The organism is Pseudomonas sp. PDM32 (assembly GCF_019219225.1).
GTDB lineage: Bacteria > Pseudomonadota > Gammaproteobacteria > Pseudomonadales > Pseudomonadaceae > Aquipseudomonas > Aquipseudomonas laurylsulfatiphila.
This window is the reverse complement of the sequence record NZ_JAHUWE010000005.1, coordinates 173,015-230,685: the sequence shown is the minus strand read 5'-3', so window position 1 is coordinate 230,685 and position 57,671 is coordinate 173,015. Positions and strand designations below refer to the sequence as shown.

Genomic DNA, 57,671 nt, shown 5'->3' with positions numbered 1-57,671 from the left:
TGTTTTTGGGTGAGGTGACGCAGGAATCGATTGCGGCCTACCTGAGTTCGGGACGTTCGCGGGGGATGAAAACCAATATTGTCTCGCCGGCCGAGGCTGTAGTCGCCTGACAGCTTGCTCGGTAAAAATACAAAACCTGTGGGAGCGAGCTTGCTCGCGATGGCATTTTCACAGCCAACATCGTAGTTGACTGACATAACGCTATCGCGAGCAAGCTCACTCCCACAGTTATGTGCAATTTTTCAGGGATTCGCAGGTCGGAAAAAAATATCAACAGCAGCGGATGCAAAAGCTATCCGAACATACCTTTTGAAATAGCCAAATCCCCCCTCAGCCCATCTTCTCGCAGCCAACGTCGCCGATGTTGACGCCATCACACTTATCCATGATTTTGCGCACAACAGCTTCGAACGTGCAGATATTTTTAACACTTCGCAATTCTTGGGGAACATCCGGCTGTCATCTGAGTCGGTTACAAAGAGTAATGCCCGCGACGCGCGTCAGAAGAGTGCAAAAACGCGACATTTTTTGTTGATCTCAAGCCCCTCACGCCCTAAAGTTCGCGCCGAACGTCCATGCTGGAAACGATCCATCCGGCTCAAGTACTGACGACGAGACAGCAAGGCCAAGGGAAAGCTGCACTTCCCATGGCCTTTTTGCTTTCGGCGACATGCCTTGGGAAGTAGGCGAACCAAAGTGGGGATACGGAGGACGTTCATTTGCACCCATTGATAATTTTAGTTTGCCAGTAGGAGTTCCCAGCATGTCGATCCAGGTCGAAGACTATTTCGCGCGTGAAACCTTTCAGAAAATGAAGGCGTTCGCCGACAAACAGGAAACCCCGTTCGTGGTGATCGACACCGCGATGATCGCCCAGGCCTACGACGACCTGCGCGCCGGTTTCGAATTCGCCAAGGTCTACTACGCGGTCAAGGCCAACCCGGCCGTGGAAATCATCGATCTGCTCAAAGAGAAAGGCTCGAGCTTCGACATCGCCTCGATCTACGAGCTGGACAAAGTGCTGAGCCGTGGCGTCAGCGCCGACAACATCAGCTACGGCAACACCATCAAGAAATCCAAGGACATCCGCTACTTCTACGAGAAGGGCGTGCGCCTGTTCGCCACCGACTCCGAAGCCGACCTGCGCAACATCGCCAAGGCCGCCCCGGGTGCAAAAGTCTACGTGCGCATCCTGACCGAAGGCTCGACCACCGCCGACTGGCCGCTGTCGCGCAAATTCGGCTGCCAGACCGACATGGCCATGGACCTGCTGATCCTCGCCCGCGACCTGGGTCTGGTGCCGTACGGCATCTCGTTCCACGTCGGTTCGCAGCAGCGCGACATCAGCGTCTGGGACGCGGCGATCGCCAAGGTCAAAGTGATCTTCGAACGCCTGAAAGAAGAAGACGGCATTCACCTGAAGCTGATTAACATGGGCGGCGGCTTCCCGGCCAACTACATCACCCGCACCAACAGCCTGGAAACCTACGCGGAAGAAATCATCCGCTTCCTCAAGGAAGACTTCGGTGATGACCTGCCGGAAATCATCCTGGAACCGGGTCGCTCGCTGATCGCCAACGCCGGCATCCTGGTCAGCGAAGTGGTACTGGTCGCACGCAAATCCCGTACCGCGGTCGAGCGTTGGGTGTACACGGACGTGGGCAAGTTCTCCGGCCTGATCGAAACCATGGACGAAGCCATCAAGTTCCCGATCTGGACCGAGAAAAAGGGTGAGATGGAAGAAGTGGTCATCGCCGGCCCTACCTGCGACAGTGCTGACATCATGTACGAAAACTACAAGTACGGCCTGCCACTGAACCTGGCCATCGGTGATCGCCTGTACTGGCTGTCGACCGGTGCGTACACCACCAGCTACAGCGCCGTCGAGTTCAATGGCTTCCCGCCGCTGAAATCGTTCTACGTGTAAATACTGCGTAGAAAACAAAAAGCCCACGACATGTCGTGGGCTTTTTTGTTTACGCAACCCCCTGTGGGAGCGAGCTTGCTCGCGATGGCGACAGGTCAGTCAACATTGATGTTGAATGTCATGACGTCATCGCGAGCAAGCTCGCTCCCACAAAGATTCAAGAGACCGGGGTCAATTCGACGACTCGATGATGAAATTCGTTGGCCAGCGCATGAATCCTTGGATCGGTCGCGCTCGACAACGCCTGACTCGCCACTCGCAGAAAATTCAGGTTGCCACCGGCCAACGCCTTGCGTAGCCAAACCAACGCATCCTCGATATTCCCTTCGTCGGTCAAGACCGCTGCAAAGCTGAACTGCCCGCGAAAATCCCCGCCCTCGGCCGAACGCCGATACCAGTCGCGGGCCGCGCGCAAATCCATGGGACACACCCGCCCTTCTTCCAGGTATCGACCCAACAGGTTCATTGACTTGGCATGACCCAAGTGTGCTGCGCGTTGATAGAAACTGAACGCCAGCGCCTGATCCTTGTTTAACCCACGCCCGGTCGCCAACAGGTTGGCGTAGTTGTACATCGCCCAATCCAGTCCCGCCTGCGCCGCGACTCGATAATGCCGCGCCGCAATCGAGGCGTCGGCAATACAACCCCAGCCATGTTCATGACAACGGCCAAGCATATTGCGTGACATCAGGTGCCCCTGGCGCGCGGCGATGCCAAACCAGCGCAACGCCAGCGGCTGGTCCTGCGCGATTCCCTGGCCGTCGAGCAGAATCTGCCCGAGCAAGGCCTGGGCCTCGACTTCACCTTCACGTGCGGCGATCAGGATGGCCTGGGCCGCGCGGGCCGGACTTTCGTCGAGCATGGAGCGCAGGCGCTCGCCATCGAGCATTTCCTCGCGGCGTAAACGAAAATCCGCCACTTACACCTCGACCCAGCGACGCAACAGATTGTGATAGGTGCCGGTCAGGCGGATCAGCGATGGATGATCAGGGACATCGCGGGTCAGTTGCTGGATGGCCCCGTCCATCTCGAACAACAGGGCGCGCTGACTGTCTTCGCGCACCAGGCTTTGCGTCCAGAAAAACGAGGCGAGTCGCGTTCCGCGTGTCACCGCGTTGACCTTGTGCAGGCTGGTGCCGGGGTACAGCACCATGTCGCCGGCGGGCAGTTTCACTCGCTGGGGGCCGAAGGTGTCCTGGATTTCCAGCTCGCCGCCGTCGTAATCCTCGGGTTCGCTGAAGAACAGCGTGGCAGACAAATCCGTGCGCACTCGCTCGATGCTGCCTTTGGGCTGGCGCACCGCGTTGTCGATATGGAAATCGAAACTGCCACCGGCGGTGTAACAGTTCACCAACGGAGGAAAGACTTTGTGCGGTAGTGCAGCCGACATGAACAGCGGATTCTTCCACAGCCGCTCCAGCATCGCCGCGCCGATCTCCTGAGCCAACGGATGCCCTTCAGGCAGTTGCAGATTGTGCTTGGCCTTGGCCGACTGGAAGCCGGCGGTGATCTTGCCATCGGCCCAATCGGCCTGTTCCAGAGCCTCGCGAATGCGCTGCACCTCGTCTTTCTCGAACAGGCCTGGAATGTGCAGCAACATGACAAGACACCTGAAAACAAAGGGATGGCAATGGTATTGATTCTTATTGCCTATGTAAAACCCAACAGACGAACGAGACAGCAAAAACCGTAAGGGTAAATTGTAAAGAATGTAAATTAAGCGCGAATAGTAATATTTCGCAATTGATACAAATACGTGTTTACCATATATTCCGCCGCCTCAAATCCTTGGGGAGGGGAATTCAAATGTCGCGTCAGCAACCACAAGTACCGGTCAGTTCACCACGTCTGCTCGCATCGGCCATCGGCATGGCGATTACTGCCGGCTCTGCGGGCCACATGGTTTTCGCGGCGGAAAAAACCGACGGGAAAACACCGGACAATGTGATTTCGCTGGGCGCCACCGCCATCACTGGCGAAGCCCAGGACGAGACAACCTACAACGTAGAGAAAGCCTCCTCGCCCAAGTACACCGCGCCGCTGATCGACACGCCGCGCTCGGTGACCGTTGTTCCGCAACAAGTCTTGAAAGACACCGGTTCGCTCAACCTGCAGGACGCGCTGCGCACGGTTCCAGGCATCACCTTCGGTGCCGGTGAGGGCGGCAACCCGCAAGGCGACCGTCCGTTCATCCGTGGCTTCGACGCCCAGGGCGACACCTATCTGGACGGCGTGCGCGATACCGGCTCCCAGAGCCGCGAGATCTTCGCCGTTGAATCGATTGAAGTCAGCAAAGGCCCGAACTCCGCGATCGGCGGCCGCGGCGCAGCGGGCGGCAGCATCAACCTGGTCAGCAAGAAAGCGCACCTGGGCGATTCGCTCGACGGCGGTTTCACCTGGGGTTCCGACCAGACCCAGCGTTATACTTTCGACGGCAACTACCAGTTCACCGACACCGCCGCTGGCCGCCTGAATTTGCTGAGCCACGAGAGCAACGTCGCCGGGCGTGACAGCGTCGACTACGACCGCTGGGGTGTTGCACCGTCCCTGGCCTTCGGCCTGGGTACGGACACTCGCGTCAACCTCGACTACTACCACCTGGAAAGCAACGACACGCCGGATTCGGGCATTCCGTATTCGATCCCGGCCGGTGGCTCGGCTGCGCGTACCAAAGCCAATCCGGACAAGCCGAATGACGGCGGCGACAGCAGCAACTTCTATGGCCTGAACGACCGCGACTTCCGTAAGACCCGTGTCGATACGGCGACCTTCGCCATCGAGCACGACCTGAGCGACGCGCTGACCATCAAGAACACCCTGCGTCACGGTACCAGCATGCAGGATTACATCCTGACCCAGCCTGACGACAGTAAAGGCAACGTCAACAATGGCAGCGTCTGGCGCCGGGCGAACACCCGCGTGAGCAACACCGAGACCACCACCAACCAGACCGACCTGTTTGGTGATATCTACATTGCCGGGTTCAAGAACAGCTTCTCCACCGGTGTCGAGTACACCCATGAGGAAAACGAAAAATCCTCGTACAACGTCAACACCGACACCACCCCGGGAACAGCCGCAGTGACCACCAACTGCTCGCCGGCACTGATCGGCGCGCCAAGCGGCTACAACTGCACCTCGCTGTCCAATCCGAACCCGAATGACCCGTGGAACGGTGCCATCTCGCGTAACTACGCCGGCACCGACACCAAGGCCGACACCTACGCACTGTATCTGTTCGACACCCTGACATTGTCCGAGCAGTGGCTGGTGAACATGGGCCTGCGTTACGACCATTTCGACACCAGCTACAAAACCTTCAACGGTTCCAGCGTGACCACGTCCAAGGGCGATGACACCAGCGAATTCGTCACCGGTCAGTTCGGCGTGGTGTACAAACCAGCGGAAAACGGCAGCATCTATGCGTCCTACGCGACGTCCGCCACGCCACCGGGTAACACCCTGGGCGAAGGTTCGGAAGGCAACCCGTTGGGTGGCACTCCGGATCGCAACGGCAACCTGCTGAAAAGCGACATGGAGCCGGAAACCACCAAGAACTACGAAATCGGTACCAAGTGGGACCTGTTGAACGATCGCCTGTCCGTGACCGCCGATATCTTCCGCACTGAGAAAGACAACGCTCGTGTGCAGACCAACACCACCACTTATGAGAACGCCGGCAAAACCCGCGTTCAAGGTATCGAACTGTCGGCCAGCGGCAAGCTCACCGACAAATGGCAAGTGTTCGCCGGGTACGCCTACATGGACAGCGAGCAAGTCGATGGCGGCGACCTGCCGGCTAACAAAGCCAACGATGGCAACGAACTGCCTAACACACCGAAAAACAGCGCCAGCCTGTGGACGACCTATCAGGTCACGCCGAGGCTGACCATCGGCGGCGGTGCGTTCTATGTCGATGACGTGTTCGGCAACGTAGCCAACACCACCATGGTTGACTCCTACGTTCGTTACGACGCAATGGCAGCCTACAAGCTGAGCAAAAACGTCGACCTGCAACTGAACGTGCAGAACCTGACCGACGAAACCTACTACGACAAGGCGTTCTCGACTCACTTCGCCAACCAGGCTGCCGGTCGCACCGCGTTGCTGAGCACCAACTTCCACTTCTGATGGAAATTTGCCTACGCAACCTCTTCTGTAGGAGCGAGCTCGCTCGCGACGGTTGTCAACGATGACGCGGTTAGCCTGAAACCCCACGTCGTTCTTGAGTTCATCGCGAGCAAGCTTGCTCCTACAGAGGTCGGTGTTGGCGCAAGCCCCGTTCATCCAGATGAACGGGGCTTTTGCGCGTAAAAAAATGCTTCTCGACAACCCCACGGCATAATGCGCGCCGTGATGAATCAACTTGAACGAACAAGGCGAGTGACGTGTTGAAGAAAACCCTGTTCCAGTTGCACTGGTTTTTCGGCATCAGCGCCGGGCTGGTCCTGGCCCTGATGGGCATCACCGGGGCGATGGTGTCGTTTCAGGATGAAATCCTGAGCACACTCAACCCTTCTGTGTTGCAGGTCGAAAAACAGGTCGCCGGCGTGTTGCCGCCTGCCGAACTGGTGGAGCACATCGAAGCCGCGTCGGGCAAAAAAGTCTCGATGCTCACCGTGGAAACCGACAGCGGCAACGCCGCCAAAGTATGGTTCACGCCGCCGCCGGGCGAACGCCGTGGCGAGATGCGCTACTTCGACCCGTACACCGCCGAGCTCCTCGGCGATGCCTCCGGCCAGGGTTTCTTTGGCCTGATGCTGCAACTGCACCGCTTCCTCGCCATGGGTGACACAGGCCGGCAGATCACCGGCGCGTGCACCTTGATCCTGGTGTTCTTCTGCCTGTCCGGCCTGTACCTGCGCTGGCCGCGCCAGTGGAGAAGCTGGCGCGCCTGGCTGACCCTGGACTGGAAGAAAAAGGGTCGCAGCTTCAACTGGGACCTGCACTCGGTGGCCGGCACCTGGTGCCTGGTGTTTTATCTCCTGGCAGCGCTGACCGGGTTGTCCTGGTCCTACGAGTGGTACAACAAGGGCCTGACCCGGTTGCTCTCCGACTCACCGCAGAACGAACGCGTTCGTGGCGGACGTGGTCCTGCGCCGCAAGGTCCGGCACCAACAGCCGATTACGCGGCGATGTGGAGCAGCATCTACAGCGCGGCCGGCCCGCAACTCAGCTCCTATAACGTGCGCATGCCGCCAGTGGCCGGTCAGCCTGCGACCGTTTATTTCCTGCTGAAAACTTCGCCTCACGACCGGGCGTTGAACCAGATCACCCTCGACCCGGCCACCGGCGTGGTCAAACGGGTTGACCGCTACAGCGACAAGAGCCTCAAGGCGCAACTGCTGACCAGCATCTATGCGCTGCACGTCGGCAGTTACTTCGGCATCGTCGGGCGCATCATCCTGACCCTCACTGCGCTGAGCATGCCGCTGTTCTTCGTCACCGGCTGGTTGCTGTACCTGGATCGTCGCCGCAAAAAACGCCAGATCAAGGACGCTCGCCAAGGTCTCGTCACACCCGCTGATGACGCACCGGCCTGGTTGATCGGCTTCGCCAGCCAGAGCGGGTTCGCCGAACAACTGGCCTGGCAGACCGCCGGGCAATTGCAGGCTGCGGGCCTGCCGGTGAAGGTGCAGCCGCTGGCGGACGTCAGCGAACGGGATTTGCAGGACTCGAACAACGCGCTGTTCGTCGTCAGTACCTTCGGTGATGGCGAAGCGCCGGACAGCGCCCGGGGTTTCGAACGCAAGGTACTGGGCCGCACGCCGAGCCTGGAGCGCCTGAACTATGCAGTCCTCGGCCTCGGCGACCGGCAATATCAACACTTCTGCGGATTCGCCAAACGCCTGCACACCTGGCTCGGCGAACACGGCGGCACGACCTTGTTCGCCCCGGTGGAAGTCGACGGCGGCGATCCTTACGCCTTGCGCCACTGGCAACAGCAACTGGGCCTGCTGACCGGCCAGGCGCCCGTCGACACCTGGCAAGCGCCGAGCTACGACAACTGGACCCTGACCCATCGCGAGTTGCTCAACCCGGACAGCAGCGGTTCCCCGGTGTACTTGCTGGGGCTCAAGCCACCCACCACCAGCAGCTGGCTGGCCGGTGACCTGGTGGAAGTCTTGCCGCGCAATTGCCCATGGGCGATCGAGCATTTCCTCGATGGCCTGGGGATTCACGGTGAGACCAAGGTGCTGCTCAACGGCCTGCAGGAAACCCTCGAACAGGCCCTGGCCAGCCGCCAGTTGCCGCAGAACCGCGCCCATCTGGTCGGCCTGCACGCGCAGGCGCTGGCAGAGGCCCTCGTGCCGCTGGCCATGCGCGAGTACTCCATTGCATCGATCCCGGCCGATGGCGTGCTGGAACTGATCGTGCGCCAGGAAGTGCATGCCGATGGCAACCTCGGCGTTGGTTCCGGCTGGTTGACCGAACACGCCCCTGTGGGCAGTTCCATCAGCCTGCGCGTGCGGCGCAACAGTGGTTTCCATCTGCCGGCCCAACCGGTGCCGATGATCCTGCTGGGCAATGGCACGGGGCTGGCCGGGTTGCGCAGCCTGCTCAAGGCACGGATTGCCGAGGGCCAGCAACGTCACTGGCTGCTGTTTGGCGAGCGCAATCGCGAGCACGACTACCTGTGCCGAAAGGAGCTGGAGGAATGGCTGATCAATGGCGACCTGGCGCGACTGGACCTGGCGTTTTCACGTGATCAGGCCGAAAAGATCTACGTACAGGATCGCCTGCGCGAATCGGCGGCCGAACTGAAGCAGTGGCTGGCGGACGGTGCGGTGATCTACATCTGCGGCAGCCTTCAAGGCATGGCTTCGGGTGTGGACCAGGTACTCAACGAGGTGCTGGGCGCCGCCGCAGTGGAGCGCCTGATCGAACAGGGCCGCTATCGCCGCGACGTGTACTGATTCACCACATCCCCATGTGGGAGCGGGCTTGCTCGCGAAGGCGTCGTGTCAGTCGAAATCATCTGTGCTGACACTCCGCTTTCGCGAGCAAGCCCGCTCCCACATGGGTTCAGTGCCGATCAAACCGGCTGCAACTTCTGCTCAAACACCGACACCCCATCCAGATCGCGCAACACCACGCTCAACTCCCCGCTCTGCCCATCGATGTTCACCTCGCCAAAAAACTGAAACCCGCCAAACGGCGAGAGGTTCTGCGCCGGTGGAGCCTTTTCGAACACCGCTTCAGGACCAAAGGTCTTATCCAGCGGATTCGGTCCGTAGCTGCCGGCATTCAAAGGCCCGGCGACGAACTCCCAGAACGGTTCGAAATCCTGAAACGCCGCCCGATCCGGATGGTAATGATGGGCCGCGCAGTAATGCACATCCGCAGTCAGGAACAGGAAATTGCGCACCTGCTGCGCCCGCAGAAAACCGAGCAATTCGGCGATTTCCAGTTCGCGTCCCTGGGCCGGGCCGGGGTCACCGTTGGCCACCGCGTCCCACCGCGTGACACCGGGTCTGACTTCGCCGTCCCCTTCGCCGAGGCCGATGGGCATGTCGGCGGCGATCACTTTCCATTGCGCATTCGAGGCCTGCATTTCGCGCTTGAGCCAGTCCAGTTGCTCACGACCGAGGAATGGCTTGGCCTCGCCCAGATTGTCGTCATTGGCCCCGCGATAACTGCGCATGTCCACCACGAACACATCGAGCATGGGCCCGTAACCGAGCTTGCGATAGATGCGCCCGCCGCCATCGGCGCTCTGCCAGCGCATCGGCGCGTATTCGAGCCAGGCCTGGCGTGCGCGGTCCACCAGGCTGTGGATATCTTTGCTCTGGTAACGCGCACCCAGCTGCTTGCCGGGCGACCAGTTGTCCACCACTTCGTGGTCGTCCCACTGCCAGATCTGCGGGACCTCGGCGTTGAAGCGACGGATGTTTTCGTCCATCAGGTTGTAGCGGTAATTACCACGGTACTCATCGAGGGTCTCGGCGCTTTTGCTCTTGGCCTCGGTGGTGATGTTGCGCCATACCCGGCCGCCTTCTGTGGTGAGCTGCGCCCGGATCGGGATATCGGCGTAAATGATGTCGCCGCTGTGGATAAAGAAGTCCGGCAGCCGCCGGCGCATCGCCTCGTAGATGCGCATGCCGCCAAAGTCCGGGTTGATGCCGAAGCCCTGGCCGGCGGAGTCGCCGCTCCAGACAAAACGGATGTCGCGCCGGGTCTGCGGCACGCTGCGCAAGTGACCTAACCAGGGCTCGCTGGCAACGCCGCTCTGGGCGTCTTCAAACTGCACGCGATAGAAAATCGCCTGGTCGGCGGGCAGCCCGGTGAGTTCGACCCGGGCGGTGAAATCGGTGCGCGCATCGGCCAGGGGCGAGACGAATCGCCGAGGGTTGGGAAACAGGCTGCGGGTGTCCCATTCCACCACCATCCGGGCGGGGCGGTCGCAGCGGCTCCAGATGATCGCCCGGTCACCCAGCAGGTCGCCGGACTGCACGCCATCGGTGAGTTGCGGCCGATCCTTGACCGAAGCGATCACCGCCGGCGCCAGCCCCGGCAACAGCAATCCGACGCCGAACGCTTGCATGACACGACGGCGCCCGAGGTTGAAATCGCTCATGGTGTTCTCCCGAAAATGGAAAACCAAAGCATGGCTGGATGAAGTCGAAGTGACAGGCGCCGAACACTGTGGCGAGGGAGCTAGCTCCCTCGCCACAGGTCATCAAACATGCCAGATCAGGCCTTGGCCGGCTCCAGTGCCAACTCCACAGCCTCCGACCGCTTGACCAGCGCATACACCACCGCCGTCAACAAACTCCCCGCGACAATCGCCAGCAGATACAACAGCGCATGGTTGATCGCATTCGGGATCGCCAGCACGAACAAACCGCCGTGGGGCGCCATCAATTTACAGCCGAAATACATCGACAGCGCACCGGTCAGCGCGCCGCCAGCGATGCTCGCCGGAATCACCCGCAACGGATCTTTCGCGGCAAACGGAATCGCCCCTTCGGAGATGAAGCATAGCCCCAGCACCAGCGCTGCTTTACCGGCTTCGCGTTCAGTCTGCGCAAACTTGCGCCGGGCAATGAACGTGGCGATGCCCAGGCCGATCGGCGGCACCATGCCGGCGGCCATGGTCGCCGCCATCGGCGCGTAACTCTGCGACGCCAGCAACCCGACCGAGAACGCATAGGCCGCCTTGTTGATCGGCCCGCCAAGGTCGACGCACATCATGCCGCCCAGCAGTACACCGAGCAGGATCGCGTTGGTGGTGCCCATGCTGTCGAGGAAATGCGTGAGCCCGGCAAGCATGCCGGCCACCGGTTTGCCGACCACGTAGATCATTACCAGACCGGTGAACAGACTCGCCAGCAACGGAATGATCAGGATCGGTTTCAACGCCTCAAGGCTCTGGGGCAAACGCGCGTATTTGTTGATCGCCCTGGCTGCATAACCGGCGAGGAAACCGGCAATGATCCCGCCAATGAAACCGGCACCCAGGGTGCTCGCCAGCAGACCGCCGATCATCCCCGGCGCGAGGCCCGGGCGGTCGGCGATGGAATAGGCGATATAGCCTGCCAGCAGCGGCACCATCAGCTTGAACGCCGTATCACCGCCGATCTGCATCAACGCTGCCGCCAGCGTGCCCTCTTCCTTGAACGCGGTGATGCCGAACACGAACGACAAGGCGATCAGCAAGCCGCCGGCGACCACCATCGGCAACATGAACGACACGCCGGTCAGCAGGTGTTTGTAGACGCCAGTCTTCTCCTGTTTGACCGTTGTGGTGGCAGCGCTTGATGCGCTTTCCTGCTGGCCTTCGGCCAAGGCTTTTTTCAAGGTTGCTTCGGCTTGCTTGAGGGCAATGCCGGTGCCACAGCGATAGATTTTCTTGCCGGCGAAACGCTCGGTGGCGACTTCGATATCGGCCGCCAGCAGCACCACATCGGCCTCGGCAATCGCTTGCGCGCTCAACGGATTGCGCGCACCGACCGAGCCCTGGGTTTCCACCTGCAAGTCATAGCCCAGGCGCTTGGCCGCTTGCTGCAAAGCCTCGGCGGCCATGAACGTGTGAGCGACACCCGTCGGGCAGGCGGTGACGGCCACCAGTCGTGGCGCGTTCTGGACGACCGCCACAGGTTCAACGACGGCTTTGGTAGCGACGTAGACCTGTGCCTCCTGCGCCCCTCGCCGCAACACCGTTTCCACGTCCTGCAGGGCCTGGGCCGGAGTGCTCTGGAACACCCGCTTGCCGACAAACCGCGCCATGTCCACGGGCGCGCTGGTCACCAGCAGCACCCACTCGGCCGCATCGAGGGTGGCCGCCGACAATTGCTTTTCCGGATGTGCGACATCGGTGATTTCGACACTGGTGCTCCAGCCCTGACGCTGGGCCGCGGCATCGAGCAACCGGGCACACAGCACACTGGTGACCATGCCGTTCGGGCAGGCCGTAATGATGGCTAACTTCATGACAAACCCTCTTATTGTTCTGTCAGGGGACGCACGCGCACACCCTGTTCGAGCTGCGCCAGTTGCGCTGAATCGCCAATGCCGAATCCGATCTGGGTCACCGCCATCGCGGCAATCGCCGTGGCGGTGCGCAAGGTTTGCTCCGGCGTATCGGCACTGAGCAAACCGTGAAGCATCCCCGCCAGCAATGAATCACCCGCACCCACCGTACTGGCGACGCTGACCCTGGGTGGCGTGGCATGCAGCGCCGAGCCGACGCTGAACCAGTTCACGCCTTCGGCGCCGTGGGAAATCACCACATGCTCGATGCCCTGGGCGTGCAAACGCTCCGCTGCCAAGGCCTGGGCACTGACCGACACGACCTCGCAGTCCAGCACCTCGGCCAGCTCTTCGGCGTTGGGTTTGATCAGCCAAGGTCCCGCTTTGAGCGCTGCACGCAACGCATCGCCGCTGGTATCGAGGGCAACGTTCAGGCCCTGCGTCTTCAAGCGCAAAATCAGTGCCTGCAACCACTGCGCACTGACGCCCAACGGCAAGCTTCCGGCGACCACCACCGCATCGTGGCCCGGGGCAATTTGCTCCAGTCGATCGATCAAGGCCTGCTGCGCCGCTTCGCTGACCTGGGGCCCCGGTCCGTTGATGTCGGTGATGCGTCCGTCGCTTTCCGCCAGCTTGATGTTGCTGCGGGTTTCACCGGGAACGCGGATGAAGGCGTCGACAAAACCGCGTTTGGCGAACAGCGTTTCAAACGCTTGCAGGTTGTCTTCGCCAAGAAAACCACTGACGGTCAACTGATGCCCGAGGTCGGCCAGCACTTGCGCCACGTTCACACCTTTACCGGCGGCGTGGGTGTGCATGACATCGCTGCGATTGACCTGGCCGGCTTCAAGGCGCGGCAACTGTACGGTCAGGTCCAGCGCCGGGTTGAGGGTCAGGGTGAGAATCCGTGCCATTACAAGGCCTCCACGAGTGCGCGCACTTCATTCGCGCTGCCCACGGCCAGGGCCTGACGGGCAAGGGTTTGAGTCTGAGTGAAGCCCAGTTCGCGAATCCGTGCCTTGACCTCGGCAATACTGCGCGCGCCGACACTGAGCTCATCCACCCCGAGGCCGACCAGTACCGGCACCGCCAGCGGGTCGGCTGCCAGCTCGCCGCACACGCCGACCCATTTGCCATGGGCATGGGCCGCACGCACGGTGATGTCGATCAGTTGCAGCACCGCCGGGTGCAAGCCATCGGCCTGGGCCGACAGCGTCGGATGGCCACGGTCGATGGCCAGGGTGTATTGGGTCAGGTCGTTGGTACCGACGCTGAAAAAGTCGACCTCTTTGGCCAGCACCGGCGCCAGCAAGGCCGCCGACGGCACTTCGATCATGATCCCCAGTTGCAGGTCGGCAACCGGGATCTCCAGGCGCAGACGTTCGGTCATGTCACGGGCCTGGCGCCACTCGTCAACGCTGCCTACCATCGGGAACATGATCCGCAGCGGACGGTTGTCGGCAGCCCGCAGCAAGGCACGCAGTTGCGCTTCCATGATCTGCGGGCGCTGCAAGGTCAGGCGAATGCCACGCACGCCGAGAAAGGGGTTTTCTTCCTTCGCAATCGGCCAGTACGGCAGCGGTTTGTCGCCACCGACATCGAGAGTACGCACCACCAACGGTCGCCCGGCCAGACCGTCGAGGACGCGGCGGTACTCGGCTTCCTGGGTCGCCTCGTCGGGCGCTTGCGGGTGGGCCATGAAAATCAGTTCGGTGCGCAACAGGCCGATACCTTCGGCGCCCTGCTCCACCGCGCTGGTGACGCCGGCACTTTCGCCGATATTGGCGAACACTTCGACGGCATGGCCGTCGGTCGTCAGTGCCGGCTGGTGGCGTTGCTCGGCGGCTGCCTTCAAGCGCTGCTCGCGGGTATCGCGTTCGGCCGTGGCGCGCTGCAAGGTCGTCGCATCAGCGTCCACATGCAGACGCCCACGCTGGCCATCGAGCAGCAATGGCGTACCCGGCGCCAGCAGCAACACGCCAGGGCCGGCGCCGACCAATGCCGGAATGCCCAGGGCCCGGGCAACAATTGCACTGTGCGCCGTAGCGCCACCTCGTGCAGTGAGAATCCCGGCCACGCGAGCCGGGTCAAGACGCGCGACGTCGGACGGGCCGACCTCGTCCATCACCAGAATGTACGGCTGATCCGGTTCGCTCGGGGTTTCGATACCACTGAGTTGCAGCAATACCCGACGCCCGATGTCGCGCAAGTCGGCAGCGCGCTCGGCGAGCAAGGCATCCTGCAACGCTTCCTGCTGCAAGGCCGCCGCTTCAATCACGACCATCCACGCAGCCTCCGCGCTTTCGCCCTGCTTGAGACGCGTATCGACCTCATCGGTGAGTTCCGGGTCGTCGAGCATCTCCTGGTGGGTGATGAAGATTTCGCGAATGGCTTTGCTTTTGCTGCGCTCGATCAATCCCTGGATGTCCCGGCGCACCTGCGCCAGCGCGTGCTGGAGACGTTCACGCTCGATGGCGGCGGACTCACCGCGCAACGGGTAATCGATGGTTTGCAGGACTTGAATATGCGCCGGACCGATGGCGATGCCCGGGGCGGCGGCAATGGCCTGGACCACGCTGCCGGATAGCGGGGCGAGGACCACTTCGGCCATTTCGGCAACGACTTCCCGTACCTGGCTGACTGGCGGCAGCGGCTCGACTTCTTCACCGAGGCCTTCTTCGATGGCGGCCAACAGGGCCGGCAACGCATCCGCCGCGATGCCCGGTTCGGCAATGAATTCCAGGATCTGCCCGCGACGGGCGCCGAGGCTGAGCAGCTTGCTCAGGCTCTTCACCGACACCGCGCTGTCGTGGCCGTCGACGATGCGCACGCGGATCTCACCCTCAAAACTTTTCGCCAGTTGCGCGAGGATCTTCGCCGGCCGCGCATGCAAACCGTGGGCATTGGCCAAGGCAATACGCGCACTGGGCCAGTCGGCGGGCACTTCACCACCGAGCACTTCGAGGACTTTGCGGCTGCTGGTGGCGCGCCCCAATTCATGGCCACGTCCTTCGATCAACAACGCGCACAGACGCTCGAGCAGGGCTTGATGGGCCTCACCGAGGCTCGCCAGGCAGAACAGTCCATTGAGTGGCTGGCCGAGATAACGCAGCGGTTTGTCCGGGGTGACGAAGGCCAGGCCGGGGCGTTTCACCGTTTGCTCGCTGTGCAGCCACCACAGGCCATCACCCAACGGCAGCGCTTCGACCTGTTGCAGCACGGCGGAGAAACCATTGCTCACGCAGTCGGCCTGGCGCAACAAACGCGCGCCGCGCCAGACCAGTTCTTCGAAATCTTCGGCTGTCACACCGAGGCCAATCATCTGCGCATCCAGCGCCAACTCCTGCGGAGCGCCTTGCAGCAATTTCAGCAATGCTTCAGCAGAGCCGGCGCGACGCAAGGCCTGGCCCAGATCAGTCTCGCCGAGGGCGCGGGTGAGCAATTGCAACAGGCGCAGATGCTCATCGGACTTGGCGGCGATACCGATCGCCAGGTAAACGATATGACCCTCGCCCCAGTCCACCCCCTCAGGGAACTGCATCAGGCGCACACCGGTGGTGAACACCTGGTCGCGGGTTTCGGGGGTCCCGTGGGGGATGGCAATACCTTGACCGAGAAAGGTCGAGCCCTGGGCCTCCCGCGCCTGCAAACCGGCCAGATAGCCCTCGGCAACCAGGCCGTCGGTGACCAGATGCCGGGCCAGCAATTGCAGCGCTGCGGACTTATCCACGGCCGACTGGCCCATGGAAATCTGCTCTACAGTGAGCTCGAGCATGCTTTCTCCTTTTTGGCGCCATGGGGCACCAGGTATTGTTTTGAATGAGTCAGCTCAGGCGCTTGGTCGTCACTTTTGGCGGTTTCACGGCAGAACCGGCCAAAGGCGCCTTTAACGTAGAAAATACGCTTGCTGAAACGTTTAATCTAGAATGAATGGCACGTTACTCGATAATGTCCCATCCTTGAAGCTCAACTTGTCGGATGCGTTGCGACAATGGTCACCTGCCTTAATCGGTTAGGATTGACGAAAATGTCGAGGCAATCTCGAAAAAACAAGGAAACAGCGGGTTGAAACTCAGTGATATTGCCCAGTTGGCCGGTGTGTCCGTCACCACCGCCAGCTATGTCATCAATGGCAAGGCCGAACAACAGCGCATCAGCAGCGCCACCGTCGAACGCGTGCGCGCGGTCGTCGAACAACATGGCTTCACGCCTAATCCACAGGCCGCCGGCTTGCGCAGCCGACACACGCGCACGTTGGGGTTCATTCTGCCGGATCTGGAAAACCCCAGTTACGCGCGAATCGCCAAATTGCTGGAACAAGGCGCCCGCGCCCGCGGTTATCAGTTGCTGATCGCCAGTTCCGACGATGCCCCGGACAGCGAACGGCAATTGCTGCAACTGTTCCGCGCCCGGCGCTGCGACGCGCTGATTGTTGCCAGTTGCCTACCTGCCGGCGACGACAGCTATCGCCAGTTGCAGGCCAAGGGCATACCGATCATTGCCATCGACCGGGTCATGGACCCCGAGCACTTCTGCTCCGTGATCAGCGACGATCGCGAGGCCAGCCTGCAACTGACCCGCAGCCTGCTGGAGCCGTTGCCCAAACAGATCGCCCTGATCGGTGCCCGCCCGGAACTGAGCATCAGCCGGGAACGTGCCGCAGGTTTCAAAGAGGCCCTCACCGGGTTCAACGGCGAAGTACTGATCGAAGAAGGCGAATCCTTCAGCCGCGAGTGCGGCAAACAATTGATGGAAGAGTTGCTGCTGCGCCTGGGCCATTTGCCCGATGCGTTGGTGACCACCTCCTACGTACTGCTTCAGGGCGTGTTCGATGCGCTGCACGACTTCCCCTTAAAAAACCGCCCGCTGCGCCTCGGCACATTCGGCGACACCCAGCTGCTGGACTTCCTGCCACTGCCGGTCAACGCCATGGCCCAGCAACACCAGTTGATCGCCGACAAGGCCCTCGCGCTCGCTCTGACCGCCATCGAGCAGTCGGATTACCGGCCCGGCGTGCAAGCCATCCCGCGCACGTTCAAGCAGCGTATTCTTCAGGACTGAGCCGTGGAGTTGATCGACACCCATACCCACCTGGATTTTCCGGACTTCGACGCCGATCGCCAGGCGCTGCTGGCCGAAAGCCGCGCCCTCGGGGTGCGGCGGATCGTGGTGCTGGGGGTTTACCAGGCCAATTGGCAGCGGGTTTGGGAGCTGGTGCAAAACGATCCCGACCTGCATGCGGCGTTCGGTTTGCATCCGGTGTACCTGGACGATCATCGCCCTGAAGACTTGAGCGAACTCGGCGATTGGCTGACCCGCCTGGCCGGCCATCGGCAACTGTGTGCGGTGGGCGAAATCGGCCTGGACTACTTCATCGAATCCCTCGATCGCGAGCGCCAACAGGCGTTGTTCGAGGCGCAATTGCAACTGGCGGCGGACTTCAATCTTCCCGTATTGATCCATGTGCGGCGTAGCCATGCGGCGGTGATTGCCACCCTCAAACGGTTTCGCCTGAAACGTGCCGGGATTATCCACGCCTTCGCCGGCAGCAAGGAGGAGGCGCGGGAATACATCAAGCTCGGTTTCAAGCTCGGCCTTGGCGGCGCCCCGACCTGGCCACAGGCGCTGCGCATGCACCGCGTGCTCGCCGAACTGCCGCTGGATTCGGTGGTGCTGGAAACCGACTCGCCGGACATGGCGCCCGCCATGTTCCCCGGCCAGCGCAACAGCCCGGCACACTTGCCGGCGATCTGCGCGGCACTGGCCGACATCATCGCGATCAGCCCCGAACAATTGGCCGCGGCCAGTACGGCCAATGCCTGCGAGTTGTTTAACTGGTCATAACTGCCAGCACCAGCCAACTGTGGGAGCGGGCTTGCTCGCGAAAGCGATCGTTCAGCCCCATTGATGCTGATGTACCGACGCCATCGCGGGCAAGCCCGCTCCCACAGGGTCCCGAGGAGAATTTCAGACCCGGAACGCACTGATCAACTGTTTCAACTCCACGACCTGAGCCGACAACGCCCGGCTGGCGTCTTCGGTCTGGTGCGCACCTACAGAGGTACGCTCACCGGCGCGATTGATCTCGACGATGTTCTGGTCGATGTCGTGGGCCACGGCGGTTTGTTGCTCCACGGCGGCGGCGATCTGCTGGTTCTGGTCGACGATCATGCCGACCGCTCCCAGAATATTTTCCAATGCCCGCTGGACCTTTTCCGACTGCCCCACCGTGCCATTGGCCATTTCATGGCTGGTGCCCATGGCCTTGACCGCCGCGCCGACTCCGCCATGGAGCTTGGCGATCATCTGCTCGATTTCTTCGGTCGATTGCTGGGTACGCTTGGCCAGGGTCCGGACTTCATCGGCGACCACGGCGAAACCGCGCCCCTGCTCACCGGCCCGTGCGGCCTCGATAGCGGCATTGAGCGCCAACAGGTTGGTCTGCTCGGCGATACTCTTGATCACTTCCAGAACGCGGCTGATGGACTGGCTGTCGCTGGCCAGTTGATTGATCACCAGCACCGACTGATCGATTTCGCTGGCCAGTGCGGCGATGCTGCCTTGCTGCGACTCCACCAGGCCGCGACCGCTGATGGTTTCGTCGTTAACGCTGTGGGCGCTGCTCACCGCCGCTGCTGCACTGCGCGCGACCTCCTGGGAAGTGGCCGACATCTGGTTCATCGCCGTGGCCACTTGTTCGATCTGCGTGCGCTGCCCGGCGACGGCCTGGTTGCTTTGCGCGGAAACGCTTTGCACCTGACCAGCCTGGCGCTCGACTTCGCTGACGGTCTGGCCCACCCGCTCGATCAGGTCATGGATTTTCTTCACGGTGCCGTTGAACACCTCGCCCAACTCGCCCAGCTCGTCACGGCTGTGGGCGCTGAAGGTCACCGTCATGTCGCCGGCCGCCACCTTGTCCATCACCGCTCCCAGGCGCTTGAGCGTGGTGCGGGTCGAGGCATAGAAGGCACCGTAGAGATAAAAGATCAACACGAATACGACTGATAACGCCACGGCCTGCAAGACCATGTGCGTGCGGTTCTGGTCCAGCCGCTGCTGCAACTGCGGCCCCAGATACTTGAGGGTTGCTTCGTTGAGTTGGTAAGTCTGGTCCATCAGGGCGCTGACCTGATCGTAAAAGCCCTGCCACGGCGCATCGAGGGTATCGGCCATGACCACTTGCTCTTCGAACAGCTCGCTGGCTTTCTTCAAGGATGCCCGGCTGCTATCGGCCTGAGCGGCCAGGGTATCGCGGGCGGCTTTGCTGGAACCCAAGGCGTCCTGCAACTTCAGGCCATATTCGGCCTGGAGCTTTTCAATCTGCGCCAGCAATTCATCGAAACGGGTACTCGACGCCGAGTTGATGAAACCCTGCCCCAACGAGTAAGACCCCATTGCCCGACCTTCACCCAGAATCTGGGTGACTCGTGGTGTGACGAGGGTGACGAGTTCACTCAACTGGCGCATGTCGCTCTGGTTGTCGCGACTGAGGCCGGACTGGCTGGTGATGAGCTGGCCGAAAATCTGCGCGCTGCCCACCAGCTTGCCGATCAGGGCACTTTTGCTTTGCAGGGAGTTTTCCGTTTGCTGAGCCTTGAACGCGGCGATCATCTCATCGCGCTTGCCATCAAACACCGCGACCTGCTCCGGGTCGCTGGTCATCGCCGTCAGCCCTTGCAGGCGAGTCAGAATATTCTGCTCGAGGGTGCTGATCTTCGATTCGACATTGCCGGCCTTGCCGGATTGGCCGAGGCTGACATTGATCTGCACCAGGTTGTTCAGGGTTTCCAGATCGCGACGTAACGTCAGGCTGCTGCCCAACAGGTCGAGACTTTGCAGTTCGATGCGCGTGCCCTGGAATTCGCGGTAGGAGTCACGCACCAGATAGAAGTTGGTCACCAGCATCGGCACCAGGAACAGTACGCTGATCAGGCTGAACTTCATGCCGAAGCTCAGGCGATTCATCAGTGCGACAGCGGGATAGAGCAAGCTCTTCACTGGATGTCTCCCTTCAATTTCTTATTTTTTTTATTGGCAGGCGCAGACAGACAGCAGATAGCCACTATACGGCGCTATCTCTGTATAACTTAAATCGGCAGGAAGTTTTGTAACTTAAGGTTAACGACAGGTTTCATCCGCACTGGCGGATGAACCATTGTGGTGAGGGGGCTTGCCCCTCACCACAAGAGCATTAACTGCTGGCCTAATGCAGAACCGTCCACAACGCAAACCCGGCATACCAGAGCACCGCGGCACGCAGCAGCAGGTCCCAGATGCGGTCCAGGTTGTTGATACCTTCTGCGCCGGCCACCGGTGCCGGAATTTCACCGGCCACCAGCCCGACTTTCACGATCAATTGTGCCGCGCTGATGTTCCAGTTCAGCAGTTCATGCAGCATCACCCGACTGACCGCGACAAAATTGCCGACCAACGCCAGGCTCGCCGCCAGCAGACGCACCGGCAACCAGTCGAAGGCGTGACGCAGCTGCCCGGCGCGCTCGACCAGCGCCGGGTTTTTCCCGTGTTCTTCGGCCAGCGCCAGCAGCCGATAACTCAGCGCCGCGACCGGGCCCAACAGGAAGTACCAGAAAATCACCGCGAAAAAGCTCTGGTAGGCCTCCCACAGCAAATGCCCTTCGACCTGCTCCAGCAACTGCTCGCCACTGTCTGCACAGATATCCAGATCGCGCTTGGCGACAAGGGCCGCTGCTTGCAGGTCCTCCCGACGCCAGGCATCGCGGAACGGCCCAAGATCCCCCAGCAGGTCACCGCGCCCCAGGCTGTAGATCACGACCAGCAAATGGATCGGCAACGCGAGCAACCCGTAGGCCACCGGCTCGATAACGACCAGCAGCAAACCCAACAATGCCACCGGCAACAAGACCACGACCGACAACACCAGCCATGGCCGGCCCGAAAACCGCGGGCTGGCCTCAAGCTTGTTCAGCTCGTGTGTCCAGCCACTGTCACGCTGAACCCGATGGCGCAGGGCCGAGAACTTTTCGATCCACACCGCCAACAGCAACACCAGAAAACTCATTGCCCATCCTCTTGTGCCAGAGCGGCGCGATAACGTGCCCAGTCGAACCCCGGCCCCGGATCGGTTTTGCGCCCGGGTGCAATATCGCTGTGCCCGCAGATACGCTCTGTAGTGATCGCCGTGAAGGTCCGTTGCAACTGACGGGTCAGGGCCGTCAACGCGTCGTATTGCGCGTCGGTGAACGGCAGATCATCCGTGCCTTCAAGCTCGATGCCCACAGAAAAATCGTTACAGGTTTCCCGCCCATCGAAGCACGAGACCCCTGCATGCCACGCACGCTCAAGGCATGAAACAAATTGGGTGACCGTTCCATCACGCTCGATCAGAAAGTGTGCGGACACCCGCAAATCCGCAATCCCTTCAAAATAGGGGTGTTCGGTGACATCCAGGCGATTCTGGAAAAATTCCTGCACCTTGCCAGTGGCGAACTGCGCCGGTGGCAGGCTGATGTTGTGAATCACCAGCAGGGAAATCTCGTCTGTGGGGCGCGCATTGAAGTTGGGTGAGGGGCAGACATGCACACCCTGAATCCAACCGCTCGCGGGGTCCAACTGCATACCGATTCCTTCAACGTCGACTGTGTTGGCACAGTATGCCGTGATATTCCCCCAAGGCGCGATCACTTGCCGCGCTTGAGGCGCTTGAGGTTGCCGATCACCCGCTCGAGAGCTCGCTCGAACAGCATGGTGTCGTCAAGCACTCGCGCCCTGCCATTGCGCAGCTCCAGGGCCAGGTCTGGGCGACTGCGCTTGAGCACTTTCATGCCGGTGCGGTTGACGAAGATGTATTTGCCGGTGGCTGCAATGATGGCCACCAGTTTGCAGCGAAGGCTGTTTTCCGGGTCTTCCTGAAACTCGACCCAACAGCCCGGAAGCATTTTATCGACCTGGCGCAAACCCGCATCGTCCGCCAGCAAACGTATCGGCTCACTGTGCACCTGGCTTTCGTCGGCCATGTGCAGGACGACAGGCGTCAGCACCTCGATCATCAGCGACGCACTGGCGGGTGAGCCCCCCGCTGCCTGAACGTGCAAGCTCTCCAGCTCGCTGAAAAACTCGCTGGCGGCAAACGGATCGAAGGCCGACGAATTCAGCCCGTCGCGCAACGACTTGAGCAAATCCGGTACCAGTGCCAACATCCTGGTCGCATCGGACTCATGGTGGTGCTGAACGCTCCAGACCAATTGTTCCAGGGTACGCACATCGGCATGCCACTCAGCCGACCGATCGCCATGCTTGAGGTACGTCAGCAGCAGTACTTTGCTCCAGGCCTCCTGGACAAACCCCAGTACGCCTTGCGGCAGGTACTTGCCAAACAACGCCTGATTCAACACCTGCTCGACACGCTGGCGGGCCAGCCCGGTCTTGGCCCGTCCTTCCTCGGCATCACGAATGCGTTGCTCGAGCAACTCGCTGCGCCGGCGCTCGTCCTGGGTAAACGCGAGAAAGTCAGCCAGCAGTTCGGAAAATATCGAGGGGTCATCGATAAAGTCATTCAACAAACGCTGTACGACCTGATCGATGCGCACGTACAGGCTGTCACGCTGATGATCGTCACAGGCGTCCCAACCCATTGCCGCGTTGGCGATTTCGTTGAGCAGGCGTCGTGCCGGATGACTGCTGCGACTGAAGAAACTCTTGTCGAGCAGCGCCACCTTGACCAGTGGAATCTGCAATCGGCCGATCAGCGCCTTGAGCGGATCCGGCAGATTGCGATCATCGAGCATGCATTCGAACAGCATCGCGACCAGGTTGATCACATCTTCGTCGGCCTCCCCGAAAACCCGCGACCTGCCACTTTTGACGCTGACCCGGGTCAGTAACTGTTCGAGCTGGTTGCGCAGGTCAAAATCGTCCACGACTTCCGGAGCCGGCACGTATTGCTGCAAATGCGACAGCAGGCGCAACAGATCGCGCGTGGAAATCGGCAGCGCAGTGGCACTGACCTCCAGCGTTGGCGACAGGCTGCCGCGAACGTTGAACAGCAGGGCCTGCAACGCAGCGAAAACCTCCTGGACATTGTCATCGATGGGCAAGCAGGCCGGAGTAGCGCCCTCATCGGTCGATTCGACGGGGGCGCTGTCAGGCCGGTCCATGGTACGGCGCACCGGGGCCGGTTTCAGGTCGGGCAACACACCGGTAGCAAGCAGCAGTTGATTGGCTTCGGCGTAAAGCTGACCGGTCTCGCTGAGGACATAACGCTCGAACAACCCGAGGATAATCAGCTTGACCTTGATCTCCAGCCCCAGCTGGCGTGCAGCCTGCAAGAAGTATTCGCAGAGCATCGCCGGATTCAGGGGGTTGTGCAGATCGCCCAACGCCTTGCCCGACAAGGCGCAGAGTCGGGCCGTCAGTTGATCCAGGGCCAACCCGTCGCGGTCCAGCACCCGGCTGACCATCGCATCCACTGCGACCGTACGCTCCCGCTCGTCATCGGTTTGCGCCAAGGATTCATCGGCAGCCAAGGACTGGGACATAGCTGCAATGGCAGGGTCGTATTGTGCAAGCCGGATGAACGCGCCGAAAAACTGCTCGAGAAACACCCGCTCGATGCTTTTGTGCTTGAGACGCAAATCGCGCATTGTTTGAAAGAAGATGTTCTGCTCGACGTCACAGCAGGCTCGGTCGGCCATTTCGAAGAGGGTGTCGTCGGCGTTATCGAACAACGCCTGCAATCCGTGTCGCAGCTGTTGCGCGGCCTTGTCGCGAACCTGGAGAAGAATCGCCGGCAGTCGGGCGAGTGGCGAGTGAGCCACCTGGTCGGTAGTTGCCTTGTGCAAAGGCACTACATTCCCGTCGTTGTACATTCGGCCTCCCTGGAACGGTGATGCTTCGACTCGTCAAATCGATGACGTCAAATACAAGGCGAATTATCTTGTAAAAGCTCACCTTTGCGCCAGAAGACTCTGTACCTCATCTCAAACAGGCGTTTGCTCGGTAGCGATAATCCGCACCGACACCCCAGGGATTCGACCAAATGCAGGCACCATTGCGAACGTAACGCTCTGATGCCTTGGGTTGGTCCTCGCCATGGCCCTATAATCGAGCCACTATGTTTGTGGAGTCCGTTATGCCGAATCTACGTCTCGCCGATCTGACCGCCGAAATCGAAGCCAACGTGCGCCGTGCGTTGCGTGAAGACATCGGCAGCGGCGACATCACCGCGCAGTTGATCCCGGCCGAACGCCTGGCCAAAGCCACCATCATCACCCGCGATGCGGCCGTCATCAGCGGTATCGCTTGGGTGGATAACGTGTTTCGGCAACTGGACCCACGGGTGGCGGTGCACTGGCAGGTTGCCGACGGTGAACGGGTAACGCCCAATCAGGTGCTGTTCCACCTCGAAGGCCCGGCGCGCTCACTGCTGACCGGTGAACGCAGCGCCCTGAACTTCCTGCAACTGCTCTCCGGCGTGGCGACTCGCGCGCAATACCTGGCGGACTTCGTGGCCGAGACTCAGGTCAAGCTGCTCGACACCCGCAAGACGCTGCCGGGGCTGCGTCTTGCGCAAAAGTACGCGGTAACCTGCGGCGGTTGCCACAACCACCGCATCGGCCTGTATGACGCCTTCCTGATCAAGGAAAACCACATCGCCGCCAGCGGCGGCATCGCGCAGGCCATCGCGGCCGCGCACAAAATCGCCCCGGGCAAACCGGTCGAGATTGAAGTGGAAAGCCTGGATGAACTGAAAGAAGCGCTGGCGGCCGGTGCCGACATCATCATGCTCGACGAACTGAGCCTGGACGACATGCGCGAAGCCGTGCGCCTGAACGCTGGCAAGGCCAAGCTGGAAGCCAGCGGCGGGATCAACGAGAGTACGTTGCTGCCGATTGCCCGGACCGGGGTGGATTACATTTCGATCGGTGCAATGACCAAGGATGTGAAGGCGGTCGATCTGTCGATGCGCTTGAGTATCTGATCACACGTATGTGAGTTGCCAAAACTGTAGGAGCGAGCTTGCTCGCGATGTACCTGAGAGCGCCATGTTTAACCAGCAAACACGCGTTATCGCTAACGACCATCGCGAGCAAGCTCGCTCCTACATGATGAGTGTCAAACCACCAGATTGTTCATCTCGCAGTACTCTTCCCACTCGACACCCAAGACTTCGGCCGCCTCTTTGTGCAGCGCCAGCCGGGCGGCCTCGTACTCCTCCGGGGTCGAGGTGTACTTGAGACTCAACTCCCACGGCTGCAAGCCCTGGGCTTCGGCTTCATCCTCGAAGGCCCATTGAATCTGGTCTTTCTGATCGTCCGGACTCAAGTCCTTGATCTCGTCCATCAATTCGGGCGCATCCAGCACGTACTTCTTGAGGGCTTCTTCGTGTCTTTCTTCTTGGCTCAATTCTTTTACGGTCATGTTGTTCTCGTTGATCTGGGGAATGGAAGATGGATCTGGATCATCAAGGATCTCTCTGACGCAGAAGAACCGCTTGTAGCCCGGTCTGTCTGGCCTTCAGAACCATTCGGGATCATCTGAAAACTGCTGGGCGAAGCTCATGCAGGCTCCGAATATAGGATGTTTGTCGGACGATTTGCACGTCTCTTTACATCTCCCCACAAAAAGTTGTGCACAGGATGTGCTGATGGGGGCGGGAACATAAATTCAAATCCCCAGTCATAGCGATGTGCCATACCGGCATTTCACAAGGAACCTCAGTGATGCGCAGCATTTCCAAATCTTCTTCTGTTGTGCTTACAACCGCATTGTTCGCCAGCCTGGCACTACCGTTTCCGGCGCTGGCCGCTATCGAAGTGAGCAGCGGCCCCTCCTCGTTTGGCGACAAGATCCCGGTTCTGCACTACGAGTACGACAAATACACCCTGGTCAAAACCGGGATCAGTGCCGATGACCTGCAAAGCATGCAAAAGTCGTTGAAGGACACATCGGGGAATGTCGAAGACCTGAAGAAAACCGTCAGCGAACAACAACGCACGATTGAGGATCTCAAGCGCGGCAACGGTTCCAGCTCAAGCTCCAGCAGCAGGGAAATCGACGAACTCAAGCGCAAGGTGGCCGAGCAGGAGCGCGATATCAACAACCTCGGCAAGCAGGTTGAAGAACTCAAACGCAATAGCGGCTCCAGCTCCAGTTCAAACAGCAGCGAGATTTCCAGCCTGAAACGGGAAGTCAGCGACCAGGACCGCGAACTCGACAACCTCAAGCGGACCGTCGAGGACTTGAGCAGAAAGGTGAAATAACCAGAGGGGGGATGGTGCCCGAGACAGGAATCGAACCTGCGACCTTCGCGTTACGAGTGCGCTGCTCTACCGGCTGAGCTACACGGGCGGTGGGCTAAACCTAGCATTGCTATCGAGGTCCGGCAACTTCGCGCAATGTCTCGATGTTTCGCAGACAAAAAAATGCCCCGCCGTTTTCACGGCGGGGCATTTTTTTACAACGTTGAAGCGGTCAGGCGTGAGGCGCGATTAAACGCCCGAAGCCTTGGCTGCTGCCACGTCTTTGATGGACAGCTTGATACGGCCGCGGTTGTCCACGTCCAGTACCAGCACTTCCACTTCCTGGCCTTCTTTCAGGATGTCGGTCACTTTCTCTACGCGAGCGTCGCTCAGCATGGAGATGTGAACCAGACCGTCCTTGCCGGGCAGGATGTTGACGAATGCGCCGAAGTCGACGATGCGCTCAACCTTGCCGACGTAGATCTTGCCGATCTCGGCTTCAGCGGTGATACCCAGAACGCGCTGACGTGCTGCTTCAGCGGCTTCCTTGGTTTCGCCGAAGATCTTGATCGAACCATCGTCTTCGATGTCGATCGAAGCCTTGGTTTCTTCGCAGATCGCACGGATGGTCGCGCCGCCTTTACCGATGACATCACGGATCTTGTCGGTGTCGATTTTCATCGCGATCATGGTCGGAGCGTTGGCCGACAGTTCGGTACGCGACTGGCCAATGATCTGGTTCATCTGGCCGAGGATGTTCAGGCGCGCTTCCAGGGCTTGGCCCAGAGCGATCTCCATGATTTCTTCGGTGATGCCCTTGATCTTGATGTCCATCTGCAGCGCGGTGACGCCTTTGGCGGTACCGGCTACCTTGAAGTCCATGTCGCCCAGGTGGTCTTCGTCACCCAGGATGTCGGTCAGGACGGCGAACTTCTCGCCTTCTTTAACCAGACCCATGGCGATACCGGCAACCGGTGCCTTCATCGGCACACCGGCGTCCATCAGGGCCAGGGAAGCACCGCAAACGGAAGCCATCGAGCTCGAACCGTTGGACTCAGTGATTTCCGACACTACACGGATGGTGTACGGGAACACGTCAGCGGCAGGCAGCATGGCCGAAACCGAACGACGGGCCAGACGGCCGTGACCAATTTCACGACGACCAGCGCCACCCATGCGACCACACTCGCCCACCGAGAACGGAGGGAAGTTGTAGTGCAGCATGAACGGGTCTTTTTTCTCGCCTTCCAGGGTGTCCAGCAGCTGTGCATCACGGGCAGTACCCAGCGTTGCAACGACCAGGGCCTGGGTTTCGCCACGGGTGAACAGGGCCGAACCGTGGGTCTTTGGCAGAACGCCGACTTCGATGTTCAGCGGACGTACGGTGCGGGTGTCGCGACCGTCGATACGCGGCTTGCCGTTTACGATGTTTTCGCGAACGGTGCGGTATTCGATTTCACCGAAAGCCGCTTTGACGTCGGAAGCGGAAGGCTGGCCTTCTTCGCCCGACAGCTTGGCAACGACCTGGTCCTTCAACTCGCCCAGGCGAGCGTAACGGTCGGCCTTGACGGTGATGGTGTAGGCCTGGGAGATCGCTTCGCCGAACTCGGCACGGATAGCGCCCAGCAGTTCGGTGGCTTCTGGCGCAGGAGCCCAGGTCCAGGTTGGCTTGGCAGCTTCGGCAGCCAGTTCTTTGACCGCGTTGATCACAACCTGGAACTCGTCATGAGCAAACAGTACCGCGCCCAGCATCTGGTCTTCGGTCAGCTCTTTGGCTTCCGATTCAACCATCAGCACGGCGTCCGAAGTACCGGCAACGACCATGTCCAGGCTCGACGCAGCCTGCTGCTCGTAAGTCGGGTTCAGCAGGTAGCCGGTGCTTTCGTGGAAAGCAACGCGGGCAGCGCCGATCGGGCCATCGAAAGGAATGCCGGAGATCGCCAGGGCAGCCGAGGTACCGATCATCGCAGCGATGTCCGGATCGGTCTTCTTGCTGGTGGAAACGACGGTGCAGACAACCTGCACTTCGTTCATGAAGCCTTCAGGGAACAGCGGACGGATCGGACGGTCGATCAGTCGGGAAGTCAGGGTTTCTTTCTCGGAAGGACGGCCTTCGCGCTTGAAGAAACCGCCAGGGATCTTACCGGCAGCGTAAGTCTTTTCCTGGTAGTGAACAGACAGAGGGAAGAAGCCCTTGCCTGGATCGGCTTGCTTGGCACCGACTACAGTCACCAATACGCTGACGTCGTCGTCAACGGTGACCAATACTGCGCCGGAGGCCTGACGGGCGATACGGCCAGTCTCGAGGGTAACGGTCGACTGACCGAACTGGAATTTTTTGATTACCGGGTTCACGGTGTCCTACCTTCTTTGTGGCTCTTGGGGGAACTGGTTTCTTGCGAAATTCTTGGGCAATGTCGGGAATCGGCCCGACCGGTTTGTCCAGGTGTTACTCAGGCAAAGCAGGTATCCAGATAAAACTTGAGGCTGGGAGCCTGCCATGCGCCGGCGGGAAACCCGCTGGTGCACGACAGACAACCAACCTCTAGCGCAATCGCTTATTAGCGACGCAGACCCAGGCGACCGATCAGAGTCTGATAGCGACCCAGATCCTTGCCTTTCAGGTAGTCCAGCAGCTTACGACGCTGGTTAACCATGCGGATCAGACCACGACGGGAGTGGTGGTCTTTACCGTTGGCCTTGAAGTGACCTTGCAGCTTGTTGATGTTGGCGGTCAGCAGTGCAACTTGCACTTCTGGCGAACCAGTGTCACCAACAGCTTGCTGGTAGTCAGCAACGATTTGAGCTTTTTCTTGAACGTCGAGAGCCATGAGGCAATCCTTTTATCAGGAAACTGTTTCAGAAAAACAGTTTCAACAGGCCAGGGACAAATCCCTGTATCTAAAAATGAGTAGTGACCGTGCCTGTTAACAGCCACCCTCGTTCGGTCATTCTGACCGAATCAGTCGACGTGGCGCGATGCGCCCGTCTTCGCTCACTTCACCGATACCGATGAAACGACCGTTGTGATCCTGTACCCGCACCATGCCGAACTTCGGAGCATCCGGGGCACGTACCGGCTGGCCGTTGAGCCAGTAGAACGCGCTCGCTTCCGAGAACTGCAACAGTGGCCAATCCAGCAGGCCGCTGTCCGATGGCATCAGGAAGCGATCGACCGCTTCGTTGCCGCCTTCGGCATGTACCGCTTCCAGCTCTTCGAGGGTAACCGTCTGCGCCAGGGTGAATGGCCCGGCCTGGGTACGTCGCAGTTCTGCAACGTAAGCGCCACAACCGAGTTGCTCACCGATATCCTCCACCAGGGTACGGATATAGGTGCCTTTGCTGCAATCCACCGCCAGCCGCGCAGTATCTCCTTCGAAGGCCAGCAATTCCAAGCGCGTAATAGTAACAGAACGCGGTTCGCGCTCCACTACTTCGCCTGCACGAGCCAGCTTGTACAGCGGCTGGCCATCACGCTTGAGCGCCGAGTACATCGGCGGTATCTGACTGATTTGCCCACGAAATTTCGGCAGTACAGCCTCGATATCGGTGCGACCAACGGTCACCGGGCGTTCCTGCAAAACTTCACCTTCGGCATCCGCCGTGGTGGTGGTCTTGCCCAGTTGCGCCAGGGTTTCGTAACCCTTGTCGGAGTCGAGCAGGTATTGCGAGAACTTGGTGGCCTCGCCGAAGCACAACGGCAACACGCCGGAGGCCAAGGGATCGAGACTGCCGGTATGACCTGCCTTTTCGGCGTTCAGCAACCAGCGAACCTTCTGCAAGGCCGCGTTGGAGGTGAACCCCAGCGGCTTGTCGAGAAGGATAATGCCGCTGACGTTGCGACGGATACGTTTAACCTGAGCCACCGATTACTCCTTGGTGTCTTCGGCTTCTGCCGCAACCGGATGCTGATTGTCTTCAGCCACTGCGCGCTCGATCAATGCAGACAGATGCGCACCACGCACGACGCTTTCGTCGTAGTGGAAGTGCAGCTGTGGAACGCTGCGCAGCTTCATCTCGCGAGCCAGCTGCATGCGCAGGAAACCGGCGGCGGAGTTCAGCACCTTGATGCTTTGTGCGATTTCTTCGGCGCTGTCCTGCCCCATCACGGTGATGAAGATCTTGGCGTGACCGACGTCACGGCTGACTTCCACTGCGGTAATGGTGACCAGGCCGACGCGCGGGTCTTTGACTTCACGACGGATCAGTTGTGCCAGCTCACGCTGCATCTGATCGCCGATACGTTGGGTACGGCTGTATTCTTTTGCCATGTCTTGTTACCTGTAACTGCCCCACGGTGAAACCCGCAAGGTCTGAAAGCGGCAAACGCCCGGCCTGACAAAAGCCAGACCGGGCGTTGCGTTTAGAGTCCTGGTGACGAATTGCGCATTTGCATGCGGCTACCCGTCACGGCTCCTGAAGTGCGCGAATTAGAGGCTGCGAGCAACCTGCACCTTCTCGAAGACTTCGATCTTGTCACCGACCTTGACGTCGTTGTAGCTCTTCACGCCGATACCGCATTCCATGCCGGCACGTACTTCGGAAGCGTCATCCTTGAAGCGGCGCAGGGATTCCAGCTCGCCTTCGAAGATAACGATGTCTTCACGCAGTACACGGATTGGACGGTTACGGTGCACGACACCTTCGATAACCATGCAACCGGCGATCGCGCCAAACTTCGGCGAACGGAACACGTCACGCACTTCGGCGATGCCCAGGATGTTCTCGCGAACATCGCTGCCGAGCATACCGGTCAGGGCTTTCTTGACGTCTTCGATGATGTCGTAGATCACGTTGTAGTAACGCATATCCAGACCTTCCTGCTCGACGATCTTGCGCGCACCGGCATCGGCACGCACGTTGAAGCCGAACAGTACAGCGTTGGAGGCCAGTGCCAGGTTGGCATCGGATTCGGTGATACCACCGACGCCGCCACCGACCACACGCACTTGCACTTCGTCGTTACCCAGGCCGTTCAAGGCGCCGTTCAACGCTTCGAGCGAACCACGGACGTCGGATTTGAGGACGATGTTGAGCGTCTTCTTCTCTTCCTGCCCCATGCTTTCGAAGATGTTTTCCAGCTTGCCGGCGTGAGCGCGAGCCAGTTTGACTTCGCGGAACTTGCCTTGACGGAACAGAGCCACTTCACGGGCTTTCTTCTCGTCGGCAACCACGCTCATCTCGTCGCCAGCGTCCGGGGTACCGTCCAGGCCGAGGATCTCGACAGGGATGGCCGGACCAGCTTCCTTGATTGGCTTGCCGTTCTCGTCGAGCATGGCGCGCACGCGGCCATAGTTCGAACCGACCAGGACCATGTCGCCCTGACGCAGGGTACCGTCTTGAACGAGCACGGTAGCCACCGGGCCACGGCCCTTGTCCAGGCGGGACTCAACCACGACACCACGGCCAGGAGCCGATGGGGTTGCAGTCAGTTCCAGGACTTCGGCTTGCAGCAGAACGGCTTCGAGCAGTTCGTCTACACCGGTACCCATCTTCGCCGAAACCGGTACGAATGGAGTGTCGCCACCCCACTCTTCGGAGGTCACGCCGTGTACCGACAGTTCGCTACGGATGCGATCGAGGTCAGCACCTGGCTTGTCGATCTTGTTCACAGCGACAACCAGCGGAACGCCAGCAGCCTGAGCGTGCTGAACAGCTTCGATGGTTTGCGGCATTACGCCGTCGTCCGCTGCAACCACCAGGATCACGATGTCGGTCGCCTTGGCACCACGGGCACGCATCGCGGTAAACGCGGCGTGACCAGGGGTGTCGAGGAACGTCACCATGCCACGGTCGGTTTCAACGTGGTACGCACCGATGTGCTGGGTGATGCCGCCGGCTTCGCCAGCAGCAACCTTGGCACGACGAATGTAGTCGAGCAGGGAAGTCTTACCGTGGTCAACGTGGCCCATTACGGTCACGACTGGAGCACGGGAAACTGCCTCGCCTTCAAACTTCAGGGACTCGGCCAGGGAATCTTCCAGGGCGGTGTCGCTGACCAGGGTCACTTTGTGGCCCAGCTCTTCGGCAACCAGTTGGGCAGTTTCCTGATCCAGTACCTGGTTGATGGTCGCTGGAGTACCCAGTTTGAACATGAACTTGATGATTTCAGCAGCCTTGACCGACATCTGCTGGGCCAGATCGCCCACAGTGATGGTCTCGCCGATCTTCACTTCGCGCACGACAGGGCCGGTCGGGCTCTGGAAACCGTGGGCGTTGCGCTTCTTCAGCTTGGCCTTGCCGCGACCACCACGACGGAAGCCATCGCTTTCTTCGTCGGTAGTACGTGGGGCAACGCGTGGCGCTGGCGCCTTTTCCTTGACCGAAGCACGATGCGGAGCGTTTTTGCGCTCGCCATCGCCACCACCGCGACGATTGTTGTCGTCGGCACGTGGTTTGTCCGGACGACGCTGTTCGTCGCGCTTGCGAGTGTCTGCCGCAGGTGCCGGAGCGGCTGCCACAACCGGTGCGCTTTCACGCACGGGCTCGGCTACCACAGCAGGCGCTGCAACAGGTTCGGCTGGAGCGGTCGGCGCAGCAGCAGGCTGGCGACGCGCTTCTTCTTCGGCGCGACGCTTGGCTTCTTCTTCAGCCTTCTGACGTGCAGCATTTTCTACTGCGCGACGTTCGTCCAGTTCACGCTTGCGCTCGGCTTCGATTTCTTCCGGGCTGCGCTGTACGAAGACTTTCTTCTTGCGTACTTCAACGCTGATGCTTTTGCTGCCGGCAACCCGCAGGGTGCTGGTGGTTTTACGCTGCAGCGTAATCTTGCGTGGTTCTTCCACTTTCGCCTTGTGGCTGCTTTTCAAGTGAGTCAGCAACGATTGCTTCTCACTGTCAGTCACACTTTCTTCGGCGGCGGTGTGCGGCAGACCTGCCTCACGCATCTGCTGCAACAGGCGCTCTACCGGTGTTTTGACCTCATCGGCCAGTTGTTTCACCGTGACTTGCGTCATGCACTTCTCTCCTCAGGCCGCGCCTAATTACTCGAACCAGTGGGCTCGGGCGGCCATGATCAACTTGCCGGCACGATCATCGTCAATGCCGTCGATGTCGAGCAGGTCGTCAATAGACTGCTCGGCCAGGTCTTCGCGGGTAACTACGCCGCGCACCGCCAGTTCCATCGCCAAATCCTTGTCCATACCCTCAAGCGAGAGCAGGTCTTCGGCCGGATGGGCGTCTGCCAGCTTTTCCTCAGTAGCGATGGCTTTGGTCAACAAGCGATCCTTGGCACGAGCGCGAAGCTCGTTGACGATTTCCTCGTCAAAGCCGTCGATGTTGAGCATTTCTTCCAGCGGTACGTAGGCAATCTCTTCCAGGCTGGTGAAGCCTTCATCTACCAGCACCTGAGCCAGTTCTTCGTCGACTTCCAGCTCGTCGATGAAGTTGCGCAGGATGTCGCCGGTTTCTGCTTGCTGCTTAGCCTGGATGTCCGATTCGGTCATCACGTTCAGGGTCCAGCCAGTCAACTGGCTGGCCAGACGCACGTTCTGACCACCGCGACCAATGGCCTGAGCCAGATTGTCTGCGCCAACGGCGATGTCCATTGCGTGGGCATCTTCGTCAACGATAATTGCCGCAACCTCGGCCGGGGACATGGCGTTGATCACGAACTGAGCCGGGTTGTCGTCCCACAGAACGATGTCAACACGCTCACCGCCCAACTCACCCGACACTGCCTGGACGCGCGAACCGCGCATACCGATGCAAGCGCCTTGCGGGTCGATGCGTTTGTCCTTGGAGCGGACGGCGATCTTGGCGCGGGATCCCGGATCACGGGACGCAGCCATCACTTCGATCAGGCCTTCGGCAATTTCCGGCACTTCGATGCGGAACAACTCGATCAGCATTTCCGGCGCGGTACGCGACAGGATCAGCTGCGGGCCGCGGTTCTCGGTGCGGATTTCCTTGAGCAGCGCACGCAGACGCACGCCAACCCGGAAAGTTTCGCGAGAAATGATGTCTTCACGGGCCAGCAACGCTTCAGCGTTGTTGCCCAGATCAACGATCACGTTGTCGCGGGTGACTTTTTTCACGGTGCCGGAGATGATTTCACCCAGGCGTTCGCGATAAGCGTCAACAACCTGAGCGCGCTCGGCTTCGCGAACTTTCTGCACGATGACTTGCTTGGCAGTCTGTGCAGCAATGCGGCCGAATTCGATCGACTCGATTTTCTCTTCGACAACGTCACCGACCTTGGCGCCAGGGTGCGTTTCAGCAACCTTGCTCGGCCAGGTTTCGATGGCCGGATCGTCCAGGTCTGCCTCTTCGACGACCGTCCAGCGACGGAAAGTCTCGTAGGCACCCGTGTGGCGGTTGATTTCCACACGCAGATCAACTTCGTCTTCGAAACGCTTTTTGGTCGCAGTGGCCAGGGCCAGCTCCAGCGCTTCAAAAATCACGTTTGCCGGTACACCCTTTTCGTTGGATACCGACTCAACAACCAGCAGTACTTCTTTGCTCATCGTACGCCTCGCCTTTCGCAAGCCATTGGATCCGCGGGATCCGCAGTATCTGGCACGCCTCAGTCAAAACTGGGAATAATGTTGGCCTTGTCGATCATATCGATCGGCAACAGGAACTCATGGTCTTCTACCTGCACCACGACATCCTGCTCTTCTACGCCGCGCAGAAGGCCCTGAAAGTTGCGTCGTCCTTCAAAAGGCGAGCGCAGCTTGATCTTCACTTGTTCACCGGCAAATTTTGCAAACTGCTCAAGAGTGAACAGAGGGCGTTCCATGCCAGGCGAGGAAACTTCAAGGGTGTATTCAACGGAGATCGGATCTTCAACATCCAGCACACCGCTGATCTGACGGCTGACGATGGCACAATCGTCCACCAGCACGCCGCCTTCTTTATCGATATAAACGCGCAACATCGAGTGACGACCCTGAGCCGAAAACTCGATACCCCAGCATTCATAGCCTAGGGCCACGACCACCGGGGCCAGCAAGGCCTGCAACTCTTCTAGCTTGCTCGACACCTGAACCCCCTAGTGCATGTATGTGCATGCTATGCAAAATAAAAAAATGGGCGAAACGCCCATCCTTGAAACGCCGTCGAACAGCGGCGTAGAAAGTGTCCAGCTAACAAAAAGCCCCTTAAAAGGGGCTCCTTAAACTGGTTGCGGGGGCCGGATTTGAACCGACGACCTTCGGGTTATGAGCCCGACGAGCTACCAGACTGCTCCACCCCGCGACAAAGCTGGGGCGGAAGTATACGACCGATCCCCTACAGGGTCAATGTAACCTTCCACCTGCAAGAAAGCCCGCAACAGCGGGCTCTCCTGACTAATTGGTACCGAGAAGGGGACTCGAACCCCTACACCCTATGGGCACAACCACCTCAAGGTTGCGTGTCTACCAATTCCACCACCTCGGCAATACTACGTTTGAAACCCTTCTTACTTCTGCTCTTGAGCTGGAGGTACGTCAGTCGCTGGAGTAGCCGACTTTTGCTCTTGAAGCACCGGGACATCATCAGAAGCCGGTTGTTGCTTTGGAACTTCCAGAACCGCTGGATTTGGGAGACCTACTTGAGTCAGCTGGTGAGCCTTCTCTTTAGCAAAGTAACCTAACCCCAAGCTGGTTATGAAGAAACCTGCGGCAAGTATAGCAGTAAACTTACTAAGAAAGGTAGAGGAACCTTGGCTTCCGAACACAGTATTTGAAGCACCTGCTCCGAAAGACGCGCCAGCGTCCGCACCTTTACCCTGCTGCAGCAAAACCAGAGCTACTACGCCCAATGCACCCAGCAGATGAAAAACGACTACGACTGTTTCCAGCATTTTTTCAGTTTCCCGCGGCGCGACAAATCGCACCGAACTCATCTGCATTCAGGGAAGCCCCACCAATGAGGCCCCCATCGATATCCGGCATGCCGAACAGTTCGACCGCATTGGCCGCCTTCACGCTGCCGCCGTATAGAAGCCGCACACCTTGTGCGACTTCAGAATTCTCTGCCGCCAACTGGGCGCGAATGGCTGCGTGCACATCCTGCGCTTGTTGCGGCGTTGCAGTCAGCCCGGTGCCAATGGCCCAGACCGGCTCGTAAGCGATCACTGCCTTGGCAAAGGCACCGACACCCAACTCCTCAATGATACTGCCCAGCTGACGCGAGACAACCTCAAGAGTCTTTCCGGCTTCACGCTGCTCAAGGGTTTCCCCTATGCACAACACCGGAATCAAGCCACATGCCTGTGCCGCTGCGAACTTGCGGATCAGCATTCCGTCCTGCTCGCCCATGATCTGGCGGCGTTCGGAGTGCCCGACAAGCACCAGGGAACAACCTGCATCCACCAACTGACTCGGTGCAACTTCACCGGTCAACGCACCTTGCCCGGACTCCACCGCAGAATTCTGCGCGCCGACCGAAATCGACTTTCCTTTCAAGCCATCAATCACTTGATTGATATGCAGGAAAGGCGGGAATACCGCGACATCAACACCGCTCGGCAAGGCCAAGTCACGAAGGCCGTTGATCAGCTCAGCGACGCTGGCGCGGGTACCGTGCATCTTCCAGTTACCAGCTACCATAGGGCGACGCATGCTGTACCTCGTCGGTCAAAGTGGGCGCAGATGTTACCCAACACAATCAAGGCTGGCAAGCCGAATTCAGGCAGAAACTTCAGTAACCAGTTTTGCCAGCTCTTCGGCGTAGCCGCGAACCAGGGTTTCGTCTTCACCTTCGACCATCACACGCACCAGCGGCTCGGTTCCGGACTTGCGCAACAGCACACGCCCCCGACCTGCCATGGCCTTGGTCACACGTTCGCTGGCTTCCTTGACCGATGGATGATCGAGAGGGCTTGCGCCGCCGCCGAAACGCACATTGATCAACACCTGAGGGCACTTGCGCAGCGCCTGCCGGGATTGCGCCAGACCTTCGTCACGTCTGCTCAGCGCCATCAACACCTGCAGCGCCGCAATAATTGCATCACCCGTAGTGGTGTGGCTGAAGCACACGATGTGCCCGGAATTTTCACCACCCACGATCCAGTTGCGCTCCAGTAGCTCGGCAATGACGTAGCGGTCACCGACATTGGCACGCACGAATGGAATACCCAGATCAGCCAGGGCCAGCTCCAGCCCCAGGTTACTCATCAAGGTTCCGACCACGCCGCCCTGCAGCTTGTTGCGCTCATGCAGGTCACGGGCAATGATGAACAGCAACTCGTCGCCATCGACCACCGCACCCGTGTGGTCGACCATCTGAACGCGATCGCCGTCACCATCGAAGGCGATACCCAGATCGGCATGCTCAGCCACGACGGCAGCCTGCAGCGGACCCATGTGGGTCGAACCGCAATTGTCGTTGATGTTCAACCCGTTCGGCTGCGCCGACAGTACGACGACTTCCGCGCCCAGCTCACGGAACACACTCGGTGCCACTTTATAAGTTGCACCATGAGCGCAGTCGATCACGACCTTCAGGCCAGTGAAGCTGGTGCCGGTGGGCACGCTGCTCTTGCAGAATTCGATGTAGCGTCCCGATGCGTCATTGATTCGCGACACCTTGCCGATCTTGCTCGACTCCACCACGGTCATTGGCGTATCGAGCAATTCTTCGATCATCAGCTCAACCTCATCCGGAAGCTTGGTGCCTTTGCCGGAGAAGAACTTGATGCCATTGTCATCATGCGGATTGTGCGACGCACTGATCACGATGCCGGCCTCGGCATGAAAGGTGCGCGTCAGGTAGGCAATCGCCGGGGTCGGCATTGGACCCAGGAGCATCACATCGGCACCCGCGGAAGTAAGCCCCGCCTCAAGTGCAGACTCGAACATGTAGCCGGAGATCCGGGTGTCCTTGCCTACCAATACCTTGCAGGCGCCCATCTTGCGGAACGCCATGCCGGCAGCCCAGCCGAGCTTGAGCATGAAATCAGGAGTAATCGGGTACTCACCGACACGCCCACGAATACCATCGGTGCCAAAATATTTTTTGCTCATAAGTGCTCCATCATTCTTATTCGGCTGATTCCACTGCGGCGATCATCCGCACCACATCCACTGTTTCGGCTACATCATGGACGCGCAATATACGCGCACCTTTCGCCGAAGCCAGCGCCGCGAGTGCCAAACCGCCATACAGCCGGTCTCCCACCGGACGATTCAATGCCTGGCCAATCATGCTCTTTCGCGAAACCCCGACCAACAGGGGGCGCCCCAGGGCATGCAGAGCCTCCATATGTTTGAACAAGCTCAGATTGTGCTGCAAGGTCTTGGCGAAGCCAAAGCCGGGGTCAAGAATGATCCGCTCCGCTGGAATGCCCACCGACGAACACTGAACCATGCGCTCGGCGAGAAACTCACCGACCTCCCTTGTAACGTTCTGATACTGCGGATTGTCCTGCATATCGCCTGGCTCGCCCAGCATATGCATCAGGCAAACCGGCAGACCGGTGGCCGCCGCGGCATCCAGCGCGCCATCGCGACGCAACGAACGTACGTCATTGATCAACCCGGCACCCAAACGCGCAGTTTCACGCATGACGGCTGGCGTTGAGGTGTCGACCGAAATGATGACGTCCAGCTCGCGAGCAATGCGCTCGACAATCGGCGCTACTCGCTCCAGCTCTTCCAGCGGCGACACCACCCTGGCACCGGGACGGGTGGACTCGCCACCAACATCGATCAGCGTCGCGCCGGCCGCCACCATGGCTTCGGCGTGGCGTATGGCCGCGCCGAGCTGGCTGTATTGGCCACCATCGGAGAACGAATCTGGAGTGACATTGAGGATACCCATGACATGCGTCTGGGCCAAATCAAGAACCCGGTTGCCGCAAGGCAACCGGGTCGAGGACTGAACAGAAGTCATTTCAAACCTTATACGTCAGCAGCAGGACCGCCGATCGGTGTTTCCGGACGCTCATCCTGTACCACCGGCGGGGTGCCGGAAGTACCCGTGCCACCCGACCAGTCGCGCGGCTCGCGAGGCGTACGACCCGCCATGATGTCGTCGATCTGCTCGGCATCGATGGTTTCGTACTTCATCAAGGCATCAGCCATGGCATCGAGCTTGTCACGGTTGTCGGTGAGAATCTGCTTCGCCGTGCCGTAGCACTGATCGATGATGCTACGCACTTCGGAGTCGATCAGCTTGGCTGTCTCGCCGGAGAAGCTTGCATTTTGACCGCCACCGCCGCGACCGAGGAACACTTCACCCTCTTCTTCGGCATACATCAACGGACCGAGCTTTTCCGAAAGCCCCCACTTGGTCACCATGTTCCGCGCAATCTGGCTGGCACGCATGATGTCGTTGGAAGCACCGGTGGTCACGCCATCGAAGCCCAGGGTCATTTCTTCAGCGATACGACCGCCATACAACGAGCAGATCTGACTGATCAATGCACGCTTGGACAGGCTGTAGCGATCCTCTTCCGGCAGGAACATGGTCACACCCAAAGCACGACCGCGCGGGATGATCGACACCTTGTACACCGGATCATGCTCAGGCACGACGCGACCCACAATGGCGTGGCCCGCTTCGTGATAAGCCGTGTTCTGCTTTTCTTTCTCGGACATGACCATGGACTTGCGCTCGGCGCCCATCATGATCTTGTCTTTCGCCAGTTCGAATTCTTTCATTTCGACGATGCGCTTGCCGGCACGGGCAGCGAACAGCGACGCCTCGTTCACCAGGTTGGCCAGATCGGCACCGGAGAAGCCCGGGGTACCACGAGCGATCACGGCCGGAGCAACGTCGTCACCCATTGGCACTTTGCGCATGTGAACCTTGAGAATCTGTTCGCGGCCACGAATGTCCGGCAGACCGACCACAACCTGACGGTCGAAACGGCCTGGACGCAGCAACGCAGGGTCCAGCACATCAGGACGGTTGGTCGCGGCAATCACGATGATGCCGTCATTCATTTCGAAGCCGTCCATCTCGACCAGCAACTGGTTGAGCGTCTGCTCGCGTTCGTCGTGACCACCACCCATACCAGCGCCACGATGGCGACCGACCGCATCGATTTCGTCGATGAAGATGATGCATGGAGCGTGTTTCTTGGCCTGTTCGAACATGTCGCGAACACGGCTGGCACCCACACCGACGAACATCTCGACGAAGTCGGAACCGGAAATGGTGAAGAAAGGTACTTTGGCTTCGCCGGCGATAGCCTTGGCCAGCAGGGTTTTACCGGTACCCGGAGGACCGACCATCAGCACACCGCGAGGAATGCGGCCACCCAGGCGCTGGAACTTGCCCGGATCGCGCAGGAATTCGACCAGCTCGCCGACCTCTTCCTTGGCTTCATCGCAACCGGCAACGTCAGCCAGGGTAGTTTTCACCTGATCCTCAGAAAGCAGGCGCGCCTTGCTCTTGCCAAAGCTCATCGGCCCGCCCTTGCCACCGGCACCGCCCTGCATCTGCCGCATGAAGAACATGAACACGGCGATGATCACCAGGATCGGGAAGCTCGCGACCAGGAGTTGGGTCCAGATGCTTTGCTGCTCAGGCTGCTTGCCTTCGACCACGACGTGGTTGTCCACCAGGTCGCCGATCAGGCCGTTGTCCTGGATCGCCGGGCGAATGGTCTTGAAGCTGTCGCCATCGTTGCGCTTGCCGGTAATCACGTAGCCATCAACCGCCACGCGCTCGACCTTGCCATCCTTGACCTGCTGGATGAAGTCGGAATAGTTGAGGGTCTGCGGCTCGTTAGGGCTGGAGAAGTTGTTCATCACCGTCACCAGGACAGCCGCGATGATCAACCACAGGATCAGATTCTTTGCCATATCGTTCAATTAACTACCCTCTGAAGCAAGCTCCGCTACTGGCGCGCGCTTCGCATGATATTCACCGGCCTAACTTACTACATTACCTACAACTTGGCAGGCGCCGTCTGTAACCCTTTGTGAAACACTTCCTACACAATATTCGCTAATTCTGACAAGGCGTAATACAAAAATCCTATCACCCCGATCGAAAATTCACTCATTCCTCACTGCGACCGCGGAAACCGCGGCCCAGTAGGTACTGCTCGCGAGAACGGTCGCGCGACGAGGTCGGCTTGCGCATCTGCACCTTCTCGAACTGTTGGCGAACGCTCTTGTGGAACTCGTCGAAACCTTCGCCCTGGAAAATCTTGATCAAAAAATCACCACCGGGCTTGAGCACCCGCGTCGACAGATCCAGTGCCAATTCGCACAGGAACATCGCGCGCGGCATATCAACGGCCGGTAATCCACTCATATTGGGGGCCATGTCGGAAATCACAAGGTCTACTTCTTTATTTCCGACGGCGTCGAGGATCTGGGCCAGCACGGCATCCTCGGTAAAGTCGCCTTGAATAAAGGTGACGTCGGGGATGCTGTCCATTTCAAGAATGTCAGAAGCGATCAGTGTGCCCTGCCCGCCAATCAGACGACTGGTCACCTGCGACCAGCCACCCGGAGCCGCACCCAGGTCGATTACGCTCATGCCAGGGCGGATCAAACGGTCCTTTTCCTGGATCTCCAGCAGCTTGTAGCTGGCGCGGGAACGGTACCCGTCTTTCTGTGCCATTTTGACGAATGGGTCGTTGAAATGTTCTTGCAGCCACTTAAGGCTTGTCTTGGAACGGGCCACGGGATACCTCGGAATTAAAACGGGTCGTGATTAACTGGGCGGTCCCGGACTCGCTCGGGTAAACTGGCCGCCGCTTTTTACAAGATCAGACGCAGGGGTCAGATTATGCCGCTCACTCAAGAGCAGAAGAAACAGTACAAATCCATTGGCCACCATCTGAAACCGGTTTTGATTGTGGCAGACAATGGTTTGACTGAAGGTGTGTTAGCCGAACTCGAACGCGCTTTGGCGGATCACGAGCTGATCAAGATCAAGCTCAACATCCTCGATCGCGAATCGCGCCTGGCGTCCATTGCAGAGCTCTGCAAGGTCGGCAAAGCGGATCTGGTTCAGGTCATTGGCAAGATGGCGCTGATCTACCGCAAGAACTTCAGCGTCAACAAGCAGCTGTCGAACGTCCATCGCTTCAAGTGATGGCAAGGGTCAAGGGTGTGCTTCGCGCACCCTGCCACTCCATCCCGGCAGCGGCTGTAACACCAGCACCAGCCCGGAAAAGCCCAGAACAAGATAGCTGAACGCCTGCCAACGCAGCGCATCCGGCCAACCGAAGCGCACCACGAAGTACATCGCGCACGCATACAGTGCCATCAACAGCAGTTGCCCGCGTATATCCCGCCATAGACTGGCAAGGCCCTCGGCCTTAATCAGCACCAAAGCCTGAAAAATCAAACACGCCGTAGCAAATCCCACTACCAGCGTATTGAGCGTATCTGCAATTTCGTCGATCAGCAGCGGCGCCAGACCAATTCGGCCCAGCACCGGCAACAGACCCACTTGTAACAGCCACAAGCCACCGACCCACAACATCTGGGTCAGTTGCCAAAGCATGGCGCCCGCACGAAACGGACGCCGGCCTTCAGATGTGGCGAACTTCGACAATCTCGTACTCGATAACACCGCCAGGCGTTTTCACAGCGACCACATCACCTTCTTCCTTGGCAATCAAGGCGCGAGCGATCGGCGAACCGACGGAAATCTTGCCGAGCTTGATGTCAGCCTCGTCCTCACCGACGATCTGGTAAGTCACGCTTTCATCGGTTTCGACGTTGGCGATTTCGACGGTGGTGCCGAAAATCACCTTGCCGGTGTGAGGAATGGTCGTCACATCGATGATCACCGCGTTCTGCATGCGGCCTTCGATGTCACGGATCCGCGCCTCGACCATACCCTGCTGCTCGCGGGCAGCGTGGTATTCGGCGTTTTCCTTCAAGTCACCCAACTCGCGGGCCGTACCGATGTCCTGGCTGAGCTTCGGACGAACGACCTTGGTCAGGTGAGTGTGCTCTTCTTCCAGGGCGCGAGCGCCCTGAACGGTCATTGGGTACTTCGTTATGCTCATGCCTTCAATCCTGCGTGTAGATCCTGCAAGCGGCGCACGGTCTTCTCGGGACCGAACTTCAGCGCTTCGCAGATGGCTTCGCCAGCAGCAATGGTGGTGGTGCAGTAAATCTTGTGCTGCAGGGCATTACGACGAATGGAGTACGAATCAGCGATCGACTGACGACCTTCGGTGGTGTTGATGATCAGCGTGACTTCGTCATTCTTGATCATGTCGACCACGTGCGGACGACCCTCGGTCACCTTGTTCACACGGCGCACTTTCAGGCCTGCAGCCTCGATCAGCTTGGCAGTCCCGGCAGTGGCAACCACTTCGAAGCCCAAGTTGATCAGATCACGGGCCACGCCCGCAACCAGTGGCTTGTCGTCGTCGCGTACGCTGATGAACGCAGTACCGCCGGTCGGCAATACTTCGCTGGCACCCATCTGGGCTTTGGCGAACGCTTCACCGAAGGTGTCGCCCACGCCCATCACTTCACCGGTCGACTTCATCTCTGGGCCGAGGATCGGGTCAACGCCAGGGAATTTGGCGAACGGGAACACCGCCTCTTTCACGCTGTAGAAGTTCGGGATGATTTCCTTGGTGAAACCCAGTTCTTTCAGGGTTTTACCGGCCATCACGCGTGCTGCGATCATCGCCAGGGAAACACCGATGCACTTGGACACGAACGGTACGGTACGGGAAGCACGCGGGTTGACCTCGATGACGTAGATGTCTTCGCCTTGCAGCGCCAACTGCACGTTCATCAGGCCGACCACGCCCAGTTCCAGGGCCATTTTCTTGACCTGTTCGCGCATCTCGTCCTGGATGTGCGCCGGCAGCGAGTACGGCGGCAGCGAGCACGCGGAGTCACCGGAGTGAACACCGGCCTGCTCGATGTGCTGCATGATCGCGCCGATTACGACGTCTTTGCCGTCGCAAACCGCATCCACGTCCATCTCGATGGCGCAGTTGAGGAAGTGGTCCAGCAGCACCGGACTGTCGTTGGACACTTGAACCGCTTCACGCAGATAGCGCTTGAGTTCTTCTTCCTCGTAGACGATTTCCATCGCTCGGCCGCCCAGTACGTAGGACGGGCGCACAACCAGCGGGTAACCGATCTTGGTCGCGGCACGAATGGCTTCGTCTTCGCTGCGCACGGTGGCGTTTGGCGGCTGACGCAGGTTCAGGCGCTGGACCATTTGCTGGAAACGCTCACGGTCTTCGGCACGGTCGATGGCATCCGGGCTGGTGCCGATGATCGGCACGCCGGCAGCTTCCAGGGCGCGGGCCAGTTTCAGCGGGGTCTGGCCGCCGTACTGGACGATCACGCCTTTCGGCTTCTCGACGCGAACGATTTCCAGCACGTCTTCCAGTGTCACTGGCTCGAAGTACAGGCGATCGGAAGTGTCGTAGTCGGTGGAAACGGTTTCCGGGTTGCAGTTGACCATGATGGTCTCGTAACCGTCATCGCGCAGGGCCAGTGCCGCGTGTACGCAGCAGTAGTCGAACTCGATGCCCTGACCGATACGGTTCGGACCGCCGCCCAGGATCATGATCTTGTCGCGACCTGATGGCGCCGCTTCGCACTCTTCTTCATACGTCGAGTACAGGTAAGCGGTGTCGGTGGCGAACTCGGCCGCGCAGGTGTCGACGCGCTTGTAGACCGGGAAGATTTCCAGCTTGTGACGGTGAGCACGCAGGGCCTTCTCGGTCACACCCAGCAGCTTGGCCAGACGCATGTCGGAGAAGCCTTTGCGCTTGAGACGGAACATCAGGTCACGGTCGATGCTGGTCAGACCCAGGGTCTTGACCTTCTCTTCGTCCTTGATCAGGTCTTCCATCTGCACCAGGAACCATGGATCGATCATGGTCATGCCGAAGATGTCTTCAACACTCATGCCGGCGCGCATGGCGTCCGCCACGTACCAGATACGCTCGGCGCCCGGCACGGTCAGCTCGCGCTTGAGCACGCTCATGCTTTCCGGGTTACTCAGGTCAACCTTCTCGTCCAGGCCGCAAACACCGACTTCCAGGCCGCGCAGGGCTTTCTGCAGGGATTCCTGGAAAGTACGGCCGATGGCCATGACTTCACCGACCGACTTCATTTGCGTGGTCAGGCGCGCGTCAGCCTTGGAGAACTTTTCGAAGGCGAAACGTGGCAGCTTGGTCACGACGTAGTCGATGGACGGTTCGAAGGACGCCGGGGTCTTGCCGCCGGTGATGTCGTTCGACAGTTCGTCGAGGGTGTAGCCCACAGCCAGCTTGGCCGCGACCTTGGCGATCGGGAAGCCGGTGGCTTTCGAAGCCAGCGCCGAGGAGCGGGATACGCGCGGGTTCATCTCGATCACGACCATGCGGCCGGTGTTCGGGCAGATACCGAACTGAACGTTGGAACCACCGGTTTCCACGCCGATCTCGCGCAGCACCGCCAGGGAGGCGTTACGCAGGATCTGGTATTCCTTGTCGGTCAGGGTCTGTGCCGGAGCCACGGTGATCGAGTCACCGGTGTGCACGCCCATCGGGTCGAAGTTTTCGATGGAGCAGACGATGATGCAGTTGTCCTTCTTATCGCGGACAACCTCCATCTCGTACTCTTTCCAGCCGATCAGCGATTCGTCGATCAGCAGCTCTTTGGTCGGCGACAGGTCCAGACCACGGGCGCAGATCTCTTCGAACTCTTCACGGTTGTAAGCGATACCGCCACCGGTGCCGCCCATGGTGAAGGACGGACGGATGATGCACGGGAAACCAAGCTTCTCGAGGACCGCGTTGGCCTCTTCCATGCTGTGGGCGATACCGGAACGCGGGCACGCCAGGCCGATGGATTTCATCGCCTTGTCGAAACGCGAACGGTCTTCAGCCTTGTCGATGGTATCGGCGTTGGCACCGATCATCTCTACGCCGAACTTCTCCAGAACGCCTTCGCGCTCCAGGTCCAGGGCACAGTTCAGGGCGGTCTGGCCACCCATGGTCGGCAGCAGCGCATCCGGACGCTCTTTCTCGATGATCTTGGCAACGGTCTGCCACTTGATCGGCTCGATGTAGGTGGCGTCGGCCATGGCCGGGTCGGTCATGATGGTGGCCGGGTTGGAGTTCACCAGGATGACGCGGTAACCCTCCTCGCGCAGGGCTTTACAGGCCTGGGCGCCGGAGTAGTCGAATTCGCAGGCCTGGCCGATCACGATCGGGCCAGCGCCGAGAATCAGGATGCTTTTAATGTCTGTACGTTTTGGCATGGGTTTGTCACTCAAATCCGCAGGTCAGTCGGCAAGCCGTCTTGTTCAATCTCTGAAGCCTTGAGGGGGCCGCCGGTGCGGGGCCACCCTCAAGCTTTGCTACATCAAGGCGAGCGATCAGCGTCGCTTGGCCATCTCGTTGATGAAGCGATCGAACAATGGCGCTACGTCGTTCGGGCCAGGGCTGGCTTCCGGGTGACCCTGGAAGCTGAAGGCGCTCTTGTCGGTACGCTCGATCCCTTGCAGGGTGCCGTCGAACAGCGATTTGTGGATCGCACGAACGTTGGCCGGCAGGGTGGCTTCGTCCACGGCAAAACCGTGGTTCTGGCTGGTGATCATCACCACACCGGTGTCCAGGTCCTGGACCGGGTGGTTGGCACCGTGGTGACCGTGACCCATTTTCAGGGTCTTGGCACCGGAGGCCAGGGCCAGCAGTTGGTGACCGAGGCAGATACCGAAGACCGGGATCTCGGTTTCCAGCACGTCCTTGATCGCCTGGATCGCGTAGTCGCATGGCTCCGGATCACCAGGGCCGTTGGACAGGAACACGCCGTCCGGCTTCAGCGCCAGCACATCGGCAGCTGGCGTCTGGGCAGGCACCACGGTCACGCGGCAACCGCGCTCGACCAGCATGCGCAGGATGTTCACCTTGACGCCGTAGTCGTAGGCAACCACGTGGTACGGCAGCTCGGACGCGTCGATGGTCGCGTGGCTGTCGGTTTTCAGGTCCCAGACAGTCGAACGCCATTCGTAGCTGTCCTTGGTGCTGACAACCTTCGCCAGATCCATGCCTTTCAGGCCAGGAAAACCCTGGGCGGCGGCGATGGCGGCTTCTTCGGAAATGTTGTCACCGGCCATGATGCAGCCGTTCTGCGCACCTTTTTCACGCAGGATGCGCGTCAGGCGGCGGGTGTCGATACCGGCGATGGCCACAACATTGTTGGCCTTCAGGTAGTCGGACAGGGACATCGTGTTACGCCAGTTGCTCGCCACCAGAGGCAAGTCACGGATGACCAGGCCAGCGGACCAGACGCGGTTGGACTCGGCGTCTTCCGGCGTGGTGCCGGTGTTGCCGATGTGCGGGTAAGTCAGGGTAACGATCTGTTGGGCGTAGGAAGGATCGGTAAGGATTTCCTGATAGCCGGTCATTGCGGTGTTGAACACCACCTCACCAACGGTCTGACCGTCGGCTCCAATGGCTTCGCCGCGAAAAATGCTGCCATCAGCAAGGGCGAGTATGGCTGGCTTAGTCAAGAAGACCTCCCGTAAATAAAGCCTGAAAGGGCGATCGCAGGTTGTAAAAAAGCGGAGTGACGTATGGACACGTCACCCCGCTTCTTCACTGAATTATTCTGCGCGCTTTTAGTGGACACACTAAAGCTGTAGCTTACAGAAAAAGGCTTTTTCGGTCTACCGCCAATGAGCCTTAAAGACTGGAGAATGCGACAGGACGTCGCCTGGCGGAACAAAACCGGGCTCAAACGCGGTGCGCGAGCCCGATTTCGGGTGCATCTTAACGCAGATCGAGCACGTCTTGCATGTCGTAAAGACCAGGCTCGCGCCCGTCCAGCCACAATGCAGCACGTACCGCGCCCTTGGCGAAGGTCATGCGACTGGACGCCTTGTGGGTGATCTCGACACGCTCGCCGTCGGCGGCGAACAGCACGGTGTGATCACCGACGATGTCGCCGGCACGCACAGTGGCGAAACCGATGGTTTCACGATCACGCGCACCGGTCTGGCCTTCACGGCCATACACCGCCACTTTCTTCAGGTCACGACCCAACGCATCGGCAATCACCTCACCCATGCGCACGGCAGTGCCGGACGGCGCGTCGACTTTATGCCGATGGTGAGCCTCGGTGATTTCGATATCGACATCGTCACCCAGTACGCGAGCGGCCGTGTCGAGCAGCTTCAGGCACAGGTTGACCCCGACACTGAAGTTGGCCGCGAAGACAATCGGAATGTCCTTGCCCGCTTCCGCCAGCAACTGCTTTTCTTCGACACTGAAACCCGTGGTCCCGATGATCATGGCCTTGCCGTGTTTACGGCAGAAAGCCAGGTTCTTCAGGGTCACCGTCGGGTGCGTGAAGTCGATCAGCACGTCGAACTCGTCGACCACCCGATCCAGATCGCCGGACAGCGGCACGCCGATGCGACCGATAGCCGCCAGCTCACCGGCATCCGCACCGACCAGCGTGCTGTCAGGACGATCCACTGCCGCCGTCAACCCGGCGCCTGGCGCCTGCTGCACCGCTTCAATCAGGGTCTTGCCCATGCGCCCGGCGGCGCCCATCACTGCTATACGTCGCATGCCTGTCTCCTTACAAATCGCCGAAGAAGCGTTTCACGCCTTCGAACCAGCCAGTGGTTTTCGGCGAATGGCTGTTGTCGTCCGCCAGCGAACTGCGGAATTCCTCGAGCATTTCACGCTGGCGACGGCTCAGGTTGACCGGCGTCTCGACCGCCACACGGCACATCAAGTCGCCCGCACCACCGCCACGCACAGGCGCGACACCCTTGCCACGTACACGGAACTGCTTGCCGGTCTGGGTCCCCTCGGGGATCTTCAACTTGACCCGACCATCAAGGGTCGGAATCTCCAGCTCGCCACCCAGCGCAGCATCGACGAAGCTGATCGGCACTTCGCAGAACAGGTGCTTGCCATCACGCTGGAAGATCGAGTGCTCGCGCACGTTGATCACCACGTACAGATCGCCGGTCGGGCCACCCTGTGCACCCGCCTCGCCTTCGCCGGACAAACGAATGCGGTCACCGGTATCGACGCCGGCCGGCACTTTCACCGACAGGGTCTTGTACTCTTCGACGCGACCTTCGCCGTGGCAGGAATCGCACGGATCGGAAATGATCTTGCCCTGGCCATGGCAACGCGGACAGGTCTGCTGCACCGAGAAGAAGCCTTGCTGCATGCGCACCTGGCCGATACCGCCGCACGTCGGGCAAGTCACCGGCGAAGAACCTTTCTTGGCACCTGAGCCATCGCACGGCTTGCAATTGACCAGCGTCGGTACGCGGATATTCACGGTCGTGCCGCGTACCGCTTCTTCCAGGTCCAGCTCCAGGGTGTAGCGCAAGTCACTGCCGCGCTGAGCGCCACCACGGGAACCGCCGCGACCGCCACCGAAAAAGTCACTGAAGACATCGCCGAAGATGTCGGAGAAGTTCTGACCACCGAAACCGGCACCGCCGCCACCCATGCTCGGGTCGACACCGGCATGGCCGTACTGGTCGTAGGCCGCGCGCTTGCTGGAATCCGATAGCACTTCGTAGGCCTCGTTGGCCTCCTTGAACATCTCTTCCGACGCTTTGTCATCAGGATTACGGTCCGGGTGGTGCTTCATCGCCAGGCGACGGTAAGCCTTTTTCAGGTCCGCTTCGCTTGAGCCACGCTCAACACCCAACACTTCGTAATAGTCACGCTTTGCCATAAGTCTTTGCACTCTTGAGGACGTCCGGCAAAACCCTCCTGAGTCTGCCGAACTCGTTGAGCCCCAATACAGGCCCGGACCCAACTCACGTCAATTCAACGATCCTGGTCTTTGATTCGATGCGGTACTTTCAGCTCGAAAAGCAGGAGCATTTCCGGCCATACCGCCAGCACGCGAACGCTGTCGCATACTGTAAAAATTCGCGTATTCCAGATACGCCAACGCGGGAGCAAGCTCCCGCGCGGCGACATCCTACCAGTCACCGCCTAAAGGCAGTCAACCGGCCGACCAACAACTTACTTGTGGTCTTTGACTTCTTCGAACTCGGCATCGACAACGTCGTCAGCCTTCTCAGCCGATTCGCCCTGCGGTGCAGCGCCTTCAGCAGGCTGAGCCTGTTCGGCATACATCTTCTGCGCCACTGGAGCGGAGACTTTCGACAGCTCTTCAACCTTGGCGTCGATAGCGGCCTTGTCGTCGCCTTTGACGGCGGCTTCCAGGGCAACTACGGCAGCTTCGATTGCAGTCTTCTCTTCTGCAGTCACTTTATCGCCGGCATCGGTCACCATTTTGCGCGTCGAGTGAACCAGTGCGTCGCCCTGGTTACGGGCAGCAGCCAGCTCTTCGAACTTGCGGTCTTCCTCGGCGTTAGCCTCGGCATCACGCACCATGCGCTCGATTTCCTCGTCGGACAGACCGGAGTTGGCCTTGATCACGATCGACTGAGTCTTGCCGGTGGCCTTGTCCTTCGCACCTACGTGCAGAATGCCGTTGGCGTCGATGTCGAAGGTCACTTCGATCTGAGGCACGCCACGTGGAGCTGGTGGAATGTCGGCCAGGTCGAACTTGCCCAGGGACTTGTTCTGTGCGGCTTGCTTACGCTCGCCCTGCAGCACGTGAATAGTCACGGCGCCCTGGTTGTCGTCGGCGGTCGAGAACACTTGCGATTTCTTGGTAGGAATCGTGGTGTTTTTCTCGATCAGCGCAGTCATCACGCCACCCATGGTTTCGATACCCAGGGTCAGCGGGCTGACGTCGAGCAGCAGAACGTCTTTCACGTCACCGGCCAGTACCGCGCCCTGGATGGCAGCACCCATGGCAACCGCTTCGTCCGGGTTGACGTCTTTACGTGCTTCTTTGCCGAAGAACTCGGTGACCAGCTTCTGAACCAGTGGCATACGGGTCTGACCGCCCACCAGAATCACGTCGTTGATCGCGCCAACGTCGATACCAGCATCTTTCATTGCGATGCGGCAAGGTTCGATGGTGCGCTGAACCAGGTCTTCCACCAATGCTTCCAGCTTGGCGCGGGAGATCTTCACGTTCAGGTGCTTAGGACCGGTGGCGTCTGCAGTGATGTACGGCAGGTTCACGTCGGTCGACTGGCTCGAGGACAGTTCGATCTTGGCTTTTTCAGCGGCTTCTTTCAGGCGCTGCATGGCCAGCGGGTCACCCTTGAGGTTCATGCCGCTTTCTTTCTTGAATTCGTCGACGAGGTAGTCGATCAGACGAATGTCGAAGTCTTCACCGCCCAGGAACGTGTCACCGTTGGTGGCCAGTACTTCGAACTGGTGCTCGCCATCGACTTCAGCGATCTCGATCACGGAAACGTCGAAAGTACCACCGCCCAGGTCGTAAACGATCACGGTGTGATCGCCCTTGGCCTTGTCCATACCGTAAGCCAGAGCAGCAGCGGTTGGTTCGTTGATGATACGTTTTACGTCCAGACCGGCGATGCGGCCGGCGTCTTTGGTCGCCTGACGCTGGCTGTCGTTGAAGTAGGCCGGAACAGTGATCACCGCTTCAGTCACGGTCTCGCCGAGGTAGTCTTCGGCGGTCTTCTTCATTTTCTTCAGGATTTCAGCCGAGATTTGTGGCGGCGCCATTTTCTGGCCGTTCACTTCAACCCAGGCGTCGCTGTTGTCAGCCTTGACGATCTTGTAAGGGACCATCTGGATGTCTTTCTGCACGACTTCTTCGTCGAAACGACGACCGATCAGACGCTTCACCGCATACAGGGTGTTGTGCGGATTGGTCACAGCCTGACGCTTGGCCGACTGGCCAACCAGGATTTCGCCATCGTTGGCGTAAGCGATGATCGACGGCGTGGTACGCGCGCCTTCAGCGTTTTCAATAACTTTGGCCTTGCCGTTTTCCAGCACGGAGACGCAGGAGTTGGTAGTCCCCAGGTCGATACCGATAATTTTGCCCATGTTCACTCTCCCGAAACTTTGGATTTGGTTGCCGCAGCAGTGGTGGCTAACTGCGGTAGCACTTAAACGCTTGACTTATAAATGGGGGCCTTGCGGCGGATTTCAAGCCTGCTCGTCAATCGAAGGCGAAACCGGCGCAGGCGCCTTGCTGACCACGACCATCGCCGGGCGCAGCAGGCGACCATTGAGCTGATAGCCCTTCTGGAACACCTTCAGAACGCTGTTCGGCTCGACATCGGCGCTCTCTTGCATGGCCATCGCCTGATGGTGAACGGCGTTGAACGGTTCGCCATGCGGGTCGATCGCTTCAAGCTGATAACGCTTGAGAGTGTCGTGGAACATTTTCAGGGTCAGTTCGATGCCTTCGCGCATCGGACGGATGCTTTCGTCGTCCGGGCTGGACAGCTCCAAGCCGCGTTCCAGACTGTCGACGATCGGCAGCAGGTCGCCGGCGAATTTTTCCAGCGCGAACTTGTGAGCCTTCTCCACATCCTGCTCGGCGCGACGGCGGACGTTCTGCAGATCGGCGGCTACACGCAAAGCCTGATCCTGAGCGCCTGCCAGTTGCTCTTCGAGCACTTGTACACGAGCCGCCAGGTCTTCACCCGAAGCCTCGGGCGCCTGGTTGGCGTCTGGGTTTTGCGTATCCACTGTCTGTTCGTCAGCCATAGATTTCTCCTTTCAATATCGTCCGCGAGCTCAACTCGCGCTTCTGCCCAGCTATATGGGGCCGCAAAATCCGGCTTCAAGGGGCGCCGATGATTAACCCTACAAAAAACAATCGCATTGTCATGCCGGCTCGCGATAAGGGATTGGCCGGACCGATCGAATCGAGCTAACGAGGGGCATTGTCAGCCAGAAACAAAACACTGTATAAATAACCAGACCTAACACCTGGGAGCGGCCCATATGCTGGTGCACCTGTCCGTACACAACTACGCCATCGTTGAACATCTCGATCTCGAACTCGATCGCGGGATGAGCGTGATCACCGGGGAAACCGGCGCGGGCAAGTCGATCATGCTCGACGCGCTGGGCCTGACCCTGGGCGATCGTGCCGACAGCGGCGTGGTCCGCCCGGGCGCCGACAAGGCCGATATCCTGGCCACCTTCGATCTGGCCGACATTCCGGAAGCCAGCGCCTGGCTGGCCGAACGCGACCTCGAAAACGACGGCCCGTGCATCCTGCGCCGGGTGATCACATCCGAAGGTCGCTCGCGTGGCTACATCAACGGCACGCCCTGCCCGCTTGGCGATCTCAAGGCGCTGGGCGAGCTGCTGATCGACATTCACAGCCAGCACGAACACCAATCCCTGCTCAAGACCGATACCCACCGTCGCCTGCTCGATGAATATGCCGGCGCGACGGACCTTGCCCGCCAGGTTCAACTGGCCGCCCAACGCTGGCGTCAGACCCGCCAGGAACTGGAGCGGCTCTCCAACTCCGGCGACGAGCAACGTGCACGTCATCAATTGCTCAGCTATCAACTCGAAGAACTGGAAAACCTTGGCCTCGGCGACAACGAGCTCGAGCAGCTGGAACAGGAACACAAGAACCTGACCAACGCCGAAACCCTGCTGGGCATTTGCCGGCAAGTCGTCGAACAATGCAGCGAAAGTGATTCCGGGAATGTCCTCAACGCCCTCACCGCCAGCCTCAACCGCCTGTCGAGCGTGAACAGCTCGATCGGCGCCCTGGGCGAAGCCAGCAGTTTGCTGACCAGCGCACAGATCCAGGTTGAAGAGGCCGTGGGCGAACTTAACCGCTTCCTCGACAATTTCGATGCCGACCCATCGCGCCTTCAATACCTGGAAGAACGCCTCGATGCGATCTACACCCTGGCGCGCAAACACCGCATCCAGCCAACTGAAGTGGCCGAGATGCAGCAGAAACTGCTGGATGAAATCGAGACCCTGAACGCCAACGACGAATCCATCGAGCGCCTGAGCGATGAACTGTCGTCCTATGCCCAGCACTATCAGGAAAAGGCCCGGGAGCTGAGCGATCTAAGGCATCAAGCTTCGAACAGCCTGGCCAGCGCCGTGGAGCAGGAAATCCAGCGACTGGGCATGCCCGGTGGCCGCTTCACCATTGAACTGCGCCCGAACAGCGGCAACGAACTGCTGCCGAACGGGCTCGAACAGGTAGAACTGCTGGTCAGCGCCAACCCCGGCCAGCCACTGAAGGCCCTGGCGAAAGTGGCGTCCGGCGGCGAACTGTCGCGGATCAGCCTGGCGATTCAGGTGATCACCGCACAGACCTCCCGTGTACCGACCCTGGTGTTCGACGAAGTCGACGTCGGCATTGGCGGCCCGACCGCAGAAATCGTCGGCCAGTTACTGCGCAGGCTCGGCGAGCGTGGGCAGGTGCTGACCGTGACCCACCTGCCGCAAGTGGCAGCGCAAGGTCATCAGCATTTATTTGTGCATAAAGTGCGCGGCGAAGATGCCACCCGCACGGCGGTTTCCAAACTGAGCAAAAACGAGCGCGTCGAAGAAGTCGCGCGAATGCTGGGCGGCATAGACCTGACCAAGGAATCCCTGGCGCACGCCAAGAAAATGGTCGTCACCGCAAAAATCTGAAGCGCCCCCCTGTAGGAGCTGCCGCAGGCTGCGATCTTTTGACTTTGCCCTTTCTAAAAGCACAGATCAAAAGATCGCAGCCTGCGGCAGCTCCTACAGAAACCTTGTGCACCGCAGAAAGCACGAAGGCGACCCTGGGGTCGCCTTCGCTCGTTTCGCGAACGGAAGTTCGCGCGACATGCTTACTTTTTCTTGCGCACGTACAGCACCAGATTGTGATCAACCATCTCGAAGCCATACTTGTCGACGATTGCTTTCTGAAGCCGCTCGATTTCTTCGTCGAAGAATTCGATCACTTCGCTGGTTTCGACGTTGACCATATGGTCGTGATGCTTCCCGTCGTCCAGTTCGAAGACCGCGTGGCCTCCGTCGAAGTTGTGCCGCACCACAAGGCCAGCTGCCTCGAACTGGGTCAGAACACGGTAAACCGTGGCCAGACCGACGTCCTCACCAGCCTCCATAAGGGCCTTGTAGACATCCTCGGCACTCATGTGGCGTTGCTCGGCGGAATCGAGCATTTGCAGAATTTTGACCCGTGGCAGGGTCACTTTGAGGCCGGCTTTGCGTAGTTCGCTATTTTCAACCATGGTCAGCTTTCTCGCGATGCTGCTTCGCAGCTTCTCTTAATGCGGGTATGATCGGCGTTTACGTTGTCCCAGCCAAGATAGTGGAAGTCGCCCACCGATGCAAAACACCAAGCTCTTGCTAACCAGTTTCACCTTTGTGGGACTGCTCGCACTCGCCGGTTGTTCATTCCCCGGGGTTTACAAAATCGACATCCAGCAGGGCAATGTCGTCACGCAGGACATGATAGACCAGTTACGCCCGGGAATGACCCGCAAGCAAGTACGGTTTATCATGGGCAACCCTCTGCTGACTGACACGTTCCATGCCGATCGCTGGGATTATCTGTACAGCTTGCAACCGGGTGGCGGTGAACGCCAACAGGAACGCATCAGCGTTATCTTCAACCCAAATGATCAGCTTGTCAGCCTCTCTGGTGATTTCATGCCAGGCGTGAGCCGTGACGAAGCCATTCTCGGCAAGGACAGCGGCACGACAGTGGCTGCCCCGACAGAAAACGTCGAGAAGCCAAAACCGGAAAAGCCGGTCAAGCCAGGTTCGTTGCTGGACCAGATCCAGAAAGACGTCGACGGCGTAGAAACCGTGCCGGTCCCGACGCCGCAACCACTGGACACCTCGCCGCAATAATTTGCGACGCAATAAAAAGCCCGGCATGCCCGGGCTTTTTATTGTCTGGCGTTCAAGCCACTCACTGATTCCGCGCTTTGGCCTCGGCCGCTTTTGCCGCGCGCAGTCGGCGTACCTCTTTCGGGTCGGCCAACAGGGGTCGGTAGACCTCGATACGATCCCCGGCCTGAACAGGCCGACGCTCTGGATCGGCTACAACCTTGCCGAAGATCCCTACGGGACAATTGGCCAGATCCAGCTCCGGAAACTCCCCAGCCAGGGCGGACCCAAGCAAGGCTGCCCGCACGCTCGTCCCGACCGGCACCGTCAGCGTCAGCAGCACCTGACGGTCCACGGCCGCGTAGACCACCTCGATTTCAATCATGACCTCAACCATGTATCTGCTTGGCACGCTGGCAGAACGCATCCACCAGGGTGTTGGCGGCCTGATTGAACAGCGGCCCCAAGGTGGCACGAACCAGTGGCCCGGCATAATCGAACGACAGATCGAGGCTGATCTTGCAGGCTTTGTCAGTCAGCGCCTTGAATACCCAGATGCCATGCAATTGGGTGAAAGGACCCTCTTCGAGGTTCATTTCGATCGACTGCCCGGGAACCAGGGTGTTGCGCGTGACGAAATGCTGGCTAAGGCCGCCCTTGGCCACCCCAACGCTCGCCCGCATATGCTCGGGTGAGCTCTCCAGGACTTCGGCCGACGAGCACCACGGCAGAAACTCCGGGTAGCGCGCCACGTCGTTGACCAGGTCATACAGCGCTTGTGCCGGGTACGGCAGCAAGGCCGAACGTGAAATGTGTGTCGTCATGTCAGCGTCACTTCCACAGCTGGGCGGCAAACACTACGAGGATGCCGATGGGCGCCACATAGCGCATCAAGAACAAGGACAGACCAAACAGCGCCGGGTTGCGAATCGACAACTCGTCGCGCACCGCTTCACGCCCCATGATCCAGCCCGCAAACACCACGAAACACAAACCGCCAAGCGGCAACATGATTCGCGAGGTGAAGAAATCGATCACGCCAAAGAAATCGAGACCACCGATTGCTCCCCATTGGTAGAGGTGGAACATCCCGCCTTCGCTCACGAAGAACTTGGCCTCCTTCCAGATATTGAAGGAGAACACCGTGCCCAGGCCGACGAACCAGCAGCTGAAAGCCAGCCAGAAGGTGACCCACGCACGACTCACTTTAGTGCGCTCCACCAGATAGGCCACCATCGGTTCTAGAAGGGAAATCGCCGAACTCCAGGCGGCGACCGCCACCAGCACGAAGAACACCACCCCCATCAACTGCCCGAACGCCACGTTGCCGAAGGCAAACGGCAGGCTGACGAACATCAGCCCCGGCCCTTCGCTCGGGTTCAGGCCCGCCGCGAAAACAATCGGAAACAATGCCAGGCCGGCCACCAGGGAAACGAAGGTGTCGAGCAGCGCCACACCAACGACAGTCCCCGATATCGACGAGCTC

Annotated in this window: 47 protein-coding genes, 3 tRNA genes and 1 pseudogene (2 of these 51 running past the window's edge); 11 read left to right on the top strand and 40 right to left on the bottom strand. The window is 59.6% G+C overall.

Annotated elements, in window-relative coordinates:
* Both KW846_RS11670 and KW846_RS11665 read left to right on the top strand, forming a co-directional pair.
* Positions 1-110, top strand: the 3' end of a protein-coding gene (locus tag KW846_RS11670; RefSeq protein WP_218482333.1) for a betaine/proline/choline family ABC transporter ATP-binding protein. Its footprint begins 1,048 nt before the window's first position; the window shows 110 of its 1,158 coding nt (coding positions 1,049-1,158); its start codon lies off the left edge, out of view; it ends in the stop codon at positions 108-110.
* 653 nt (positions 111-763) lie between these two features.
* Positions 764-1,927: a type III PLP-dependent enzyme gene (locus KW846_RS11665; RefSeq protein ID WP_218482332.1), complete on the top strand. Its 1,164-nt coding sequence runs from the start codon at positions 764-766 to the stop codon at positions 1,925-1,927.
* Positions 1,928-2,084: 157 nt separating this feature from the next.
* Here the strand turns inward: KW846_RS11665 and KW846_RS11660 are convergent, their stop codons facing one another.
* Both KW846_RS11660 and KW846_RS11655 read right to left on the bottom strand, forming a co-directional pair.
* Positions 2,085-2,846: a tetratricopeptide repeat protein gene (locus KW846_RS11660; RefSeq protein WP_371321743.1), complete on the bottom strand. Its 762-nt coding sequence runs from the start codon at positions 2,844-2,846 to the stop codon at positions 2,085-2,087.
* Positions 2,847-3,527: a Fe2+-dependent dioxygenase gene (locus KW846_RS11655; protein ID WP_218482331.1), complete on the bottom strand. Its 681-nt coding sequence runs from the start codon at positions 3,525-3,527 to the stop codon at positions 2,847-2,849. It lies immediately after the preceding gene.
* A gap of 206 nt (positions 3,528-3,733) precedes the next feature.
* Here KW846_RS11655 and KW846_RS11650 point away from each other — a divergent pair, with 206 nt between their 5' ends.
* Positions 3,734-6,058 (top strand): TonB-dependent siderophore receptor, encoded by a 2,325-nt coding sequence (locus KW846_RS11650; RefSeq protein ID WP_218482330.1) that lies wholly within the window; start codon positions 3,734-3,736, stop codon positions 6,056-6,058.
* A 257-nt stretch (positions 6,059-6,315) separates the two neighbouring features.
* Complete coding sequence (locus tag KW846_RS11645) at positions 6,316-8,844, top strand: sulfite reductase flavoprotein subunit alpha (protein ID WP_218482329.1); 2,529 nt, start codon at positions 6,316-6,318, stop codon at positions 8,842-8,844.
* 119 nt (positions 8,845-8,963) lie between these two features.
* Here the strand turns inward: KW846_RS11645 and KW846_RS11640 are convergent, their stop codons facing one another.
* The 4 genes from KW846_RS11640 to ptsP all read right to left on the bottom strand — a co-directional run bounded on the left by KW846_RS11640 (position 8,964) and on the right by ptsP (position 16,175).
* Entirely contained in the window at positions 8,964-10,505 is a 1,542-nt protein-coding gene (locus KW846_RS11640; protein WP_218482328.1) for an alkaline phosphatase, read from the bottom strand.
* Positions 10,506-10,621: 116 nt separating this feature from the next.
* Entirely contained in the window at positions 10,622-12,361 is a 1,740-nt protein-coding gene (locus tag KW846_RS11635; RefSeq protein WP_218482327.1) for a PTS fructose-like transporter subunit IIB, read from the bottom strand.
* 11 nt (positions 12,362-12,372) lie between these two features.
* The gene (pfkB, locus tag KW846_RS11630) at positions 12,373-13,314 is read right to left on the bottom strand and encodes a 1-phosphofructokinase (protein ID WP_218482326.1); all 942 of its coding nucleotides are present in this window, start codon (positions 13,312-13,314) and stop codon (positions 12,373-12,375) included.
* Positions 13,314-16,175, bottom strand: a complete 2,862-nt coding sequence (ptsP, locus tag KW846_RS11625; RefSeq protein ID WP_218482325.1) for a phosphoenolpyruvate--protein phosphotransferase — start codon at positions 16,173-16,175, stop codon at positions 13,314-13,316. Before ptsP ends, pfkB begins: the two co-directional genes overlap by 1 nt.
* Before the next feature lie 290 nt (positions 16,176-16,465).
* Here ptsP and cra point away from each other — a divergent pair, with 290 nt between their 5' ends.
* On the top strand, positions 16,466-17,461 hold the full coding sequence (gene cra / locus KW846_RS11620) for a catabolite repressor/activator (protein ID WP_218482324.1): 996 nt from the start codon (positions 16,466-16,468) through the stop codon (positions 17,459-17,461).
* A gap of 3 nt (positions 17,462-17,464) precedes the next feature.
* Complete coding sequence (locus KW846_RS11615) at positions 17,465-18,244, top strand: TatD family hydrolase (protein ID WP_218482323.1); 780 nt, start codon at positions 17,465-17,467, stop codon at positions 18,242-18,244.
* A 123-nt stretch (positions 18,245-18,367) separates the two neighbouring features.
* On the opposite strand, the gene KW846_RS30440 is transcribed toward KW846_RS11615, so the two are convergent.
* The 5 genes and pseudogenes from KW846_RS30440 to KW846_RS11595 all read right to left on the bottom strand — a co-directional run bounded on the left by KW846_RS30440 (position 18,368) and on the right by KW846_RS11595 (position 24,246).
* Positions 18,368-19,072 (bottom strand): methyl-accepting chemotaxis protein, encoded by a 705-nt coding sequence (locus KW846_RS30440; RefSeq protein WP_371321746.1) that lies wholly within the window; start codon positions 19,070-19,072, stop codon positions 18,368-18,370.
* Between the two features lie 153 nt (positions 19,073-19,225).
* Positions 19,226-19,429 (bottom strand): annotated as a pseudogene (locus KW846_RS30435) (HAMP domain-containing protein); the annotation flags it as partial.
* A 1,174-nt stretch (positions 19,430-20,603) separates the two neighbouring features.
* Entirely contained in the window at positions 20,604-21,440 is an 837-nt protein-coding gene (ampE, locus tag KW846_RS11605; RefSeq protein ID WP_116580929.1) for a regulatory signaling modulator protein AmpE, read from the bottom strand.
* Positions 21,437-21,997, bottom strand: coding sequence for a 1,6-anhydro-N-acetylmuramyl-L-alanine amidase AmpD (gene ampD / locus KW846_RS11600; RefSeq protein ID WP_218482510.1), 561 nt, complete (start codon positions 21,995-21,997; stop codon positions 21,437-21,439). The genes ampE and ampD overlap by 4 nt, the downstream gene beginning before the upstream one ends.
* A 62-nt stretch (positions 21,998-22,059) precedes the next feature.
* Complete coding sequence (locus tag KW846_RS11595) at positions 22,060-24,246, bottom strand: DUF1631 domain-containing protein (protein WP_218482321.1); 2,187 nt, start codon at positions 24,244-24,246, stop codon at positions 22,060-22,062.
* Positions 24,247-24,509: 263 nt separating this feature from the next.
* On the opposite strand from KW846_RS11595, the gene nadC reads away from it, so the two are divergent.
* On the top strand, positions 24,510-25,358 hold the full coding sequence (nadC, locus tag KW846_RS11590) for a carboxylating nicotinate-nucleotide diphosphorylase (protein WP_218482320.1): 849 nt from the start codon (positions 24,510-24,512) through the stop codon (positions 25,356-25,358).
* Between the two features lie 134 nt (positions 25,359-25,492).
* Here nadC and KW846_RS11585 read toward each other — a convergent pair whose 3' ends face one another.
* Complete coding sequence (locus KW846_RS11585; protein WP_218482319.1) at positions 25,493-25,798, bottom strand: DUF6388 family protein; 306 nt, start codon at positions 25,796-25,798, stop codon at positions 25,493-25,495.
* Between the two features lie 302 nt (positions 25,799-26,100).
* On the opposite strand from KW846_RS11585, the gene KW846_RS11580 reads away from it, so the two are divergent.
* Positions 26,101-26,640: a hypothetical protein gene (locus tag KW846_RS11580; RefSeq protein WP_116580926.1), complete on the top strand. Its 540-nt coding sequence runs from the start codon at positions 26,101-26,103 to the stop codon at positions 26,638-26,640.
* Between the two features lie 12 nt (positions 26,641-26,652).
* Here the strand turns inward: KW846_RS11580 and KW846_RS11575 are convergent.
* The 16 genes from KW846_RS11575 to rlmE form a co-directional block, all read right to left on the bottom strand.
* Positions 26,653-26,728, bottom strand: a tRNA-Thr gene (locus tag KW846_RS11575).
* 140 nt (positions 26,729-26,868) lie between these two features.
* Complete coding sequence (gene pnp, locus KW846_RS11570; RefSeq protein ID WP_007973102.1) at positions 26,869-28,974, bottom strand: polyribonucleotide nucleotidyltransferase; 2,106 nt, start codon at positions 28,972-28,974, stop codon at positions 26,869-26,871.
* A gap of 206 nt (positions 28,975-29,180) precedes the next feature.
* The gene (rpsO, locus tag KW846_RS11565; protein WP_015093441.1) at positions 29,181-29,450 is read right to left on the bottom strand and encodes a 30S ribosomal protein S15; all 270 of its coding nucleotides are present in this window, start codon (positions 29,448-29,450) and stop codon (positions 29,181-29,183) included.
* 117 nt (positions 29,451-29,567) lie between these two features.
* On the bottom strand, positions 29,568-30,485 hold the full coding sequence (gene truB, locus KW846_RS11560) for a tRNA pseudouridine(55) synthase TruB (RefSeq protein WP_015093440.1): 918 nt from the start codon (positions 30,483-30,485) through the stop codon (positions 29,568-29,570).
* Positions 30,486-30,488: 3 nt separating this feature from the next.
* Positions 30,489-30,890, bottom strand: coding sequence for a 30S ribosome-binding factor RbfA (gene rbfA, locus KW846_RS11555; RefSeq protein WP_007973108.1), 402 nt, complete (start codon positions 30,888-30,890; stop codon positions 30,489-30,491).
* Between the two features lie 159 nt (positions 30,891-31,049).
* Positions 31,050-33,575 carry a translation initiation factor IF-2 gene (gene infB / locus KW846_RS11550; RefSeq protein WP_007973110.1) on the bottom strand — a complete coding sequence of 842 codons (2,526 nt, stop codon included), beginning with the start codon at positions 33,573-33,575 and terminating at the stop codon, positions 31,050-31,052.
* A 27-nt stretch (positions 33,576-33,602) separates the two neighbouring features.
* Complete coding sequence (gene nusA / locus KW846_RS11545) at positions 33,603-35,084, bottom strand: transcription termination factor NusA (protein ID WP_007973112.1); 1,482 nt, start codon at positions 35,082-35,084, stop codon at positions 33,603-33,605.
* A gap of 59 nt (positions 35,085-35,143) precedes the next feature.
* Positions 35,144-35,602: a ribosome maturation factor RimP gene (gene rimP / locus KW846_RS11540; protein WP_007973115.1), complete on the bottom strand. Its 459-nt coding sequence runs from the start codon at positions 35,600-35,602 to the stop codon at positions 35,144-35,146.
* A gap of 138 nt (positions 35,603-35,740) precedes the next feature.
* A tRNA-Met gene (locus tag KW846_RS11535) sits at positions 35,741-35,817 on the bottom strand.
* Between the two features lie 97 nt (positions 35,818-35,914).
* Positions 35,915-36,000: transfer RNA gene (locus KW846_RS11530), tRNA-Leu, on the bottom strand.
* Positions 36,001-36,022: 22 nt separating this feature from the next.
* Positions 36,023-36,406: a preprotein translocase subunit SecG gene (gene secG / locus KW846_RS11525; RefSeq protein WP_017336473.1), complete on the bottom strand. Its 384-nt coding sequence runs from the start codon at positions 36,404-36,406 to the stop codon at positions 36,023-36,025.
* A 4-nt stretch (positions 36,407-36,410) separates the two neighbouring features.
* Entirely contained in the window at positions 36,411-37,166 is a 756-nt protein-coding gene (gene tpiA, locus KW846_RS11520) for a triose-phosphate isomerase (protein ID WP_095965943.1), read from the bottom strand.
* Positions 37,167-37,232: 66 nt separating this feature from the next.
* Complete coding sequence (gene glmM / locus KW846_RS11515; protein ID WP_218482318.1) at positions 37,233-38,570, bottom strand: phosphoglucosamine mutase; 1,338 nt, start codon at positions 38,568-38,570, stop codon at positions 37,233-37,235.
* Positions 38,571-38,586: 16 nt separating this feature from the next.
* Positions 38,587-39,438 (bottom strand): dihydropteroate synthase, encoded by an 852-nt coding sequence (folP, locus tag KW846_RS11510; protein WP_218482317.1) that lies wholly within the window; start codon positions 39,436-39,438, stop codon positions 38,587-38,589.
* A gap of 8 nt (positions 39,439-39,446) precedes the next feature.
* Positions 39,447-41,357, bottom strand: a complete 1,911-nt coding sequence (gene ftsH, locus KW846_RS11505) for an ATP-dependent zinc metalloprotease FtsH (protein WP_033047686.1) — start codon at positions 41,355-41,357, stop codon at positions 39,447-39,449.
* A gap of 199 nt (positions 41,358-41,556) precedes the next feature.
* Positions 41,557-42,189, bottom strand: a complete 633-nt coding sequence (gene rlmE / locus KW846_RS11500; RefSeq protein WP_007988685.1) for a 23S rRNA (uridine(2552)-2'-O)-methyltransferase RlmE — start codon at positions 42,187-42,189, stop codon at positions 41,557-41,559.
* Between the two features lie 105 nt (positions 42,190-42,294).
* Between rlmE and KW846_RS11495 the strand changes: the two genes are divergently transcribed.
* A complete protein-coding gene (locus KW846_RS11495; RefSeq protein WP_007942889.1) occupies positions 42,295-42,603 on the top strand; it encodes a YhbY family RNA-binding protein in 309 nt (102 codons plus the stop codon).
* Positions 42,604-42,612: 9 nt separating this feature from the next.
* Here the strand turns inward: KW846_RS11495 and KW846_RS11490 are convergent, their stop codons facing one another.
* The 8 genes from KW846_RS11490 to grpE all read right to left on the bottom strand — a co-directional run bounded on the left by KW846_RS11490 (position 42,613) and on the right by grpE (position 53,080).
* Complete coding sequence (locus KW846_RS11490) at positions 42,613-43,017, bottom strand: MFS transporter (RefSeq protein WP_218482507.1); 405 nt, start codon at positions 43,015-43,017, stop codon at positions 42,613-42,615.
* A 28-nt stretch (positions 43,018-43,045) separates the two neighbouring features.
* Entirely contained in the window at positions 43,046-43,522 is a 477-nt protein-coding gene (gene greA, locus KW846_RS11485; protein WP_093230733.1) for a transcription elongation factor GreA, read from the bottom strand.
* A gap of 2 nt (positions 43,523-43,524) precedes the next feature.
* Positions 43,525-46,746 carry a carbamoyl-phosphate synthase large subunit gene (gene carB, locus KW846_RS11480; protein ID WP_218482316.1) on the bottom strand — a complete coding sequence of 1,074 codons (3,222 nt, stop codon included), beginning with the start codon at positions 46,744-46,746 and terminating at the stop codon, positions 43,525-43,527.
* A 117-nt stretch (positions 46,747-46,863) separates the two neighbouring features.
* Complete coding sequence (carA, locus tag KW846_RS11475; protein WP_007973130.1) at positions 46,864-48,000, bottom strand: glutamine-hydrolyzing carbamoyl-phosphate synthase small subunit; 1,137 nt, start codon at positions 47,998-48,000, stop codon at positions 46,864-46,866.
* 259 nt (positions 48,001-48,259) lie between these two features.
* Positions 48,260-49,063, bottom strand: a complete 804-nt coding sequence (dapB, locus tag KW846_RS11470) for a 4-hydroxy-tetrahydrodipicolinate reductase (protein ID WP_007973131.1) — start codon at positions 49,061-49,063, stop codon at positions 48,260-48,262.
* A gap of 10 nt (positions 49,064-49,073) precedes the next feature.
* On the bottom strand, positions 49,074-50,198 hold the full coding sequence (gene dnaJ, locus KW846_RS11465; protein ID WP_007973132.1) for a molecular chaperone DnaJ: 1,125 nt from the start codon (positions 50,196-50,198) through the stop codon (positions 49,074-49,076).
* Positions 50,199-50,494: 296 nt separating this feature from the next.
* Positions 50,495-52,411 (bottom strand): molecular chaperone DnaK, encoded by a 1,917-nt coding sequence (gene dnaK, locus KW846_RS11460; protein ID WP_007973133.1) that lies wholly within the window; start codon positions 52,409-52,411, stop codon positions 50,495-50,497.
* 102 nt (positions 52,412-52,513) lie between these two features.
* Complete coding sequence (gene grpE / locus KW846_RS11455; RefSeq protein ID WP_007973134.1) at positions 52,514-53,080, bottom strand: nucleotide exchange factor GrpE; 567 nt, start codon at positions 53,078-53,080, stop codon at positions 52,514-52,516.
* A gap of 240 nt (positions 53,081-53,320) precedes the next feature.
* Here grpE and recN point away from each other — a divergent pair, with 240 nt between their 5' ends.
* Entirely contained in the window at positions 53,321-54,994 is a 1,674-nt protein-coding gene (gene recN, locus KW846_RS11450; protein ID WP_218482315.1) for a DNA repair protein RecN, read from the top strand.
* 182 nt (positions 54,995-55,176) lie between these two features.
* Here the strand turns inward: recN and fur are convergent, their stop codons facing one another.
* Positions 55,177-55,581, bottom strand: a complete 405-nt coding sequence (gene fur / locus KW846_RS11445; RefSeq protein ID WP_003197684.1) for a ferric iron uptake transcriptional regulator — start codon at positions 55,579-55,581, stop codon at positions 55,177-55,179.
* Positions 55,582-55,678: 97 nt separating this feature from the next.
* On the opposite strand from fur, the gene KW846_RS11440 reads away from it, so the two are divergent.
* Positions 55,679-56,206, top strand: a complete 528-nt coding sequence (locus KW846_RS11440) for an outer membrane protein assembly factor BamE (protein WP_218482314.1) — start codon at positions 55,679-55,681, stop codon at positions 56,204-56,206.
* 61 nt (positions 56,207-56,267) lie between these two features.
* Here the strand turns inward: KW846_RS11440 and KW846_RS11435 are convergent, their stop codons facing one another.
* The 3 genes in view from KW846_RS11435 to KW846_RS11425 are tightly spaced (at most 7 nt apart) and all read right to left on the bottom strand, a layout consistent with a single transcriptional unit that may run on beyond the window.
* Positions 56,268-56,582, bottom strand: a complete 315-nt coding sequence (locus KW846_RS11435; RefSeq protein WP_218482313.1) for an RnfH family protein — start codon at positions 56,580-56,582, stop codon at positions 56,268-56,270.
* On the bottom strand, positions 56,575-57,009 hold the full coding sequence (locus KW846_RS11430; protein ID WP_046038689.1) for a type II toxin-antitoxin system RatA family toxin: 435 nt from the start codon (positions 57,007-57,009) through the stop codon (positions 56,575-56,577). Before KW846_RS11430 ends, KW846_RS11435 begins: the two co-directional genes overlap by 8 nt.
* Before the next feature lie 7 nt (positions 57,010-57,016).
* On the bottom strand, positions 57,017-57,671 hold the 3' end of the coding sequence (locus tag KW846_RS11425; RefSeq protein WP_218482312.1) for a sodium-dependent transporter. The gene runs 749 nt beyond the window's last position; the window shows 655 of its 1,404 coding nt (coding positions 750-1,404); its start codon lies off the right edge, out of view — the gene reads right to left on this strand; the stop codon is at positions 57,017-57,019.

What these genes read in the sequence shown, in the direction of transcription:
- KW846_RS11665 (WP_218482332.1), top strand. Translation starts at nt 764, where the DNA reads ATGTCGATCCAGGTCGAAGACTATTTCGCGCGTGAAACCTTTCAGAAA.
- KW846_RS11655 (WP_218482331.1), bottom strand. Translation starts at nt 3,527, where the DNA reads ATGTTGCTGCACATTCCAGGCCTGTTCGAGAAAGACGAGGTGCAGCGC.
- KW846_RS11650 (WP_218482330.1), top strand. Translation starts at nt 3,734, where the DNA reads ATGTCGCGTCAGCAACCACAAGTACCGGTCAGTTCACCACGTCTGCTC.
- KW846_RS11640 (WP_218482328.1), bottom strand. Translation starts at nt 10,505, where the DNA reads ATGAGCGATTTCAACCTCGGGCGCCGTCGTGTCATGCAAGCGTTCGGC.
- KW846_RS11635 (WP_218482327.1), bottom strand. Translation starts at nt 12,361, where the DNA reads ATGAAGTTAGCCATCATTACGGCCTGCCCGAACGGCATGGTCACCAGT.
- pfkB (WP_218482326.1), bottom strand. Translation starts at nt 13,314, where the DNA reads ATGGCACGGATTCTCACCCTGACCCTCAACCCGGCGCTGGACCTGACC.
- ptsP (WP_218482325.1), bottom strand. Translation starts at nt 16,175, where the DNA reads ATGCTCGAGCTCACTGTAGAGCAGATTTCCATGGGCCAGTCGGCCGTG.
- KW846_RS30440 (WP_371321746.1), bottom strand. Translation starts at nt 19,072, where the DNA reads ATGTCGGCCACTTCCCAGGAGGTCGCGCGCAGTGCAGCAGCGGCGGTG.
- ampE (WP_116580929.1), bottom strand. Translation starts at nt 21,440, where the DNA reads ATGAGTTTTCTGGTGTTGCTGTTGGCGGTGTGGATCGAAAAGTTCTCG.
- ampD (WP_218482510.1), bottom strand. Translation starts at nt 21,997, where the DNA reads ATGCAGTTGGACCCCGCGAGCGGTTGGATTCAGGGTGTGCATGTCTGC.
- KW846_RS11595 (WP_218482321.1), bottom strand. Translation starts at nt 24,246, where the DNA reads ATGTACAACGACGGGAATGTAGTGCCTTTGCACAAGGCAACTACCGAC.
- nadC (WP_218482320.1), top strand. Translation starts at nt 24,510, where the DNA reads ATGCCGAATCTACGTCTCGCCGATCTGACCGCCGAAATCGAAGCCAAC.
- KW846_RS11585 (WP_218482319.1), bottom strand. Translation starts at nt 25,798, where the DNA reads ATGACCGTAAAAGAATTGAGCCAAGAAGAAAGACACGAAGAAGCCCTC.
- KW846_RS11580 (WP_116580926.1), top strand. Translation starts at nt 26,101, where the DNA reads ATGCGCAGCATTTCCAAATCTTCTTCTGTTGTGCTTACAACCGCATTG.
- rpsO (WP_015093441.1), bottom strand. Translation starts at nt 29,450, where the DNA reads ATGGCTCTCGACGTTCAAGAAAAAGCTCAAATCGTTGCTGACTACCAG.
- rbfA (WP_007973108.1), bottom strand. Translation starts at nt 30,890, where the DNA reads ATGGCAAAAGAATACAGCCGTACCCAACGTATCGGCGATCAGATGCAG.
- infB (WP_007973110.1), bottom strand. Translation starts at nt 33,575, where the DNA reads ATGACGCAAGTCACGGTGAAACAACTGGCCGATGAGGTCAAAACACCG.
- nusA (WP_007973112.1), bottom strand. Translation starts at nt 35,084, where the DNA reads ATGAGCAAAGAAGTACTGCTGGTTGTTGAGTCGGTATCCAACGAAAAG.
- secG (WP_017336473.1), bottom strand. Translation starts at nt 36,406, where the DNA reads ATGCTGGAAACAGTCGTAGTCGTTTTTCATCTGCTGGGTGCATTGGGC.
- tpiA (WP_095965943.1), bottom strand. Translation starts at nt 37,166, where the DNA reads ATGCGTCGCCCTATGGTAGCTGGTAACTGGAAGATGCACGGTACCCGC.
- glmM (WP_218482318.1), bottom strand. Translation starts at nt 38,570, where the DNA reads ATGAGCAAAAAATATTTTGGCACCGATGGTATTCGTGGGCGTGTCGGT.
- folP (WP_218482317.1), bottom strand. Translation starts at nt 39,438, where the DNA reads ATGACTTCTGTTCAGTCCTCGACCCGGTTGCCTTGCGGCAACCGGGTT.
- ftsH (WP_033047686.1), bottom strand. Translation starts at nt 41,357, where the DNA reads ATGGCAAAGAATCTGATCCTGTGGTTGATCATCGCGGCTGTCCTGGTG.
- KW846_RS11495 (WP_007942889.1), top strand. Translation starts at nt 42,295, where the DNA reads ATGCCGCTCACTCAAGAGCAGAAGAAACAGTACAAATCCATTGGCCAC.
- KW846_RS11490 (WP_218482507.1), bottom strand. Translation starts at nt 43,017, where the DNA reads ATGCTTTGGCAACTGACCCAGATGTTGTGGGTCGGTGGCTTGTGGCTG.
- carB (WP_218482316.1), bottom strand. Translation starts at nt 46,746, where the DNA reads ATGCCAAAACGTACAGACATTAAAAGCATCCTGATTCTCGGCGCTGGC.
- dapB (WP_007973131.1), bottom strand. Translation starts at nt 49,063, where the DNA reads ATGCGACGTATAGCAGTGATGGGCGCCGCCGGGCGCATGGGCAAGACC.
- dnaJ (WP_007973132.1), bottom strand. Translation starts at nt 50,198, where the DNA reads ATGGCAAAGCGTGACTATTACGAAGTGTTGGGTGTTGAGCGTGGCTCA.
- dnaK (WP_007973133.1), bottom strand. Translation starts at nt 52,411, where the DNA reads ATGGGCAAAATTATCGGTATCGACCTGGGGACTACCAACTCCTGCGTC.
- grpE (WP_007973134.1), bottom strand. Translation starts at nt 53,080, where the DNA reads ATGGCTGACGAACAGACAGTGGATACGCAAAACCCAGACGCCAACCAG.
- recN (WP_218482315.1), top strand. Translation starts at nt 53,321, where the DNA reads ATGCTGGTGCACCTGTCCGTACACAACTACGCCATCGTTGAACATCTC.
- fur (WP_003197684.1), bottom strand. Translation starts at nt 55,581, where the DNA reads ATGGTTGAAAATAGCGAACTACGCAAAGCCGGCCTCAAAGTGACCCTG.
- KW846_RS11440 (WP_218482314.1), top strand. Translation starts at nt 55,679, where the DNA reads ATGCAAAACACCAAGCTCTTGCTAACCAGTTTCACCTTTGTGGGACTG.
- KW846_RS11435 (WP_218482313.1), bottom strand. Translation starts at nt 56,582, where the DNA reads ATGGTTGAGGTCATGATTGAAATCGAGGTGGTCTACGCGGCCGTGGAC.
- KW846_RS11430 (WP_046038689.1), bottom strand. Translation starts at nt 57,009, where the DNA reads ATGACGACACACATTTCACGTTCGGCCTTGCTGCCGTACCCGGCACAA.